This is a genomic window from Streptomyces sp. NPDC020780, assembly GCF_044334475.1.
GTDB lineage: Bacteria > Actinomycetota > Actinomycetes > Streptomycetales > Streptomycetaceae > Streptomyces.
The window spans coordinates 111,311-167,717 of sequence record NZ_JBIRTB010000014.1; the positions used below are offsets into that span (position 1 = coordinate 111,311).

A 56,407-nucleotide genomic window follows, 5' to 3' on the forward strand; every position below is an offset into this window, starting at 1 on the left:
GGGGACCCCGTAGGAGCCCCGTCCGTTGTCGTTGTCCAGCGTGGCGACCGGGGAGCACAGGCCGTCGTGGGAGAGGTTCGTCGCGACGGCGACCAGGGGCATGCCCACGCGCGCCGCGGCGTACTTCGCCACGTCGATGATCTTGCCGCCGCCGAGGCCCACGAGGGCGTCGTACCGGTTGCCCTTGATGCCGTCGGCGAGGCGTACGGCGGAGTCGATCGTGCCGTCGGTGACGGGGTACCAGTCGGCGCCCGGCAGCACCGGGGCGAGCCGCTCGCGCAGGGCGCGCCCGGAACCCCCGCTGATCGCGATGGCGAGCTTGCCCGAGGCGGAGATCCGCTGGTCGGCGAGGAGGCCGGCCAGGTCGTCCATGGCCCCGCGCCGGATGTCGACGACGACGGGCGACGGGATGAGACGGGTCAGTACCGGCACGCGATCTCCCTGCCGCGGGCGAGGTCGTCGTGGTTGTCGATCTCGACCCAGGTCACCTCGCCGATGGGCGCCACGTCGACGGTGAAGCCCCGGTTCACGAGCTCCTGGTAGCCGTCCTCGTAGTAGAGGTCGGGGTCCCGCTCGAAGGTGGTCCTGAGCGCGTCGGCGAGTTCCTCGGCGGCCTCGGGCTCGATGAGCGTGACGCCGATGTACTCGCCGGTCGCGGTGGCCGGGTCCATCAGCTTGGTGATCCGCCGGACGCCCTTGCCTTCCTCGGTGATGACCTTCATCTCCTCGTCGGCGAGGTTCTTCACCGTGTCGAGGGCGAGGATGATCTTCTGACCCCTGCCTCGGGCGTCCAGGAGGGTCTTCTCGACGGAGACCGGGTGCACGGTGTCGCCGTTGGCGAGGATGACGCCCTGCTTCAGGACCTCACGCGCGCACCACAGGGAGTAGGCGTTGTTCCACTCCTCGGCCTTGTCGTTGTCGATGAGCGTCAGCGTCACGCCGTAGGTGGCCTCGAACTCGGCCTTGCGCGCGTAGACGGCCTCCTTGCGGTAGCCCACGACGACGGCGACCTCCTTGAGGCCGACCTCGGCGAAGTTCGCCAGCGTGAGGTCCAGGACCGTCTTCTCGCCGTCCACCGGCACCAGGGCCTTGGGCAGCGTGTCCGTGTAGGGACGCAGACGGCGTCCGGCACCGGCAGCCAGTACGAGGCCGATCATGCGAGTTCTCCTTCGTCGTGAACAGCGGGCGCCGAGGAGGACACCCAGAAGCGGATGGACTCCACGACCACCACGAGAGCCACGGCAGCCGCGAACGCGGTGAGCGCCGTGGTGAGGTCCGGGTTCCGGGCGAGTACGGCGGCGATCACGGCCACGACGAGCGTCCGGCCCTCGTGTCCGCCGATGACGCGCACCAGCCACCGGGGTGGCGCACCGGTGCCGCCCCGGATGCGGTAGACGGTGTCGTAGTGATGGTAGGCGACCGCAGAAACCAGGCCGAAAGCCGCAGGAACGGCGTGCGGGACCTCACTGCGGGCCGCCAGTACGAGGACCGTGCAGTACTCCGCGGCCCGGAAGAAGGGGGGGACGAGCCAGTCGAGTGCGCCCTTGAGCGGCCGGGAGACCGCGAGGCCGGCCAGCACGGCGTAGACGGCCGCCGCCCCCACGACGAGCCATCCGCCGTACGGGGCGAACAGCGCGGCGGCGACCATCACCAGGCCCGCCAGGAGCGCCGTGAGCGGGGCCGTGAAGCCGCCGCCCGGCCGGCGCACCACGGCGGCGACGGCCTCGGCGAGCGGACCCGAGTCGGCGAGGTCCGCGAGCGCCCGGGCCGCCCGGTCCGTGCGCCGCGCCTTGCGGGTGAGCGAGCGCAGCAGCCGGCCGGCCGTGGTGTAGCAGGCCGCCAGCGAGCAGCCGACGAGCAGGGCGTAGAAGACGACGCGCGGTGTGGTCACCGCGGTCAGTACGGCGATCATGGCCCACCGCTCACCGATGGGCAGCACTATCATCCGGCGCAGCCAGACGGTCCAGCCGACGCTGTCGAGCTTGTCCGACAACGCGGCGGTGGGGCTCGTGTTGGAGACGGCGTCGTGGTTGGCCTCGTTGAACGAGAAGTCGACGACGTGGCGGCAGGCCTGGAGCACCATCGCGCCGAGCGCGAGGACCCACACGTCATCCCCGCCGCGGGCCGCTCCCAGGGCGAGGCCCGCGTAGTACGCGTACTCCTTGGCCCGGTCGAAGGTGGCGTCCAGCCAGGCGCCCATCGTGGAGTACTGCAGGGAGTAGCGGGCGAGCTGCCCGTCGGTGCAGTCCAGGACGAAGGAGAGGAGCAGGAGCACGCCGGCCGCGACGTAGCCGCCGCGGGTGCCGGTCGCGGCGCTGCCGGCCGCGACGAGGGCGGTGACCAGGGAGGCGGTGGTGACCTGGTTGGGGGTGAGGCCCCTGCGGGCACACCAGCGGGCGATGTAGCGGGAGTACGGGCTGATGAAGTAGGTGGTGAAGAACCCGTCGTGGGCCTTCACGGCGCTGCGCAGCCGCACGGCCTCGTCGTCCACGGCGTCCATGGCGTCCCGTGCGGCGTTCCGGTCCGCCGGGTCGGTGGGGACCACGGCGGTGAGGGAGCCGAGCTCGGGGCGGTGCACGGCGGTGCCCTCCGCGTCCAGGGCCGCGGCGAGCCGGCCGGGCACCGTACGGTCATCGGCGGTGGACTCCGCGCCCTGCGGTGCGACGGGGCTTCCGGCTCCGACGGCGACGACGGTCCTGCGCAGGGCGCGCAGCAACGCGCCCCGGGCCTCGGGCTGCGCGGTGAGCGCGCCGGAGACGGTGGCGGCGGCGAAGCGGGGGTCGGTCAGTGCGAGCCTGAGGGCGTGGACGTGTCCGACGAACCGCGGGTCGACGAGTGCGACGCGCTGGTCGGCGGGGACCGCGGCGAGCAGTCCGGCGGCCTCGGTGGCATCGGCGGCGGCGGTCACGTCGAAGCCCAGCGACCGCAGATCGTCCTCGAGCGACGATCCGGGTACCGGCGCACCGGTGAGGATGGCGGTCGACAGACGAACTCACTCCTTGGGTGCTGACGGGAACGGCGCACGACAGCGGCGGTCCTGAGCGGACCGGCGGCAGATCGGCTGATTCTTCCGGGTGATCTCCGGCTGGAGGGCGGACGCGGTCCTGCGCGTGCGGTTCCCAAGGTGCCGGAAGGTCCTCATAGCACTGCTACCAGGGCATTTCGGCAACGCGGGAAGCGTGCGTGCCAGGGCGTGGCCGCCCGGTCGAAGGTCACCCGACAGGCCCAGAGGCTATCGGATGAACGGACGACCGAGTTCACCGCCCGTTCGTGCTCCGTTCGGGTCGGCCGTGCCGTCGTACGGCGACGTCCGCGATCATCATCGTCGATCGCCGCCTCGGGCGACAAACCGCGTCCGGTCAGCGCATAGGCTGCCCGGCATGACGTGGTTGATCACAGGCGGAGCGGGTTACATCGGGACACATGTGGCGAGGGCCATGGCGGGCGCCGGGGAGCGGGTCGTCGTGCTCGACGACCTGTCCACGGGCGTCGGGCAACGGCTGCCGGCCGAGATCCCGCTGGTCCGCGGCTCGGCCTCCGACCGCGACCGGGTCGACCGGGTGCTGGCCGAGCACGCCGTGACCGGTGTGGTGCACCTCGCGGCGAAGAAGCAGGTCGGCGAGTCCGTCGAGAAGCCGCTGCTCTACTACCGGGAGAACGTGGGCGGGCTCGGTGTCCTGCTGGAGGCCGTGGTCGCGGCCGGTGTGCGCCGGTTCGTCCTCTCCTCGTCGGCCGCGGTGTACGGCGTTCCGGACGTGGACCTGATCGACGAGGCGGTCCCGTGCGCGCCGATCAACCCCTACGGCGAGACGAAGCTGGCCGGGGAACTGCTGGTCCGGGCGGCGGGGCGGGCGTACGGGCTCTCCACGGCCTGCCTGCGCTACTTCAACGTGGCGGGGGCCGCCGAGCCGCGGCTCTCCGACACGGGCGTCCACAACGTCGTGCCGATGTTCTTCGACCGGCTGACGCGCGGCGAGGCGCCCCGTATCTTCGGTGCCGACTACCCGACACCGGACGGGACCTGCGTCCGCGACTACATCCATGTCGCCGACCTCGCGGACGCGCATCTCGCGGTGGCCCGAGCCCTCACGGAACGGCCGGTGGGCGGGGACCTCACCGTGAACGTCGGCCGGGGCGAGGGGGTCTCCGTACGCGAGCTGGCCGGCCTGGTGGGCGAGGTCACCGGTCTGCCCGCGGAGCCGGTGATCGAACCGCGCCGGCCCGGGGACGCGCCGCGGGCCGTCGCGTCGGCCGCCCGGCTGACCGCGGAGCTGGGCTGGAGCGCCCGGCTGGGGGTACGGGAGATGGTCGAGTCGGCCTGGGAGGGCTGGTGCCTGCAGCACCCGCAGGCGCGCGCCCGCTGAGCGGCGAGCTCCTCGCACGGGCCGTGACCTGCTTACGTTTCCGCAGGTCAGGGCAGATGACAACGGTGTTCAGTGCCGTGTTGCCCGGTACCCCCCTCCCGTAGTTCACTGGCACGGTCGGGCGGTCGGCGCCCGGCGCACTGCGACGGCGTTGCGGAGGCGTTCCCATGGGGGCTGGCCACGATCACGGGCACACGCACGGAGGACCGCCCCCGACGGGGACGGCCGCCGCCGCGTACCGGGGCCGGCTCCGGGTCGCCCTCGGCATCACGCTCGGCGTCATGGTCATGGAGATCACCGGCGGACTGCTCGCCGACTCCCTGGCCCTGATCGCGGACGCGGCCCATATGGCGACGGACGCGCTGGGCCTGGGCATGGCACTGCTCGCCATCCATTTCGCCAACCGGCCCGCGGGCCCCAACCGCACCTTCGGTTTCGCCCGCGCGGAGATCCTCGCGGCCCTGGCCAACTGCCTCCTGCTCCTCGGCGTCGGCGGCTACCTGGTCTTCGAAGCCGTGGACCGTTTCGTCACCCCGGCCGAGACCAGGGGCGGCCTGGCCCTCGTGTTCGCCGCGGTGGGGCTCGTGGCCAACGTCGTCTCCCTGTCCCTGCTGATGCGCGGGCAGCGCGACAGCCTCAACGTGCGGGGCGCCTACCTCGAGGTCGTGGCGGACACGCTCGGCTCGGTGACGGTGCTCGTGGCCGCGGGCGTCATCATGGCCACGGGCTGGCAGGCCGCCGATCCGATCGCCTCGCTCCTCATCGGCCTCATGATCGTCCCCCGTACGGTGAAGCTCCTGCGGGAGACACTCGACGTCCTCCTGGAGGCGGCGCCCAAGGGCGTCGACATGGACGAGGTGCGCGCCCACATCACCGCCCTGCCCGGCGTGCTGGACGTCCACGACCTGCACGCCTGGACGATCACCTCGGGGATGCCGGTGCTGTCCGCGCACGTGGTCGTGCAGCAGGAGATGCTCGACTCGATCGGGCACGAGAAGCTCCTGCATGAGCTGCAGGGCTGCCTGGGCGACCACTTCGACGTCGAGCACTGCACCTTCCAGCTGGAGCCGAGCGGGCACGCGGCGCACGAGGCCAGGCTCTGCCACTGACCCGGCGGCCGGCCTGGTGCTAGGGTCGTCGCCGTACGGAGGGGTCTGCCGGCCGTACGTCCGAGTCCGGAGCCGAACCCGTGGAAACAGAGGAGCTGAGGTTGATGACGGTCGCGACAGCCGCTGCCCGGCGCAGCAATCGGTCCTTCCTCGTTCTCCGGGTTCCCGGCTAGCCACTCGGCCGCTCTCGCGCCGCCGCGTCGGCCGGGGCCCTCTCATCCAAGGGTTCCCACGTTGACCGACCACATGATCGACGCGTTCTTCGCACTGCACCACGCTCTGCCCAGGCAGAGCCCGGGCTCCGACGCCACCACGCGGCGGTTGCTCGCTCTCGCCGGTCCTCAGCCCGCCCGTCCGCGCGTCCTCGACCTGGGCTGCGGCCCGGGCCGGGCCGCCCTGCTGCTCGCGGCCGAGGCGGGCGCCGAGGTGACGGCGGTGGATCTGCACCAGCCGTTCCTCGACGAGCTGCGCGAGGCCGCCGAGGCCCGCGGGCTCGGCGACCGGATCCGTACCGTCAGGGCGGACATGGCCGATCTCACCGGTCCCCTGTTCGCCGACTCCTCCTTCGACCTGGTCTGGGCCGAGGGTTCGGCGTACATCATCGGCTTCGACACCGCGCTGCGTGACTGGCGGCGGCTCCTGGCTCCCGGTGGTTCCATGGTGATCACCGACTGCGTCTGGACCACCGATGCCCCGTCGGACGGGGCCCGCTCCTTCTGGGAGCGGCACGCCGCGCTGCGTCCCGTCGCGGACAACACCGCCGCCGCCGTGGCCGCCGGCTACGACGTGCGGGGGGTTCTGGTCCAGCCCGACAGTGACTGGGACGAGTACTACGTCCCGCTCTCCGAACGGGTCGCGGCGGCCGACCCGGCGGCCCCCGGCATGGCGGCGGCTCTCGCGGCCACGCGTGAGGAGCTCGCGGTGCGCCGCGAGCACGGCGCGGAGTACGGCTACGCGGGCTACGTGCTGCGGCCCTCCGGTTCCGGGCGGGGCATCCGTCCGGAGACGGCCGCGGACACGGTCCGGCAGACGGAGCGGAAGGAGAAGAAGGAAGCGGGGCCGGCGCCCAGCTGATCGGCTGCGGGCCCGGCGCGGCGACGACCGCGCCGGGCCCGGACGGTTCCCTTCCGGTCCTGGCGGGCATGATCACGGCGCCGGCGGCCTTCGGAGTCCCGCGCGGTGTCCGCCCCGCCGCCCCAGGGGTGCGGCGGGGCGGACATGCCAGCACCCGCAGTGCGGACAAGCGGCTTCTGTACGGCAGACTTGACCGCACTCGAGGGGTCCGGCGCACGAGGCCGGGAACCAAAGCGAAGGATGGGTATGCCGACCACACCAGCCACCGCGGCGCACAGCTCGTCGAACGGCACAGCAGACGCGATCATGCTCGAACTGGTCGACGAGAACGGCACCACCGTCGGTACCGCGGAGAAGCTCGCTGCCCACCAGGCCCCCGGTCAGCTGCACCGGGCCTTCTCCGTCTTCCTCTTCGACGAGCAGGGGCGGCTGCTGCTGCAGCGCCGCGCCCTGGGCAAGTACCACTCCCCCGGTGTCTGGTCGAACACCTGCTGCGGCCATCCGTACCCGGGTGAGGCGCCCTTCGCGGCGGCGGCCCGGCGTACGTACGAGGAGCTGGGGATCTCACCCTCGCTGCTCGCCGAGGCCGGGACCGTCCGGTACAACCACCCCGACCCGGTGTCGGGCCTGGTGGAGCAGGAGTTCAACCACCTGTTCGTCGGGGTGGCCCAGGCGCGGCTGCGGCCGGACCCGGAGGAGGTCGAGGAGACGGCCTTCGTGACCGCCGACGAGCTGGCCGCGCGTCATGCGGCCGCGCCGTTCTCGGCGTGGTTCATGACGGTGCTGGACGCGGCCCGGCCGGCGATCAGGGAGCTGACGGGACCGTCCGCTGGCTGGTGAGGCCGTGCGGGGGCGCGGCGCCCGGGTGGTCAGAGCTGTGTCGTGAGGGGCAGCGCCGCCCAGATGATCTTGCCGCCGCCGGTCGTGTACTCCACGTCGCAGGTGCCGCCCGCCTCGGCGGTGATCTCCCGTACGAGCAGCAGTCCCCGGCCGCCCGTCTGCCCGTGGTCCGCGACCAGGGCCGTGGGGCGGTAGGGGTGGTTGTCCTCGACGCAGACCCTGATCCACTCCGCCCCGACGGCCACCTCCACGGCGAGCTCGGGCGAGAGCAGCGCCGCGTGCCTGACCGCGTTGGTGACCAGTTCGGACACGATGAGCAGCAGGCCGTGGAGGATGGCGTCGTCGACGGGGACGGCCTGCCGGTGCAGCAGGTCGCGCACCGCGTGCCGGGCCTGCGGCACCGAGGCGTCGACGGCGGGGGCGGCGAACCGCCACACGCCCTCGTACGGCACGGAACGGGCCGGAACACTCCCGCGGCTCTCCATGGACCGGCACCCGCTCTCGACTCGCACCTCACTGACTACCGGGTAACGAGTGTCGGGAACAGCGTGGTGCGCACCTCGCCGTTGACCGCAAGTGGCCACGGATAGAAGGAAAATGACCGCTTGGGTACGAAGGCGTCGGGTGACCGGACTACTTCTCGTCCTCTTCGGGCGTCACCCGCTCCTCCACCAGGCTGACGATACGACGCCCGCCGACCCCGACGGCGATCAGTCCGAGCCCGTCGAAGAGCAGGGCCAGCGAGAAGAAGCAGCCGAGCACGTAGAGGCTGCTGTGCGGCCAGTCGAACAGCACCAGCAGTCCCAGCAGCAGCCCGAAGGCCCCTTGCAGCAGTGTCCAGCCGAACTGCGGGCCGCGTACGACCACGCTTCCGACCAGCCGGAACACCCCACCGGTGAGGAAGAGCAGCGCGGCGAACATCGTCAGGGCCTCGGCCGTGCCGCCCGGGTGGCGGATGACAACGACCCCGGCGGCGATGTTCAGCGCGGCGACCACCACGCCCAGCCAGAAGTACGGGGTGCCGCGCGCCTCGATCGCGTGGAGGAGACCGACGAGCCCGCCGATCAGGAGCAGCCAGCCGAAGAGGATCATCGAGGTGAGGGTGGCGACGCCGGTGTAGACGAGGCCGACGAGCCCGGCGACGACCAGCAGGACGCCGAGCAGGGTCAGCCCGACGAAACTGCGGTGGAGCTTCCTGCGCTCGGTCGTGGGTCCGGCCATCGACAGCTCCTCACGGTGTGCGCCCGCTTCGCGACCCCTCCTTGATCATAGGTTTGGACCCTGCGGATAGCATCCGGCGCATGGACCCCCAGGGACAGCCGCGGCTGGAGCACATCGTCGTGGACGGCGTCGCCACCGTGGTCATCAGCAACCCCGCCAAGCGCAACGCGATGACCGCCGGCATGTGGCAGGCGCTGCCCCGCCTCCTGGACCGGCTGGCCGCGGACAGCTCGGTGCGGGTGCTCGTCCTCACCGGCGCAGGGGACACGTTCTGCGCCGGCGCGGACATCTCCTCGCTCCGGGACCCCGGCGGCCGGCCGCAGGAACTCGCCGTCCGGGCCGAGGAGGCCCTGGCGGCGTTCGCCCGGCCGACCCTCGCCGCGGTGCGCGGGTACTGCGTCGGCGGCGGCAGCCAGCTGGCAGCGGCCTGCGACCTCCGTTTCGCGGAGGAGGGCGCCTCCTTCGGGGTCACCCCGGCCAAGCTGGGCATCGTCTACCCCTCCTCGTCCACCCGGCGGCTCGTCTCGCTGGTCGGGCCGGCCACGGCGAAGTACCTGCTCTTCTCCGGGGAGCTGATCGGGACGGAGCGCGCCCTGCGCACCGGCCTGGTGGACGAGGTGCTGCCGGTGGGCGGACTCGACGACCGTGTACGGGCGTTCGCGCGGCTCCTCGCCTCGCGCTCGCAGCTGACGCAGGCCGCGGCGAAGGAGTTCGCCGACGGCCGCAAGGACCGGGACGGCCACTGGTCGGCGCAGGCCCGCGGGAGCGGCGACACCGCGGAGGGCGTCGCCGCCTTCCTGGAGCGCCGGGCGCCCCGTTTCACCTGGGGCGCGGAACCCTCGGTCGGCCCCGGGCCAGCCGGCGTACCGACCAGTCGGTAACGTGCGGGCATGAGCACTCTCCCGCCGCGCGCCGGCCGTCGCTGCCACAACGCCCTCAACCCGCTGCACTCTTCCGTCTACTTCTCCCCCGATCTGGCCGAGGAGCTCGCACGGCTCGGCGTCCAGGACCCGCGCGCCGCCTACTTCGCCGCACGCGGCGCCGCGCTGGGCGCCGTCGGCCCCGGAACGGTCTCGGCCGCCTTCTACAACTTCAACCACGAGCTGGTCGCCCGCCATCTGCCCGGCGTGTGGGCGGTCGCCTCGCCCGCGGCGGTACTCGACGCGCGGCTCCGGGCCGCCGACTCGACACTGCGCCGGGTGCTCGGCGAGGAGATCATCGCCTCCGCCGAGCTGGCGGAGGCGGCGGAACTGGCCTTGCGCGCCACGGAGGCGTGCACGAGGCACGCCCGCCCGCTGTACGCCGCCCACGCCGACCTGCCGGTGCCGGAGCAGCCGCACCTGGCGTACTGGCACGCGGCCACGCTGCTGCGCGAACACCGCGGCGACGCCCATCTCGCCGCCCTGCTCACCGCGGACCTCGACCCGCTGGAGGCCCTGGTCAGCCACACCGCGACAGGCAAGGGCATGTCGCCCCGCTGGGTCCTCGCCACCCGCGGGTGGCGGCGCGAGGACTGGGACGCCGCCGTGGAGCGACTGCGCGGGCGCGGTCTGCTGGACGCCGAGAGGGAGCTGACGGAGGCGGGGACCGCGCTGCGGGCGGACCTGGAGGAGGCGACGGACCGGATGGACGCGGCACCGTACGAGCATCTGGGCGCGGACGGGGTGGCCCGGCTCACGGAGCTGGGACGCGGGTTCCTGTTCGCGGCGGCCTCGGCCGGCGCGTACCCGGAGGACCTGGTCGGCAAGGGCTGAGCGCGGGGATGTTTAGGCCGCCCGGTACGGAGTACGCGACACGCAACAGCCCTCGGGCACACCCCGACGAAGGAGGCACACCGTGTTCCGTGCTATCGCCCACGCGCTGAGCAGCGTCGGTTCCGCCGTGGCCACCGTGGTGACCCTGCCCTTCAGGCTCCTGGCAAGCCTGTTCGGCGGCGCGTCGCGCGGCGGCAGGACCCGGCGCGCGTAGCGGAGGACCCGGAAGGGCCGTGTCGGTGGAGGTCACGCGACACGGCCCCCGGCCACCCGGCACAATGCAGGCGAAGGGGACCACCTCGGAGGTGTTCCCCAGTGGCACAGCCAGCAGAGCCAGTACGAGAAGGCGAGTCGGGAAAACCGTGACGACGTCCATCGAAGGCAGGATCGCCGAGGAACTCGGCGTACGCGAGCGTCAGGTGAGGGCGGCCGTCGAGCTGCTCGACGGCGGGTCGACCGTGCCGTTCATCGCGCGCTACCGCAAGGAAGCGACCGAGATGCTCGACGACGCGCAGCTGCGCACGCTCGAGGAACGGCTGCGGTACCTGCGGGAGCTCGAGGACCGCCGTACGGCGGTCCTCGAGTCCGTACGCGAGCAGGGCAAGCTCGACGCGGCACTGGAGGCGCAGATCCGGGCGGCCGACACCAAGGCACGGCTCGAGGACATCTATCTGCCCTTCAAGCCCAAACGCCGGACGAAGGCGCAGATCGCACGCGAGGCGGGGATCGAACCGCTCGCCGACCGGCTGCTGGACGACCCGTCCACCGATCCGCTCGCCGCGGCGGGCGCGTTCGTCGACGAAGCCCGGGGGGTGGCCGACGCGGCGGCGGCGCTGGACGGTGCGCGCGCCATCCTGACCGAGCGCTTCTCGGAGGACGCCGACCTCACCGGTGAGCTGCGTGAACGCATGTGGTCGCGCGGCCGGGTCGTCGCCCGGGTGCGGGAGGGCAAGGAGGAGGCGGGCGCCAAGTTCGCCGACTACTTCGACTTCAGCGAACCGTTCACCGCCCTTCCCTCCCACCGTGTGCTGGCGATGCTCCGGGGCGAGAAGGAGGACGTCCTCGATCTGGTCCTGGAGCCCGAGGACCCGGCGGACGCCGACCGGCCGGGGCCGTCGGCGTACGAGAACATGATCGCCCGGCGCTTCGGCGTCGCGGACCGCGGGCGGCCCGGTGACGCGTGGCTGGGCGACACGGTGCGCTGGGCCTGGCGGACCAGGATCCTCGTGCGCCTGGGGATCGACCTGCGGCTGCGGCTGCGCACCGCGGCGGAGGACGAGGCCGTACGCGTCTTCGCGTCGAACCTGCGTGATCTGCTGCTGGCCGCCCCCGCGGGGACGCGGGCGACGCTGGGGCTCGACCCCGGCTTCCGTACCGGTGTGAAGGTGGCCGTCGTGGACGCGACCGGCAAGGTCGTCGCGACGGACGTCATCCACCCGCACGTCCCGGCGAACAAGTGGGACCAGTCGCTGGCGACGCTGGAGCGGCTCGCTCGGGAGCACCACGTCGACCTGATCGCGATCGGTAACGGCACGGCCTCCCGCGAGACGGACAAGCTCGCCGGTGAACTGTGCGAGAGACACCCGGAGCTGAAGCTCACCAAGGTGATGGTGTCGGAGGCCGGCGCGTCCGTGTACTCGGCGTCGGCCTTCGCCTCGCAGGAACTCCCCGACATGGACGTCTCGTTGCGGGGCGCCGTGTCGATCGCACGGCGGCTGCAGGACCCGCTGGCCGAGCTCGTGAAGATCGACCCGAAGTCGATCGGCGTCGGCCAGTACCAGCACGACCTGTCGGAGGTGAAGCTGTCGCGGTCGCTGGACGCAGTGGTCGAGGACTGCGTCAACGGCGTCGGGGTCGACGTCAACACCGCCTCGGCCCCGCTGCTCTCGCGGGTGTCGGGCATCGGTGCGGGGCTGGCGGAGAACATCGTGGCGCACCGGGACGCGCACGGCCCGTTCCGCTCCCGCCGGGCACTGAAGGAGGTGGCGCGCCTGGGCCCGAAGGCGTACGAGCAGTGTGCCGGCTTCCTCCGGATCCGGGAGGGTGAGGACCCGCTGGACGCGTCGAGCGTGCACCCCGAGGCCTACCCGGTGGTGCGGACGATGGTGAAGCGGACGGGTGGCGACGTCGCGGCACTGATCGGCAACACCGGTGTCCTGCGGTCACTTCGGCCCGACGACTTCGTGGACGAGAAGTTCGGCCTGCCGACGGTCACGGACATCCTGCGGGAGCTGGAGAAGCCGGGCCGCGACCCGCGGCCCGCCTTCCGGACGGCCACGTTCAGGGAGGGTGTCGAGAAGATCGGCGACCTGGCTCCCGAGATGGTGCTCGAAGGGGTCGTCACGAACGTCGCCGCCTTCGGCGCCTTCGTGGACATCGGCGTCCACCAGGACGGCCTGGTGCACGTGTCGGCCATGTCGCGGACGTTCGTCAAGGACCCGCGGGACGTCGTGAAGCCGGGCGACGTCGTGAAGGTCAAGGTCATGGAGGTCGACATCCCGCGCAAGCGCATCTCGCTGACGCTGCGGCTGGACGACGAGGCGGGGGCCTCCCGGGGCGCCGGCCAGGGGCCCCGTCCCGAGAAGGCCGGGCAGAGCGGCGGCGAGCGTCCGCCGCGCCAGCGGCAGGGGCGGAGCGGCGGCCAGGGGGCCCGTCAGGGCGGCGGCCAGGGCGGCGACCGGCGCGGCGGCGGTGGTCAGGGAAGCGCTCCGCGTCCGGCGGCCGCGCCGGCCAACAGCGCGATGGCGGACGCGTTGCGGCGGGCCGGGCTGGGGGGATCCGAGCCGGGCGGCCGCAAGCGCTAGGGCGTGTGTCGAAAGTAGCGCCGTCTGCCCGAAGGGCAGGCTCGGCGGTGTCCGGTGCGTGCGATCGCAAGGCGGAGGGTCGCCCCGATACTGGATGTATCGGGGCGATCCCGACAACGCGGCGAGTGTGCGTGCCGGGCGCCGCCGAGCAGGCGGGACTTTCGATACACGCCCTAGCCGAGGCGGCGGACGGGCGGGCAGGAGGTCTCTCCTGTCCGCCCGTCGCTGTCCCTGACCGTTCGCACCCTCGTATCGACCACCCCGGACGGGCGACGTACGGTCATGGCGGTTCCTGGACACGAACGCCGTGCGCATGGACGAGGGCACGGCGAGCGGCGAGCCGAGCGAGACCGGCCCGGACGCGGACGCCCCGCTTCTCCTCCCCGTCCGGCCTCACCGCCGGCGGCTGAGCGGCCGTCGCTGCCCCGCCCCGCTCCTCCCGTGCGACGGGACGGAGCGAGGCCGCGGCGCTGAGGGGCGCGGCCCTCAGCCCGCCTCGGTGACCTTGCCGTCGGCGACCGCGACGCGTCGGTTCACATGGACGGCGTCAAGCATGCGCCGGTCGTGCGTGACCAGCAGCAGCGTCCCGGTGTACGCGTCGAGCGCCGACTCCAGCTGTTCGATCGCGGGCAGGTCCAGGTGATTGGTCGGCTCGTCCAGCACCAGGAGGTTGACGCCTCTGCCCTGCAGGAGCGCCAGACCCGCGCGGGTGCGTTCGCCCGGGGAGAGGGTCGTGGCGGGGCGCAGCACATGGTCGGCGCGCAGGCCGAACTTGGCGAGGAGCGTGCGTACCTCGGCGGGCTCGGTGTCGGGGACGGCCGCGCAGAAGGCGTCCAGCAGGCTCTCCGTCCCGTGGAACAGCCGGCGGGCCTGGTCGACCTCGCCCACCACGACGCCCGAGCCGAGCGAGGCGTGGCCCGCGTCGAGGGGGAGCCGGCCGAGGAGCGCGGCGAGGAGTGTCGACTTGCCCGACCCGTTGGCGCCGGTGATGGCGACGCGGTCGGCCCAGTCGATCTGCAGGGTGGCGGGACCGAAGGAGAAGTCGCCGCGGACGACGGCGGCGTCGCGGAGGGTGGCGACGACCGATCCGGAGCGCGGTGCGGAGGCGATCTCCATCCGCAGCTCCCACTCCTTACGGGGTTCCTCGACGACGTCCAGGCGCTCGATCATGCGCTGCGTCTGCCGGGCCTTCGCGGCCTGCTTCTCGCTGGACTCGCTGCGGAACTTGCGGCCGATCTTGTCGTTGTCGGTGGCCTTGCGCCGGGCGTTCTTGACGCCCTTTTCCATCCAGCCCCGCTGCGTCTGGGCGCGCCCTTCGAGCGCGGAGCGCTTGTCGGCGTACTCCTCGAACTCCTCGCGGGCGTGGGCCCGGGCCCGCTCGCGTTCCTCGAGGTAGGAGGCGTAGCCGCCGCCGTAGAGGTTGATCTGCTGCTGGACCAGGTCGAGTTCCAGGACCTTGGTGACGGTGCGCATCAGGAACTCGCGGTCGTGGCTGACGACCACGGTGCCCGCCCGGAGTCCGGACACGAAGCGTTCGAGCCGCTCCAGGCCGTCGAGGTCCAGGTCGTTGGTGGGCTCGTCGAGCAGGAAGACGTCGTAGCGCGAGAGCAGGAGCGAGGCCAGTCCGGCGCGGGCCGCCTGACCGCCGGAGAGCGCGGTCATCGGAAGGTCGAGGCCGACGGTGAGGCCGAGGTCGGCGGCCACCTCCTCCGCCCGCTCGTCCAGGTCGGCGCCGCCGAGGGCGAGCCAGCGCTCCAGGGTGTCGGAGTACGCGTCGTCGGCGCCGGGAGCCCCGTCGACCAGGGCCTGGGTCGCGGCGTCCATCGCGGTCTGGGCGTCGGCGACCCCGGTGCGGCGGGCGAGGAATGCCCGTACGGACTCCCCCGCCCGGCGCTCGGGCTCCTGCGGGAGGTGCCCGACGGTGGCGGTGGGCGGGGAGAGCCGGAGCTCGCCCTCCTCCGGCCGGTCGAGTCCGGCGAGCAGGCGGAGCAGGGAGGATTTGCCGGCGCCGTTGGCGCCGACGAGACCGATCACGTCACCGGGCGCGACGACCAGGTCCAGTCCGGCGAAGAGGGTGCGGTCGCCGTGCCCGGCGGCGAGTTCCTTGGCGACGAGGGTGGCAGTCATCAGGGTGCCGATCCTAACGAACCGGTGGGGCCGTGTTCCCCGCGGACGGCGGATGGGACCATGGCCGCTGCTGCCCCCGGCACCGGGGGAGGTCCGGGAGGGGTGAGCACGGTGACGGACGTGATCGTGGTGGGCGGCGGGGTCAGCGGGCTGACCACGGCGCTGCTGCTGGCGGAGCGCGGCCACCGGGTACGGGTCTGGTCGCGGGACGCGGCCGCGGCCACGACGTCGGCGGTGGCGGGGGCGTTGTGGTGGCCGTACCGGATCGAGCCCGCCGCCCTCGTGGGTGACTGGTCGCTGGAGACGCTCCGGGTCTACGAAAAGCTGGCCGACGGACCCGGGCGGACCGGTGTGCGGATGGTCGCCGGGGTGCACGGGGGCGAGCGGCTGTCCGCACTCGGACCGTGGGCACGCCGTCTCGATCATGTGTCCGAGGTGGCGGAGGGGCTGCGGATGACGCTGCCCCTGATCGACATGCCGGTCCACCTGGCCTGGCTGGAGGGCCGGCTGTCCGCGGTAGGCGGTGTGGTCGAGAGGCGTACGCTACGCGGCTTCGAGGAGGCCGGGGCCGAGGCCCCCGTGGTCGTCAACTGCGCGGGGCTCGGCGCGCGGGAGCTGGTACCGGACCCCGGGGTGCGGCCGGTGCGGGGCCAGCTGGTGGTGGTGGAGAACCCGGGCCTCGAGGAGTGGTTCACCCGGGCCGATCCGGCTTCGAGCGCGACGACGTATCTCTTCCCCCAGCCGGGCGGGCTGGTCCTGGGCGGTACCGCCGAGGTGGACGACGTGCGCACGGAGCCGGATCCGCGCACCGCGGCGGAGATCGTGGCGCGGTGCGCGCGGGTGCGGCCGGAGATAGCGGGGGCGCGGATCATCGGCCACCGGGTCGGGCTGCGGCCCGCCCGGGACGCGGGGGTGCGGATCGAGGCGCATCAGCTGCCGGGCGGGGGCCTGCTGGTGCACAACTACGGGCACGGCGGGGCCGGGGTGACGGTGGCCTGGGGCTGTGCGCGGGCCGCTGCCGAGCTGGTGCGCTGAACCGCGTCGCGGCCCCTGGGCCGGGGAAGCCGGCAGGGGTACGGCGGGAAGGTGCGCCCCGTACGGCGAACGCCAGGCAGGGGGGCTCCTGCTCGCCCCACCCGCCTGCCCCGGAAACTGACCCCAGCGGGCGGCACGAGCGGCACAGGCGGGCCGAAGGATTCCGCACGGGCCGGGCCGGTCGGCGCGGGCAGCGGGAAGCAGCACCTCGCCCGCAGGTACCAGGCCACGTCCGTGCTCCCGCCTCCCGCCTGCCCCGAAAACTGACCCCAGCGGGCAGGACGGAAGGGCTCGGGTCGCACAGCGGGCGCCGGGTCGGTCAGGCGGGGGGTTCGTGCTTGTGCCGCTCGTCGGACGTGACCTCCGCGGGCCCCGGGCCGATCCGGATCTCGAAGTCCCCGTCGTACTTGGCGTGCCCCTGGATGACCGCGCTCTCGACGGCCTCCACCCCGAACTCCCTGCGGATGATCATCGGGTCCCGCCGCAGGTCCTTCATCAGGGCGACGCACATGCCGATCATCACGAGGGTGAACGGCGCGGCCACCAGGATGGTCAGGTTCTGCAGCCCCGCCAGCGCGTCGCCCTGCCCGTTGCCGATGAGCAGCATGACGGCGGCGACCGCACCGGTGACGACACCCCAGAAGATGACGACCCAGGTGGCGGGCTCCAGCACGCCCTTCTGGGAGAGGGTGCCCATGACGATCGAGGCGGCGTCGGCGCCGGACACGAAGAAGATGCTGACCAGGACCATGACGAGAACGCTCATGACCGAGGCGATCGGGAACTCGCGGAGCACTCCGAAGAGCTGGGCCTCCGGGGTGCTTCCGACGCCTCCGAGCCGGCCGGCCTCCTGGAGGCGGATCGCCGAGCCGCCGAAGATGGCGAACCAGATCAGGCTGACCGCGCTCGGCACCAGCATGACCCCGCCGACGAACTGACGGATGGTCCGGCCACGGCTGATCCTGGCGATGAACATCCCGACGAAGGGCGTCCACGAGATCCACCAGGCCCAGTAGAAGACGGTCCAGCTGGCGAGCCACTGGGCCACCTCTCCCTCACCGGTCGCCTCGGTGCGCCCGGCGAGCTGCGGCAGCTCGCCGAAGTACGCGGCGATCGAGGTGGGCAGCAGGTCCAGCACGATGATCGTGGGCCCGGCGATGAAGACGAAGACGGCCAGGACCAGCGCGAGCACCATGTTGATGTTGGACAGCCACTGGATGCCCTTCTCCACGCCCGTGACGGCGGAGAAGACGAAGGCGGCCGTCAGGACACCGATGATCACGATCAGGAGGGCGGTGCTCGTCTTCTCCATCCAGTTGAGCTCCTGGAAGCCGCTTCCCACCTGGAGTGCGCCCAGGCCCAGGGAGGTCGCGGAGCCGAAGAGCGTGGCGAAGATGGCGAGGATGTCGATGACCCGGCCACTCCCGCCGTGTGCGTGCCGTGCCCCGATGAGCGGCTCGAACACCGCACTGATCGTCTGGCGCCGGCGCTTGCGGTAGGTGCTGTACGCGATGGCGAGCCCGACCACGGCGTAGATCGCCCAGGGGTGCAGCGTCCAGTGGAAGAGTGTGGTCGCCATCGCCGTCTGCATGGCCTCGGCGGCGTCTGCGGGGTGGGTGCCGGGCGGCGGATGGACGAAGTGGGCCAGCGGCTCGCTCACCCCGTAGAACATCAGGCCGATCCCCATGCCGGCGCTGAACATCATGGCGACCCAGGAGATCGTCCGGAACTCCGGCTCCTCCCCCTCCTGGCCCAGCGAGATGTTCCCGTACCGGCTGATCGCGAGCCAGAGGGCGAAGACCACGAAGCCCGAGGCAGCCAGCATGAAGGCCCAACCACCGTTGTGGATGAGCCCGTTGAGCAGCGTGTTGGAGGCGTCCTCCAACGATTCGGTGGCTGTGGAACCCCATACCACGAAGGCGACGGTGAGCACGGCCGTGATGCCGAAGACCACCCGGTCGGTAGTGGGACGCCGGTCGTGGTGCGGCTCGGCGGGTAGATCGGCCGTGACCGCCGGTGGCTCCCCGCGCCCGCCGGATCCCTGCTCGTCCTGTGACACAAAGGGCACCTTTCACGCAGTACGGAATTTCGCTCTCCGTAGGCAGTACCACGTGGGGATCGGATCACACGGGAGCAACAAGCCGGAGGGCCTGCCCGTTTACGGGGTGGTGTGCGGCCCGCTCGTCCGGCAGCGGCCACGCCGGTTTCCGGGCGGGCTGCCGGAGCGGCACGTACGCTCCGGCGCCGCGGCGGCGGCACGTGACGTCGTGCAGGGCGAGCCCGTCCCGGCACCCCCGTACGGCTCCGCGCCGAGCCGGTGTCCGCGAGGGGCCCTCAGGATCCCGCCGGACGGGGTCCGCTGCTTGCCGGCGCCGTCGGCGAACACCGGAGCGAAGCCGCCGCCCTTCACCCGGCGTGACGTCCGGACCACCTGGAGGCTGTGGCGGCCCGCGCCGGCGTTGACCGGGCGACGGCCTCCCGTGTCGTCAAGGGAGGCGTGGTCACGCCGAACGAACCGGTGCGCCGGGCTTCCGCGTGAGGCTTGCCCGCACACCGTTCCGCTCCGCCCGCCACGCTGCCCGGGCGGAACGGGCGAGGGGCAGGTAGCGCAGCCGCTCCGGAAGCACCGGCACCACCAGCCGGACCACGGCGCAGATGCGGCGGAGTCTGCGCTCCTGGGCGGAGCTCCACGGCAGGCCGATGGCCTCGCGCGCGTCCGGCGGCATCAGCCCGACGGTGACGAAGGAGCGGAACCGGGCCAGCGGCGGGAGCAGCAGCGGCCATACCGCTCGCAGGAGCAGCCGTACGGCCGCCGGGCCGCGGTCGGGCGGCGGCACCGAGGCGTCGGTGGCGACCAGTTCCCGTACGACGGCGGTCGCCTCGATCTCCTCGGCCAGCATCGTGCGGTAGTAGGGCCAGAACTCCTCGATCGTCTGAGGCATGTCCCGGTCGTGGATGCCGAGTATCCGGCCGACCTGGAGCCACTCGCGGTACAGGGCACGCTCCTGCGCCCCGGTGAGCGGACGCACGAGGTAGCGCGCCGCGTGCCGGTACACGGGGAAACCGGTGGCGTGCACCCAGGCGTAGTTCTCGGGCGCGAGGGCGTGGTAGCGGCGGCCGCGGGTGTCGGTGCCGTGGATGGTGCGGTGCAGCTTCCGGAGCCTGCGCCCCTCCTCGGCGGCGGCCTCTCCGCCGTACACCCAGAGCTGGAGCGAGCGCAGGGAGCGTTCGCCGCGACCCCAGGGGTCGGTGCGGAAGACCGAGTGTTCGTCGACTCCGGCGCCGACCGCCGGGTGGGCGACCTGCAGCGTGAGGGCGGCGGGGAGCATCAGCAGCGACCGGATGTCGCCCGTGAGGCTCCACAGGACGCCCCCCGGCGGAGGCGGAACGGGGGCGTTTCCCCTGGCTGCTGCGCTGGTCATACGGTGCTCCCCACGGCAGACGGGCACGACGGCTTCGCTGCCCGCCCCCTGCGGTCCAGTATGCGGGGAGGGCGGGTGCGCGGGCAGGCGGGGCATCCCCGGCGCCGGCCCACGGGAAGCCCGGAAGACCCAGCGCCCCGCGTCAGTCGATGTCGTACACCGTGACCGGGATGCCCCGCTGCGACAGCCGCTGCTCGACCAGCGGCTCGATCCGGGACCACCTGCCTCCCGCCAGACCGCAGCCGATCCGCGGCATGTGCACCGACGCCCCCAGCTCCTCGGCCCGGTCGGCCACGGCGCCCAGGGCCGTGTCGATCGCCTCGTAGCGCACCGGGACGCCCTTGCTGCCCGCGCGTATGCCCCGCTGGCCCACCATGTTGGCGACCCACAGGTACGGCTGGACCTGGACGAACCGCACGGCCCCGAGGCCGAAGTCGTTGCCCGCGCGTTCGCGGTGCCAGCGGCGGTAGGCCGCCTCCGGCTCGGGCCACCGCCGCGAGAGGGCGAGGACGAAGCCCTTGCTCCAGCCCCCCAGGTCGTTGCAGACATGCGCGATGAGCTTGACGCCCTTGCCCTGCGGGGCTGTGGCGTCGCCCCGTACGTACGTGATCCCCCGCATGCGGCCACCGTACGGTCCCGCACTGACAACGAGTTCTTTCACCGAAGTGGTGAGACAGCAATACTGTTGCACCTGTCCGATGCCCGTCCGGCGACAAGGAGCAGCAGACATGGCCACCGGGGCCGAGGAACCGACGCTCACCGTCGACGAACTGGCGGCGCGCGCCGGGGTGACCGTGCGCACGGTGCGCTTCTACAGCACCCGCGGGCTCCTGCCGCCCCCGGTGATCGGGCCGCGCCGCGTGGGGCACTACGGGCCGGACCACCTCTCGCGGCTCGCGCTGATCGAGGAGTTGCAGCACCAGGGCATGACGCTCGCCGCGATCGAACGGTACCTGGAGCAGCTGTCGCCCGATCTGAGCGCGCACGACCTGGCGATCCACCGCGCCCTGGTGGCGTCGTGGGCACCCGACTCGCACGAGTCCATGGGACAGGCGGAGCTGGAGCGGCGCGCGGGGAGGGCGCTCACCGGGCCCGACCTGGACCGGCTGGCCGCCATGGGCGTGCTGGAGCGCCCGGAGGACGCAGAGGACACCTACCGGGTGGATGTGGGGCTGCTGCGGCTCGGGATCGAGCTCCTGGACGTGCCGATCGCGCACGAGACGATCCTGGCCGCGCGCACGGTCCTGCTGGAGCACACCCGGTCGGCAGCGCACGAGATGACCCGGCTGTTCCGGGACGAGGTGTGGAGTCCGTACCGGGAGCGGGAGGCGGACCCCGAGCACGTGAAGGCGATGAAGTCGCTGTCGGCCCACATGCAGCCGATGGTGCTCCAGGCGCTGGTGACGGCGTTCCAGCGCTCGCTGAAGGAGGAGCTGCGGGCCGCGTTCACCGCGGAGTGAACCGCGTGGACACGGCCCGCAGGGGCTCCGCGGTCAGTCGTGGAAGGTCTCGCCCTTCGCCGCCTTCTCCAGCAGGAGCGGGGACGGCCGGAAGCGGTCGCCGTAGCGCTCCGCGAGCTCCTGGGCGCGTGCCACGAAGCCGGGCAGCCCGCCCTCGTACCCGTTGATGTACTGGAGGACGCCGCCGGTCCAGGCGGGGAAGCCGATGCCCATGACGGAGCCGATGTTGGCGTCGGCGACTGTCATGAGGACGTTCTCCTCCAGGCAGCGGACGCTGTCCAGCGCCTCGGAGAAGAGCATCCGCTCCTTCATGTCCTCGAACGGGATCCCCGTCTCCGGCCGGGCGCCGGGCCCGCCCGCGGAGCTGCCCCCGGACCGCCCGAAGTGTTCCCTCAGCCCCGGCCAGAGCGCGCCCCGGCTGCCGTCCTCGCCGTACTCGTAGAAGCCCGCTCCCCCGCTGCGCCCGGGCCGCCCGAACTCGTCGACCATGCGGTCGATGACCTCGTCCGCGGGGTGCGGGGTCCAGGTGCCGCCCGCCTCCTCGACGGCGCGCCGGGTCTCGTCGCGGATCTTGCGCGGCAGGGTGAGCGTCAGCTCGTCCATGAGGGAGAGCACCTTGGCCGGGTATCCGGCCTGTGCCGCCGCCTGTTCGACCGACGCGGGTTCGACGCCCTCGCCGACCATCGCGACACCCTCGTTGATGAAGTGCCCGATGACGCGGGAGGTGAAGAAGCCGCGCGAGTCGTTGACGACGATCGGGGTCTTCCTGATCCGCCGTACGAGGTCGAAGGCGCGGGCCAGGGCCTCGTCGCCCGTGCGTTCGCCCTTGATGATCTCGACGAGCGGCATCTTGTCGACGGGCGAGAAGAAGTGCAGCCCGATGAAGTCGACCGGCCGCTCCACCCCTTCGGCGAGCACGGTGATGGGCAGCGTGGAGGTGTTGGAGCACAGGAGCGCGTCGGGCTCCACGACGCCCTGGATCTCCTGGAACACCTTGTGCTTGAGCGCGGTGTCCTCGAAGACGGCCTCGATCACGGCGTCGCAGCCCGCGAGGTCGGCCGGGTCATCGGTCGGGGTGATGCGGGCCAGCAGTTCGTCGCGCTGCGTCTCGGTCGTACGGCCCCGGGAGAGGGCCTTGGCGAGCAGCTTCTCGCTGTACGCCTTGCCCTGGGCTGCGGCCTCGGTGGAGACGTCCTTGAGGACGACGTCGATGCCGGCGCGGGCGCAGGAGTACGCGATGCCCGCGCCCATCATCCCGGCGCCCAGGACGGCGACCTTGCGCACCGGGCGCTCCGGGATCCCCTGAGGGCGGCTGCCGCCGGAGTTCACGGCCTGGAGGTCGAAGAAGAACGCCTGGATCATGTTCTTGGCGACCTGGCCGGTGACCAGCTCGGTGAAGTAGCGGGCCTCGATGGTCAGCGCGGTCTCGAAGTCGACCTGCGATCCCTCGACGGCGGCGGCCAGGATGTTGCGCGGCGCGGGCATGGGGGCGCCTGCGAGCTGCTTCTTCAGGTTGGCCGGGAAGGCGGGCAGGTTGGCCGCGAACTTCGGGTTGGCCGGGGTCCCGCCGGGGATCCGGTATCCCTTGACGTCCCAGGGCTGCTGCGACTCGGGGTGCGCGTCGATGAACGCGTGGGCCCTGGCGAGCATGTCCTCGGCGGTGTCGGCGACCTCGTGGACCAGGCCGTTCTCCAGCGCCCGCCGCGGGGTGTACTGGGTGCCCTGGAGAAGGACCTTGAGCAGGGCGTCGGTGATGCCCATGAGCCGTACGGTCCGGGTGACGCCGCCGCCCGCGGGCAGCAGGCCGAGGGTGACCTCGGGCAGACCGATCCGGGACCCGGGGGCGTCCAGGGCGACGCGGTGGTGGGATGCCAGGGCGATCTCGTAACCCCCGCCCAGCGCGGCGCCGTTGATAGCGGCGACGACGGGCTTGCCGAGGGTCTCGATGCGGCGCAGCGCGTTCTTGATGGCCATACCCGTATCGAACGCGGTCTGCGCGTTCTGCGGGCCGACCTTGATCATGTCCTTGAGGTCGCCGCCCGCGAAGAAGGTCTTCTTCGCGGAGGTGTAGATGATGCCGCGGATGGAGTCCTTCTCGGCCTCGGCGCGGTCGGCCACGGCCGCGATGGAGTCCCTGAAGGCCTGGTTCATCGTGTTCGCGGACTGGCCGGGATCGTCGAGTACGAGGGTGACGACGCCGGTCCCGTCCTGTTCCCAGCGGATGGTCGTGCTCTCGGTCATTGCTTGTCTTCTCCGTTAGAGAGGGTCCGGCAGGGGGTGGCCAGGACGGTCAGAGACGCTCGATGACGGTGGCGACGCCCATGCCGCCGCCTACGCAGAGGGTGGCGAGGCCGTAGCGCCGGTCGCGCCGCTCCAGTTCGTCGACGAGGGTGCCGAGGATCATGGCGCCGGTCGCCCCGAGGGGGTGGCCGAGCGCGATGGCGCCGCCGTTGACGTTGACCTTGTCGAGGGAGAGGCCCATGTCCCGGACGAAGCGCAGGACGACTCCGGCGAACGCCTCGTTGATCTCGACGAGGTCGATGTCGTCGATGGTGAGTCCCGCCTTGGCCAGCGCCTTGCGGGTGGCGGGCGCGGGGCCGGTCAGCATGATGGTCGGCTCGGAGCCCGAGACGGCGGCGGAGACGATCCGGGCGCGCGGGGTGAGGCCGTAGCGCTCGCCCACCTCCTTGGAGCCGATCGCGACCAGGGCGGCGCCGTCCACGATGCCGGAGGAGTTGCCGGCGTGGTGGACGTGGTCGATCTTCTCGACCCAGTGGTACTTCTGCAGGGCCACGGCGTCGAAGCCGCCCATCTCGCCGATGGTGGCGAACGACGGCTTGAGGGCGGCGAGCGAGTCGGCGGTCGTGCCGGGCCGCATGTGCTCGTCGTGACCGAGGACGAGCAGGCCGTTGCGGTCCCTGACGGGGACGACGGAACGTGCGAAGCGCTCCTCCTTCCACGCCGTGGCGGCACGCTCCTGGGACAGGGCGGCGTACTCGTCGACGTCCCGGCGCGAGAAGCCCTCGATGGTGGCGATGAGGTCGGCGCCGATGCCCTGCGGGGCGAAGCCCGTCTCGAAGCTGGTCATCGGGTCCATGGCCCAGGCACCGCCGTCGGAGCCCATCGGTACGCGGGACATCGACTCGACGCCTCCGGCCAGGACGAGGTCCTCCCAGCCGGAGCGGACCTTCGCCGCGGCCAGGTTGACGGCCTCCAGCCCGGAGGCACAGAAGCGGTTCTCCTGCACTCCGGCGACGGAGTCCGGGAGTCCGGCCGCGATGGCGGCGATCCGGGCGATGTCGGAGCCCTGGTCGCCGAGGGGGCTGACCACGCCGAGGACGATGTCGTCGATGGCAGCGGGGTCGAGGTCCGGGAAGCGGGCCCGGATCTCGTGGATGAGGCCGACGACGAGGTCGATCGGCTTGGTGCCGTGCAGGGCTCCGTCGGCCTTGCCGCGGCCGCGCGGGGTGCGGATCGCGTCGTAGAGGAACGCTTCGGTACTCAAGACAGCTGCCTTTCGGGAGGGGGGCGGCGCGAGGGGGGGGGTTCAGGCGAGCAGCGAGCGGCCGATGATCTCTTTCATGATCTCGGTCGTGCCGCCGTAGATGGTCTGGATACGGCCGTCGGTGAAGGCTCTGGCGACCCGGTACTCCGTCATGTACCCGTATCCGCCGTGCAGTTGGAGACAACGGTCGGCGACGCGTTTCTGCAGTTCGGTGGCCCACCACTTGGCCATCGACGCGTGCACGGCGTCGAGCGTGCCGTCCGAGTGGTCGACGATGCACCGGTCGAGGAAGGCCCGGGTGACGGCGCATTCCGTGGCCATCTCGGCGATCTCGAACCGGACGTGCTGGAGCGTGGAGAGCGGGCGGCCGAAGGCCTCGCGCTCCTTGACGTACCGGGTGGTGATCTCCAGGAGGTACTCGGCGCCGGCGATGCCCGCGACCGCTATGCCCATCCGCTCCTGGGCCAGGTTGGTCATGAGGTGGACGAAGGCGCCGTCGCGCTCTCCCAGGAGGTTCTCCTTGGGGACACGTACGTCGTCGAAGAACAGCTCGGCGGTGTCCTGGGACTTCTGGCCGATCTTGTCGAGGTTGCGGCCCCGCTCGAAGCCCTCGGCGCCGCGCTCGACGACCAGCAGGGAGAGGCCCTTGGCGCCGCCCTCGGGTGAGGTCCTGGCGACGACGACCATCAGGTCGGCGAGGATGCCGTTGGAGATGAACGTCTTGGAACCGTTGAGGAGCCAGTGGTCGCCCCTGTCCTCGGCGGTGGTGCGGATGCCCTGGAGGTCCGAGCCCGCGCCCGGCTCCGTCATGGCGATCGCCGTGATCGTCTCCCCGCTGCAGAAGCCGGGCAGCCAGCGCCGCTTCTGGTCCTCGGTGGCGAGGCCGGTGAGGTAGGGACCGACGATGTCGTTGTGCAGGCCGAGCGCGAGGCCGGAGACACCGGCCCGGGTGAACTCCTCGGCCAGGACGGCGCTGTAGCGGAAGTCGGCGGTGCCTCCGCCGCCGTACTCCTCGGGCACGGCGAGGCCGAGCAGCCCCTGCCGCCCCGCCGCGAGCCACGCCTCGCGCGGGACGATGCCGTCCTGCTCCCACCGGTCGTAGTACGGGAGGACTTCCTTGGCCAGGAAGGTGCGTACCGTCTCGCGGAACGCCTCGTGTTCCCCGGTGAAGATCTGCCGTTGCACTTCAGGCCCCCTGGAGCTGGTTCCGGACGGTGGAGCCGGCGCCGGTGACGGCCCGGCCGCGGAGGACCGCGCGATGCGGTGGCGAGGGAGGTCGCATCAGCCGGTGCTTCCCTTCCTTCGCAGGCCCGGTACGTCCCAGTCCGCGGCGACGGACTCCGCGTCCGCCCCGGGCAGCGCGGGCCCGGTGCGTACGGAGACCGGGGTGGCCGAGAACCTGGGTGCCGGGGCGGGCTGGGTGAGGCCGCCGTGCTCCACGTAGGTGGAGCGGGCGGCGAGGTGCGGGTGGTGCGGCGCCTCGCGGAGGGAGAGCACGGGCGCCACGCAGGCGTCCGTGCCCTCGAAGACCTCGGTCCACTCGGCTCGGGTGCGTTGCGCGAACCGTTCGGCGACGACGGTGCGCAGTTCCTCCCAGCGGCCGGGGTCGGTCCGGTCGGGGGCCCGGTCCTGGATCCCGAGCAGTGCGGCGAACTGCTCGTAGAACGGCTCCTCGAGCGCTCCGACCGCCATGTGACCGCCGTCGGAGGTCGCGTAGGTGCCGTAGAAGGGGCAGCCTCCGTCCAGGAGGTTGGAGCCGCGCCGGTCCTGCCAGCCACCGGCCGCAAGCATGCCGTGGATCATCGTGGTGAGGTGGGCGGCGCCGTCCACGATGGCGGCGTCCACGACCTGGCCGGTACCGCCGGGCGTACGGGCGTGGTGGAGTGCGGCGAGCACCCCGACGACGAGGTAGAGGGAGCCGCCCGCGTAGTCACCGACCAGATTGGCCGGGACGGTGGGCGGCTCCTCCGCCTTGCCGATCATGGAGAGGGTGCCGGCGAGGGCGATGTAGGCGATGTCGTGACCCGCCCGCGGGGCCAGCGGCCCGTCCTGGCCCCAGCCGGTCATCCGCCCGTAGACGAGGCGCGGGTTGCGGGTCAGACAGACCTCCGGGCCTACCCCGAGGCGTTCGGCGACCCCTGGCCGGTACCCCTCGATCAGGATGTCGGCGCGCTCCACGAGGTCCAGCACGTGCCGGACGCCGTCCTCGGTCTTGAGGTCGACGACGACCGACCGCTTGTTGCGGTTGGTGAGGTCGCGGGCGGGGTCGATGCCGAGAACGGCGCCGCCCGGCCGGTCGAGGCGCACCACGTCCGCGCCCAGGTCGGCGAGGAGCATGGCGGCGAACGGCCCGGGACCGATGCCCGCCAGTTCGACGACGCGCACCCCGGCCAGCGGGCCCTGCCCTGTCGTTGCCATCAAGCCCCCAACGGTATGACACAAACGATGTAACACCGACGATGCTAAGAACGGACCGAGCTCCGCACAACCCTTTTGGCCGAGCAAGCGCTTAGCTTCTCCCCGGATCCTCTCGCACAGGAGCCCGCCCGCGCGTACGACGCCACGGGCCCTCCGCTAGCCTCTGCGTGCCACATCGGCGCCACTTCCCGCGGAGACACTCGTGAACAGGCAGAACGGGGCGGAACGCCCCTACGACGTCGTCCTTTTCGGTGCCACCGGCTTCGTGGGGAAGCTCACCGCCGCGTACCTGGCCGAGCACGCCCCGGACGGCTGCCGCTGGGCCCTGGCGGGCCGCAGCCGCGGCAGACTGCGGGAACTGCGCGACCACCTCACCACGATCGACCCGCGCTGCGCGGACCTGCCGCTGCTGACGGCGGACGCGGACGACTCCGAAGCCCTGCGCGGGCTCGCCGCGTCGGCCCACGTGGTGGCGTCGACCGTCGGCCCGTACCTCTGGTACGGCGAGAAGCTGGTCGCCGCCTGCGCGGAGGCGGGCACCGACTACGCCGACCTCACCGGCGAGGCGGAGTTCGTCGACCGGATGTACCTGGCGCACGACGCGCGCGCCCGGGAGACGGGTGCCCGGCTCGTGCACGCCTGCGGTTTCGACTCCGTACCGCACGACCTCGGCGTCTTCTTCACCGTCCAGCAGCTCCCGCAGGACGTGCCGCTCACCGTCGACGGGTTCGTCCGCAGCAACGCGGCCTTCTCGGGCGGTACGTTCGCCTCCGCGCTCACCGCGATGGCCCGCGGCCCGCAGATGGTGCGGGCCGCCGGGGAACGCCGGCTGCACGAGCCCCGCCTCGTCGGCCGCCGGGTCCGCGCCCCGCAGGGCATCCCCCACTTCAGCTCGCCGACCGGCACCTGGGCGCTGCCGCTGCCGACCCTGGACCCCCGGATCGTGGAGCGTTCGGCGCGGGTCCTGGACCGCTACGGCCCCGATTTCCGCTACCGGCACTTCGCCTCGGTGAAGCACCTGCCGGTGGCCCTCGGCGGAACGGCGGCCCTGGGTGCGCTGGCGGGAGCCGCGCAGATCCCCGCCGTGCGCGGCTGGCTGACGAGCCGTTACGCGCCGGGGGCGGGCCCCGACGCCGCGCAGAGGAAGCGCAGCTGGTTCACGGTCCGCTTCGTCGGGCAGGGCGGCGGGCGGCGGGTGTACACGGAGGTGACGGGCGGCGACCCCGGCTACGACGAGACGGCGAAGATGCTCGCCGAATCGGCGCTCGCCCTCGCGCTGGACGAACTGCCGGCGACGTCCGGTCAGGTCACCACCGCCGCCGCGATGGGCGACGCGCTGCTGGGCCGGCTGCGGGCGGCCGGACTGGGCTTCCGGCTCGCGGCGGTGCGCTGAGCCGTGTCCCCGGCCGGGCGGCGTGGTCCCGGCCGTCGCGGCGCGGGGCCTCCGGGCTCCTGCGGAAAGCGGTCAGAGCATCCAGGAGGCGAGGGTGACCACCATGGAGACGGTCCAGGCCGCTCCCGCGACCACGCCGAGGGTCATGCCCACGGCGACGCCGCGCTGGGAGAGTCGTACGGTTCCGGCGCTCATTCGAGGTGCGTGCTGGTCGATCATGTGTACCAGCCTGCCCCATAGGTATGACAATCAACATCCGTCCGTGTACTCAGACGGAAACAGTCGGGCGTACGCGGACGGAAGCGATTCGGCGTGCGTACGGCAGCGCCCCGCGCCCCCGGCGCCGGTCAGGCGACCGCGTCTGCCCCGCGCCCCCGGCGCCGGTCAGGCGACCGCGTCCCGCAGGGTGGCCCGGCACAGCGCGTCGGCCCTGCGGGTGGTCTCCGGCTGACGGAAGTCGCGGGCCAGGGCCAGGGTGTGGGCGCAGGCGTTGTCCAGCCCGGTGCGGTGGCCGACGGAGACGAACACGGGTTTGGTCGCGTGCTGGGTGCGCAACGCCCGCCCCACCTCCTCGTCGCCGTCCAGGAGCGGGCTGAAGTCGCCACGCCCGGGCCCCGGTTGCCCGTAGCGGAACGTGAAGGGATTCTTCGCCACCCCGATGACCGGCAGGCCCGTGAGGACGCCGAGGTGACTGGCGAGCCCGAACCTTCGCGGGTGCGCCCGTCCGTAGCCGTCGCAGACGACGAGCCCGGGGTCGACGGGGAGTGCCTCCAGCGCCGCCAGCACGGTCGGGATCTCCCGGAAGGCCAGGAGCCCGGGGACGTAGGGGAAGGTGACCCGTCCTCTCGCGGTGGACTCCGCGACCACGTCGAGGGTCGCCGCGTCCAGCACGACGGCCGCCGCGACGACGACGTCCCGCTCGTCGTCGTAGGCGACGTCGACCCCCGTCACCCGGCCTGTCCCGGGCGGCGGCCCGGGCTCGTCGAGGACCACGCGGGTGCGCAACGCGTCCTGGACGGCACGGGCTTCGGCCTCGTCGGCGGGCATCCGGAACGTCGTCATGGTGCGGCTCAGTCTAAGGGCTGCCTCACAGGTCCCGTCCTGCCCGGCGGCGTCCGGCACGCACACGTGCCCCGTGGTCGGGCTCACCCCGGTACATCCAAGTACCGAGGCGCCCCTCCGCCGTGCGAGCGCACGCACCGGGGGCCGCCGGGCCTGAGCTGCGGGCAGACGGCGACCGGCGGGAGCTGCCCGGCCAACGGAGCGGACCTCGCGCGGACTGCCGCGTCACCGCATCCGCGCGACGCGTCCCTTCTCGCCGGAGGCCCAGCAGCCGCCCCCGGGAGCGCAGTCCACGGAGTCGTACGACCCCGTGTCCACGGTGCTCCAGGTGCGCCCGCCGTCGCGCGTGAGATCCGTGCCCGTCGGGCCGACCGCCACCGCCACCGACCCGCTGTGCGGGAGCCAGGCCACGCCGGAGCGGTAGGCAGGGGGCGGGGCGGAGGCACGGCGCCAGCTGCGGCCCGCGTCGCCCGTGAGGGCCGCCGCCTCGGGGGACGCCTGGTCCGCCCGGTAGTCGCCGCCGACCGCGATGCCGTGCGTACGGTCGCGGAAGGCGAGCCCGAAGACACCGCGCGCCGGATCGCCCGCGGGGATCGTGGCGACGGTCGCGGTCCAGGTCAGGCCACGGTCGGCGGAGTGCAGCACGCGTGCGGTGGCCGCTCCGCCGGTGGCCAGCCAGACGTCCTTGGAGCCCGCGCTGACGAGGCACTGGCCGCTCGCCGCGAACCCCGCCTCGCCGGTCTGCGCGACGGGCATCCCGGCGTCGGGCAGCACCCGCCAGTTCCGCCCGCCGTCCGAGGTCGACAGGAGGCGGAAGCGTCCGTCCACCGGGTCGCTCATCGCCAGCCCGTGCCGGCTGTCGAAGAAGGTCAGGCAGTCGTAGAACGCCCGTGCGTCGGTGTTGCGGAAGGACTCGGTCCAGGTCGTTCCGCCGTCGTCGGTGCGCAGGACCCGGGACGCCTCGCCCTCGCCGATGGCCAGGGCCACCGCCCGCCGTTCGTCGAAGGCCTCGATGTCGCGGAACTCCAGCTCCGCCGCGCCGGCCGGGGAGACGTCCCGCCAGTGCTGGCCCCCGTCGCCCGTCCGCAGCACCGTGCCCCGGGAGCCCGCGACCCAGGCCGCGCTGCGGCTGACGGCGGCGAGGCCGCGAAAGCGCGCCTCGGTGCCCGTGCCCGTGAGCGTCCAGCCGGGCGTCCGCCGCTGCTCCCCCGGCGCGTCCCGGACCTCCCGCACCGAGGAGGCGGGCCCTGCGGAACGTGCGGCGGCCGTGGACGGTGCGGCCTGCACCGACGGCGCGGCCAGCGCGGCGGTCACCGCGGCGCCGCACAACCCCAGGGACATCAGTCGTCTCGTCTTCCCCATCGCCTTCATGGCGCTGGAAGCTAGCCGACGGGCAGACGGCCGTCCAGGGTGCCTCGGGCGAAACGGGGCAGGTGATCGGATACGCCCGGCCGGTGACGCAGCTCACGCCGCCGGCCGGTGCACGGATCGAGGCGTTCCGACGTCTACTCCAATGCCGGGAACCGTTCCACGAGGCGAGAGGGAGCAGGTCTTGTCCAGCGTTATCGAGCAGTCCGTGCAGGCCCGTATGGTCGCATCCGCTCCACGGATGGAAACCCTGCCCGCCACCCTGCACTACGACCTCCGGGACCCCTTCGCGGTCCGGATGGCCTTCCCGGCACCGGCGACCCTCGAAGGCGCGGAGGTGGCCTGGGAGTTCTCCCGTGAACTCCTGGCGACGGGGATCGAGGGACCCGCGGGTCTCGGCGACGTCCGCGTACGGCCCTTCGGGTACGACCGCACCGTCCTGGAGTTCCACGCCGTCGAGGGCATCGCCATGGTGCACGTCCGCACGACCGAGCTGCGCCGCTTCCTGCAGCGGGTGCAGGAGCTGGTCCCGGTGGGCGACGAGCATCGCTTCCTGGATCTGGACCGCGGTCTGACCGAGCTGCTGGGCGGTGCCGCCTGACCGCCTACCCGGGCCGAAGCGGCCGGCCGCCCCGCCGCGGTCCGGTGGCATGCCGGGAGAGCCCGCCCGTGACGGGACCGCCCCCGGTGTCTCCGGCGTCTCCGGCGTCTCCGTGACGGAGGACGATGATGCTCCACGTCCGAGGGGCCGCACCCGCGCCGCCTGCTGTTCCGTGGTCCCGCGCGCGGCCGGTGCCGCCCGGTGTCCGGCCCGCCGCCGGGCTCCTGCAACGCGGCCGGAAGACCCTCCTCCCCCGCCCCTCTCCCCATGTCCTCCCGGCGCACCGGCGCGCGCGTCCGGGCCCGGGGACGGACCTGTGACCTCTTCCTCCCCGAGCGCCCGTGACGTGCGCTGATGCGGCCGGCCTCAGAGGTTCCGCCGCCACCGGGCTTGGCGATCGGCTTACCGCCGCCTTAACCTACGGTCACGTAACCTACGAAGCCGTAGGTAATTCTCCCGTCCCCAGGAGCCCCCGTGACGATCACCTCTCCCCACCTCGGCAGTCCGAAGGCGTGGACAGACGCCCAACTGCTGTACGCGCTGGAAGAGGTGGTGGAGAAGGAACTCAACCGCCATCTCAAGGTCGCCAAGGACTGGATGCCCCACGAGTACGTCCCCTTCTCCGACGGCCGGAACTTCCCCGGCGTCTTCGAGGACGGCGAAGCGTGGGAGAGGAGCCAGTCCAAGGTCACCGACGTCGGCCGGATCGCGCTCGTCGTGAATCTGCTGACCGAGGACAACCTCCCCAGTTACCATCACGAGATCGCCTCGCTCTTCGGCCGCGACGGCGCCTGGGGCACCTGGGTGCACCGCTGGACCGCGGAGGAGGGCCGGCACGGCATCGTCATGCGTGACTACCTGCTCACCTCCCGCGCCGTGGACCCGGACCAGCTCGAGCAGTTCCGCATGGCGCACATGGCCGAGGGCTTCGAGTCGGACAACCGCCACTCGATGCTGCACTCCGTGGCGTACGTCGCCTTCCAGGAGCTGGCGACCCGGGTCTCGCACCGCAACACCGGCCACCAGTCGGGCGACCCGGTCTGCGACCGGATGCTGGCGCGGATCGCGACCGACGAGAACCTGCACATGGTCTTCTACCGCAATCTGCTCGGTGCGGCCTTCGAGCTCGCCCCTGACCTCACGATGCAGTCCGTGCGGGACGTCGTCGTGAACTTCCGGATGCCCGGCCACGGGATGCCCGGCTTCGAGCGGGCCGCCGCGCAGATGGCGATCGGCGAGATCTACAACATGCGCATCCACCACGACGACGTGATCCAGCCCGTCCTGCGCTACCTGAAGGTCCTCGACATCGACGGCCTCGGCCCCGAGGGCCTCAAGGCACAGGAGGAGCTCGGCCTGTACATGAGCGGACTGGACAGCGAGGCCTCGAAGTTCGACGAGAAGCTGGCGGCCCGCAAGGCCCGCGTGGCGGCGCGCGCCCAGGGCTGAACCGGACGGCCCGGCGACCGGAACGGCAGATCTGCCGTCCGGTCGCCGGGCCGTTCCCGCGCAGGCGGAAGCGCGGGCTTCTCCCCGGGCTCACCCCAGGACATCGCGGAACGTACCCTGTGCCGGGTGAAGCCCGTGACGCGTCTCTTTCTCTTCGGTGCGCCGGTCGCCATCGTCGTGGCGATCCTGTTCAGCAGCGGCGATTCCGAGCCTCCCGCACTCTCTCCGCCGCCCTCCGGGTCACCGAAGACCGCCCAGGCCGTTCCGGAGGGGGCCGCGCGGGCCGACGAGCACGCCGAGGAGCTGGACGCCCTGCCGCCCGGGCTCGCCGCCCCCCGGACGAAGGAGATCGCGTCCCGGCTGGTGGCGAGCGCCGAGGCCTCCACCCTCGACTGGCGCGGCCTGTACGGGGCGATCGAGGACGTCGGCGACGGCAACGGCTACACCGCAGGGATCATCGGGTTCTCGTCCGGCACGAACGACATGCTGCAACTGGTCGAGGCGTACACGGAGGACCATCCGGACAACCCGCTCGCCCCGTTCCTCCCGGCGCTGCGCGCGGTGGACGGCAGCGACTCGCACGAGGGCCTGGATCCCGGCTTCCCAGCGGCCTGGCGGAAGGCGGCCGGGGACCCCGCGTTCCGTACGGCTCAGGACGCCACCCGAGACAGGCTGTACTTCGATCCCGCCGTGCGGCTGGCGAAGCTGGACGGCCTCGGCACCCTGGGGCAGTTCCTCTACTACGACGCGATGGTGCTGCACGGACCGGGCGTCGAGGCGAACGGCTTCTACGGCATCCGCGACGCCGCGATGGCCCAGGCGGACACGGCGGCGGAGGGCGGCGACGAGGAGACGTACCTCGGCGCGTTCCTCGACGCGGGCCGGGCGGCGATCATGGCGCGGAAGGTGCAGCGCGACACGACGCGGATCGACACGGCCCAGCGGGTGTTCCTGTCCGCGGGCAATCTGAAGCTGAAGCCGCCACTGGTGTGGCGGGTGTACGGCGAGGAGTTCCGCATCCCCTGAGCCGTCCCCCGACCCGGTCCGCCGACGCGCGCCCCCCGGCGGGCCCGGTCAAGCCCGGCTGTCCCGGCGCCGCTGCGGGCCCGGTTCAGCCCCGCTGGAGGCGGCCTCTGCGGACCTGCTCCCGTTCCTTCTCGGAGAGTCCGCCCCAGACGCCGAAGCGCTCGTCGTGGGCGAGTGCGTACTCCAGGCAGGCGACCCGGCCTTCGCAGGCGTTGCACAGCTGCTTGGCCTCGCGGGTGGAGCTGCCCGGCGCCGGGAAGAAGAACTCCGGTCCGGCCTGTGCGCACAACGCCGTCTCCTGCCAGGCCAGCGCGTCGTCGGTCATCGTGTTGATCAGCATGGGGCACACAGTGCCGGGTGACGATAAACAAGTGATCAACGATTCATCAATGCGCCGCGGCCCGGCGCACGGCACGCCGGCCGGGCGGGAAGCGACCGCGCCCCTGGACTGCCACCGGCCCGGAGGGGACATGACCGCCGCCGGCCCGGGCGCACCCGTGCCCCAGGCCTCCTGGGACGGCACCGTCCCACGACGCCCCACCGCCCCGGCGCTCAGCCCTCCTGCATGGGCGCCGGCTTGATCACCGCGAACGCCGCCCCCGCCGGGTCGGCGAACAGGGCGATCCTGCCGACGTCGGGTACGTCCATCGCCGCCGACGTCACCGTGCCGCCCAGCCGCTCCGCGGCGGCCACCGTGGCGTCACAGTCCTCGACCGCGAAGTACGGCAGCCAGTGCGGGCCCGCCGGGGCCTGGCTCGGCACGTCGTCGAGGGGGACGAGACCGCCGAACCACGCAGCGTCGTTCTCGGGGCCCGCCGGCCGGACCATCGTGTAGGTGCCGCCGGGGTGCACCGTGCCCTCGGTCTGCCACCCGAAGACGGTGTTGTAGAACGCGGCTGCCGCGGGGACGTCCGGGGTGCAGAGCTCGGACCAGATCAGCGAACCCGGCTCCATGATCATGCCGAGGCCGGTGTTGGTTCCCGGCTGCCATACGCCGAAGTACGCCCCGGCGTTGTCCGTGAAGCCGCCCATGCGTCCGTAGTCCAGGACGTCCATCGGAGCGAACGCCGCGGTGCCGCCCGCCTGCTCGACCGTCCTCGCGGTCGCGTCCGCGTCCGGCGTCTGGAAGTAGACCGACCAGGCGGGCTTGCCCTGGTCCTCCGGCACCGTCATGGCGCCCGCGACCGTCCTGCCGTTCAGCCGGTACGTCCCGTACCCGCCCGTCTCGGGGCCGCCGGGCACCAGCTCCCAGCCGAAGAGGCCGTGGTAGAAGGCCGTTGCCGCGTCGAGGTCGGGTGTGCCGAGGTCGATCCAGTTGGGTGCACCGGTCACGAAAGCCGGATCGAGCATGGTGTGCTCCTTCAGCGATTCTCGCCGTCTCGCTTGTCTGTTCGGACAGAGGGGTCCCTCCCCGGTATCTCCCGCATCGAGTCTGGCACCGGGGACCGAGAACCGCAGTTCGCGCCGTGCCGCGTACCAGGCGCGCAGCATGGGACGCGGCCGGGGCATCCGGTGCACGGCCGCGGTGGGGCAGCGGGGGACAGAAGGACGTACATGACAGAGGCCGGACCCACGGGCGCGGGCCCGCCCACGGGAAGAGCCGCACGCGAGGTGCTCGACGGGCGCCGGCGGCTCACCGCGGCGGCCGGCGCGGTCCTGACCGACCGCGCCCGGTCCGTCGAGGCCGCGCAGGGCGCGCTGGGCGCTGGCCCCTCTCATGGGCTCCCTCGTCGGCCGGGAGACGGCGGGCATCCCCGCTGCCCGGCTGGGCGAGGTCACCGAGGGCCGGCTGCGGCTGGGCGCCCTGGAACAGGCCGGGTACACGACGGTCGGACAGGTCCACGCCGCCGGGGGCCCTCAGTGCGTGTGGGTGCTCGCCGCGCCCTGCGGGTGGTGCGGTTCGTACCCCGGGACCGTGCCGTCGGGCTTGGCCACCAGCAGCAGTCCGGCCATGCCCATGTCGGAGTGGCTCTGGACGTGGCAGTGGTACATCCAGGCGCCCGCCCCGACGTGTTCGCCCGCGATGATCTGGAATCCGAACGAGTCGGCGGGTCCGCAGATCTTGGTGTCGATGACGCGGCTGGGGTCGTCGGGGCCGGTGAGCAGCCCGGTCCTGTTGTCCGCCCAGCGGTGCCCGTGGATGTGGAACGTGTGGTAGTACTCGCCGTGCGTGATCATCACGACTTCCACCCGGTCGCCCACGGTGGCTTCGAAATCGGGGCTCTTGCCGGCGGGCTTGTTGTTGATCGTCATGTCGTTGAAGACGATGGTGATCGTCTTGTCGGGCAGGACGTCGCCCCTGCGCCGTACGACGAGCGGCCCGTACAGCCCCCTGCGGATTCCGCCGGTGCCGTGGTCCGTGCCGACGACATGGTCGTGGTAGTGCCAGTAACCGGCGCTGCCCGCACGCCAGGTGCCGTCCTTGCGGCGGCCCGGGGCGTGGGTGCGCCAGGTGTACGTACGGGTGCCGCCGGGTTCGACGTGACTCCGGTTCATCCGGGTGCCGTCACTCGCGATGTCGTAGTCGACGCCGTGGACGTGGAGGCTGGCGTCCACGTCCGTGGTGTTCTCGAATTCGATGTGCAGGGTGTCGCCCTCGGTGATCTCTATGAGGGGGCCCGGGATCGACGCCTTGCCCTTCTCCAGGCCGTAGCCCATCTGACCGTCCGCCAGCTTCTCCGCGTAGAGCTTGAGATGGCGGACCTCACCCCCGGCCGGTGCGGTCTTCGCGGGGTTCTCCGCCGAGGTGGCCTGGACGGCGCCGAGTGACATCGATGTCACACCGGTCGCGGCCGCCACCCCGCCGCCGACGAGCATCCGCCGGTTGAAGGTCCTTCGGTCCATGTCGAACTCCCCACTGCGAGAAGGAAACTGACGCGCTGATCCCCGGGACGGCCCACACCGTAGCCGTGGAACGGCCGTTTATCCACACTCAGGACAAAGTTCGTTCGAATGCTGCCGTAGCTCTTGGCGTGCCGCGAAAAGGGGTCTAGCTTCGTGCGCTGTCGCAGTGACGACGAAGGCACAGCGCAGTGAGCGAGAGAAGTGCAGTGATCCAGAAGTGAAGTGACCAGAGAGGGGTGGGTGACCACATGCAGCGCACACCACATCACAGGTCCAGATCGCGCCGGGGCCTCGCGGCGGTGGTGGCGGCCGGCGCCCTGACCGCGTCCCTGGTGGGCGGCAACGCCGCCAGCGCCAGGCCGTATCCGGATCCGGGGCTCAAGGAACGGGTGGCGACAACGTTGTCCCTCCCCTCGCCGCCGGGCGGGGCCAATGTCAGGGTGCTGGTCTTCCACGCCTCGGCCGGTCAGGAGTCGCCGACCGTGGACGCGGGCATCGCCGCCATCGAGAAGATCGGGCTCAGCGGTCCGACGGCCGGGCGCTTCAGGACCGTGGCCACCGACGACGCCTCGGTCTTCACCGACGGAAAGCAGCTCGGCAGGTACAACGCCGTCGTCTTCCTGACCGGTGGCGGTGACGTCCTGGACCCGGAGCAGGAGGCCGGCCTGGAGGCGTACATGGAGGCCGGCGGAGGCTTCCTCGGGATCCACGACGCCGCCCGCACGGAGCCGTACTCCGACTGGTTCACCGGCCTGGTCGGTGCCCGCCCCGCGGCCGGCGGTCCCACGAACGTGCAGCGCGCCACCGTGGAGATCGGCGACCGGCAGCACCCGGCGACGAAGAACCTCCCCCTGGAGTGGAAGCGTCCGGACAAGTGGCTGAACTGGAAGGACAATCCATCCGGCGACGTGCACACCGTGGCCCGGGTCAGGGAGATCACCTACTCCCCCGGCGCGAGCGCCAACGGCTGGGACCATCCCGTGTCCTGGTGCCGTGACTACGACGGCGGCCGGTCCTTCTACACCGCCATGGGCGGTACGGTCAGCAGCTTCGCCGAGACGGACTTCCGGGACCACCTGCGCGGCGCGCTGGCGTGGACGAGCCGCCTCTCGCAGGCCGACTGCAAGGCGACGATCGACTCCAACTACGCGGCCGAGCGCGTGACCCAGCCCAATCAGCCCGGGCAGAACGACCAGATCGGCGAACCGCACGGCCTGGTCACCGCGAAGGACGGGCGGGTCTTCTACATCGGCCGCGGCGGCGCGGACAGCAGCGTGCCCGTGGTCACCGACTGGAACAACCCGGACGTCGGCAAGGGCTGGGGCGAGATCCACGTCTACGACCCGGCGACGAAGAAGGTCACCCTCGCGGGCAAGCTGAGCGTCTTCGGCAACAAGGGCGGCGGCGACGAACTGGTCAAGGTGGAGGAGGGCCTGCTCGGCATCGAGCTGGACCCGGACTTCGCCACCAACGGCTGGGTGTACCTGCACTACACGCCGCACGCGAAGATCGACCGGGACAAGCAGACGGCCGTACGCCAGGTCTCCCGCTTCACCTTCGACCACGCCACGAACAAGCTGGACCTGGCCTCCGAGAAGGTGCTCCTGCACTGGCCGGTCCAGATCCACAGCTGCTGCCACGCGGGCGGCGGAATGGCCTGGGACTCGAAGGAGAACCTCTACATCGCCACCGGTGACAACAACTCCTCCGGTTTCAGCGACGGTTACTCCGGCAACAACCCGCAGCCCGCATACAAGGGCCTCTCGTTCGCCGACGCCCGCCGCACCGCGGGCAACACCAACAACCTCAACGGAAAGATCCTGCGGATCCACCCCGAGGACGACGGGACGTACACCCTGCCCGCGGGCAACCTCTTCACGGGCAAGGAGCCGGACGAGGGCGGTGGCAAGACCCGCGGCGAGATCTATGTGATGGGGGTCCGCAACCCGGCGAGGATCTCGGTCGACACGGCGACCGACACGCTGTACGCGGGCTGGGTGGGCCCGGACGCCGGCGCCCCGAGCACCACCTGGGGCCCCGCGAAGTACGACACGTTCGCCGCGATCACCAAGGCGGGCAACCACGGCTGGCCGTACTGCATGGGCAACAAGCAGCCCTACCGCGACCGCAACCTGCCGGACCCGTCCAAGCCGCTGGGCTGGTACGACTGCGACGCGCCGAAGAACGAGTCCCCCAACAACGACGGTCTGGTCAACCTGCCGCCGGTGACCGGCAACACCATCTGGTACTCGCCGCAGGGCGGTGGCGTGGACTACCCGCGGGACGCGAACGGCGTCCCGAGCTACAAGGTCGAGGACCAGAAGCAGCTCCTGCCCTGGCTCAAGGGCGGGGGCCAGGCCACGATGAACGGCCCGGTCTACCGGTACGACGCCGCGAGCGACAGTGCGGCCAAGTGGCCCTCGTACTGGGACGGCAAGTGGTTCGTCGGTGACTTCTACGACGACACACAGCCCCGCCACGCGGTGCTCACCGACCCGCGGACGGCCGGCAAGGGCGGGCTCCCCACCCACGCCGAGTCGCTGAAGAAGATCATTCCGGTCGGCGCGCAGGGCATCCGCAACCTCATGGACTGGAAGTTCGCCCCGGACGGGTCCCTCTACGTCCTGGACTACGGCCGCGGCTTCTTCACCTCCGACTCCAAGTCCGCGCTCTGGCGCGTGACCTACAAGGGCGGCGGCCCGACCCCGGCCGTCGCCGACCTGGCCAGGAAGGCGGCAGATCGGTGAGACACCGTTCACTCCTCGCACGACAGCGGTACCGGCCCGTCAGGGTGTGGCTCGCTCTGCTCGGTTCGTTCCTGATGGTCCTGGGGCTGACGTCGACGGCCGCGTACGGACGTGAGGACGACCGGGCCGGGACGGCGGCCGACCAGGTTCTCACCTGGACCGCCGGCGACCCCATCGACCACTACCTCTCGGCGCCGAAGACAGCGGTGGCGGGCCCCGCGACCATCGTCTTCGAGAACAGTGCCGCCACGGGCAACACGACCGGGATGCCGCACACCCTGACCTTCAGCGTCTCGGACGTGGAGTTCAACAACGACGTCGCGGTGAACATCCTGGCCAACCCGAACGACAGCGAGGGCGGCAGGCACAGCGTCGAGGTCACCCTCACGCCCGGCCGCTACTTCTACCACTGCACCATTCCCGGCCACGGCTCCATGCAGGGCATCCTCACCGTGACCGAGGCCGGCGGCGGCGAGGACACCACCGCTCCCGAGACCTCGGCCACGGTGAACGGCGACAAGAACGCCGACGGCGCCTACATCGGGCAGGCCACCGTCACCGTGGCGGCCACCGACGCGGGTTCGGGCGTCGGCACCGTCGAGTACGCGGTGGGCGCCGACGGCGCCTGGCAGCCGTACACGACGCCCGTCGTGGTCAACGAGGTGGGGACCCACACGGTCCGCTACCGCGCCACCGACAAGGCCGGCAACGTGGCGCCCGAGAAGGCGGTCGACTTCGCCGTCGCCGCCCCGCCCACGGACGACCGGGCGGCGCCGGAGACCTCGGCGACCGTCTCGGGCGAGAAGGACGCCGCGGGCGCCTACCTGGGCATGGCGACGGTCACGGTGACCGCGTCCGACACCGGGTCCGGCGTCAACACCATCGAGTACGCCGTCGGCGCGGACGGCGCCTGGCAGACGTACACCGCCCCCGTGATGGTGCACGAGGTGGGAACCCACACGGTCCGCTACCGCGCCACCGACAGGGCCGGCAACGTGGCGGCCGAGAAGGCGGTCGAGTTCACCGTCGTCGAGCCCCCCTCCGAGGACCGGACACCGCCGGAGACCTCGGTGACGGTGGAGGGCGAGAAGAACTCCGACGGCGCGTTCATCACGAGCGCCACGGCCACGGTCAGGGCCACCGACACCGGATCCGGCGTGGCGAGGACGGAGTACTCGCTGGACGGGGGCCCGTACCTCGCGTACACGACGCCCGTGATCATCGACCGCGTCGGCTACCACACCTTCGCCCACCGGGCGACGGACAAGGCCGGCAACACCTCGGAGGCGAAGCAGACCTCGTTCACCGTGGCCGAGAGCGGCGGGGTACCGGCGCCCAACTGCCCGGAGTACGACGAGCGGCTCACCGTCATCGTCGGCACGGTCGACAGCGGGGTGCCCAACCGGATCACCGGGAACCGGTGCACCATCAACGAGCTGATCGAGGACGAGAAGGACTGGTCCTCGCACGCCCTGTTCCTCAAGCACGTCGACACGGTCCTCGACAAGCTCCTGGCAGCCGGGGTGATCGACGCCCGTGAGCACAAGAAGATCTACCGGGCGGCCAAGCAGTCCGGCATCGGCAAGCCGGGCCAGGACCAGGGCTACCGCAAGCTCTTCGACGGCACGGCCGGCTCCCTCGCCAAGTGGGAGCAGGTCGGCGGCGGGAAGTTCGCGCTGAACGAGGAGGACGGCTCGATCACCAGCTCGACCACGGTCGACGGCATGGGGATGCTGTGGTTCCCGTCCCGGCAGTACGGGGACTTCTCGCTGAAGCTCCAGTGGCGGGACGACGCCCCCGGGACGGGCAACGCCAACGGCGGCGTCTTCGTCCGCTTCCCGTACGTCCACGACCACCCGGAGGAGTCACGTCCGGAGTGGGTCGCCATCAAGTACGGCCATGAGATCCAGGTCAACGACCGGCCCGACGGCGACATGTACAAGACGGGCTCGGTCTACGGCTTCGACCGGGTCGGTCTCGGTGGCGCCGGGGTCACGCCCAAGGGCACCTGGAACGACTACGAGGTCCGGGTGGTGGACCAGCACTACTCGGTCTACCGCAACGGTGTCCTGATCAACGAGTTCGACAACACCGGCGGTCAGCTCTTCGAACCGCCGCGGGGCGACGACCCCGGCACCGACGGCCGGCGCTACGCCTCCGGCTACATCGGGCTCCAGGTCCACAGCACCACGGACGTGATCTCCTACCGGGACATCCGCGTCAAGGAGCTGTAGGACTTCCCGGCGGTCAGGGGGCCGCGGCCGCATGCTCCGGCGTGCGGTCGCGGCCCCCAGGGTGCCGGTGGCGCCACACCCAGAACACCGTGCAGGACACCAGCGCCCAGGCTCCCAGTACGAGGTACGGGAAGACGTACTGGTGGCCCTGGTAGTAGACGGCGGTGTGCTGGGCGTTGACCGAAGCGCCGGGCGGCAGCCAGCGCCCGATGTGCCCGAGGAGCGAGGGCAGCAGCGGCCAGGACACCGCGCCGCCGGAGGACGGGTTGCCGAGCAGCACCATGACGCCCCAGGTCGGGATCATCGCCCAGCGCCCCATGAGCGTGTTGAACATCGTGAAGACCACGCCCGAGGTGAACATCGTGAACGCCAGGATCAGCCACGACTGGACGAACGGCAGGTCGACGGCGCCGAGCCCCCAGTCGACGACGGCGGCGATGGCGAACCCGCCGAGCAGGGCGTAGGCGGCGGTGAACAGGATGCGCTCCAGCGGGAGCAGCGCCCGGGCGTGCACACTGAGTTGGATCGCCCCGAGGAAGCCCATGATGACGGCGGCGAGCGAGATGTAGAAGAGGGCGAGACCCCGCGGGTCGCCCTTCTGGAGCGGTTTGACGTCCTCGACCGTGAGCCGGACGCCGAGGGAGTCGGCGACCTTCGTCCCGGTCTCCTCCAGCAGCTGGGCGACGGTGGCGCCGGAGGCGCTCGCGACCTGCATCACCACGCCGTCGCCGGCGCTCCGCAGGATCACGAAGACCTTCTGCTCGTCCAGCGCAGCCCGCGCCTGCGCGGCGCTCGGGTACCTGTGGAGATCGAGCGAGGCGTCGAGGGCCTTGTCCATACCGCCGACGAACCGGGCGGCATAGGGCGTCCGCGGCCCCTCGACGACCGCTGCGGGAATCCGGTGCGGGGTCGGATTGGCCATCGCATAGGTGTACGAACCGGCGAAGAGCCCGGCGGCGGCCGAGACGATCAGGACGAGGACCACCGCGGGGAAGTACGGCGACTTCTTGTACGCCTCCCACTTCTCCCGCCGGGTCGGCGGCCTGCCGTGCGCGCCGTGCTCGCCGGTACCCGCCGGCGTCACGCCGGGCCGCCGTCGTCCTGACGGGCACGGCTGGGCTGCACCCGCTTGGGCTCGCCCGGCATCTTCGGGTACTCCGGCGGATAGGGCAGGTCGCCGAGCTCGTGCTCCCCCTCGTCGCGTGTCGCCAGCTCCAGCAGCAGGTCGAGGCGGAAGGCGTGGTCGTCCATGTCGGCGTGCAGGTCGCCCACCTCGGCGTACCGCACGGGCATGGTCCGGATGTCGAAGTCGCGGGGTTCGGCGTCGTCGATCTCCTCCCAGCGCAGCGGGGCGGAGACCGGGGCGTGCGGGAACGGGCGGACGGAGTAGGCGGAGGCGATCGTGCGGTCACGGGCCGTCTGGTTGTAGTCCACGAAGATCCGCTCGCCGCGCTCCTCCTTCCACCACGCGGTGGTGACGTGCTCCGGCATCCGGCGCTCCAGCTCCCGTCCCGCCGCGATGGCCGCGCGGCGCACCTGCGTGAAGGTCCACTCCGGCACCAGGGGGACGAACACGTGGAGGCCGCGGCCGCCGGAGGTCTTGGGCCAGCCGCGCAGCCCGTGGTCGTCGAGGACGGAGCGCAGCTCGTGGGCGGCCCGCACGGCGTCGCCGTAGTCGGTACCCGGCTGCGGGTCGAGGTCGATGCGCAGCTCGTCGGGGTGCTCGGTGTCGGACCTGCGGACGGGCCAGGGGTGGAAGGTGAGCGTGCCCAGGTTGGCCGCCCAGAGGACGGCGCCCAGCTCGGTGGGGCACATCTCGTCGGCGTGGCGGCCGCTGGGGAACTCGATCCGGGCGGTGGGCGTCCAGTCGGGGAGGTTCTTCGGCGCCCGCTTCTGGTAGAAGAACTCGCCCTCGACGCCGTCGACGAAGCGCTGCAGGGTGGTGGGGCGCTCGCGCAGGGCGCGCAGGATCCCGGGCCCCACGGCCAGGAAGTACTCGGCCACGTCTCTCTTGGTGTAGCCCTTGCCGGGGAAGTACACCTTGTCCGGGTTGGACAGCCGTACGGGCCGCCCGTCCGCGTCCAGTTCCATCGCCGCTCCCGCTGCTCCCATGTCGGACACCGTAGGCCTGGCCCACATATGCCGCATATCGGGAGACGTGCTCCGTCGGATGGGCAAGAATCGGGGCCATGGACCTGCCGGTGATGCCTCCTGTGAAACCGATGCTCGCCACGTCCGTGTCCGCGATTCCGCCCGGCATGCAGTACGAGGCGAAGTGGGACGGTTTCCGTGCGATCGTGCACCGGGACGGCGACGAGGTGGTGATCGGCAGCCGCACGGGGAAGCCGCTCACCCGGTACTTCCCCGAACTGGTCACCGCCGTGCGGGAGAACCTGCCGCCGCGCTGTGTGATCGACGGCGAGATCGTGCTGGCGCACGACGGGCGCCTCGACTTCGACCGGCTGAGCGAGCGCATCCATCCGGCGGATTCCCGGGTACGGACGCTGGCCGAGCGGACGCCGGCCGGCTTCGTGGCCTTCGACATCCTCGCGCTGGACGACACGTCCCTGCTCGCCACCCCCCAGAGCGAACGGCGGGAGGTGCTGGAGAGGGCCCTGGCCGGCGTCTCGGCTCCCGTGCACCTGGCCCCGGCCACCACGGACCCGGCCGTCGCCCAGGAGTGGTTCGAACGGTACGAGGGCGCCGGGCTGGACGGCGTGGTCGCCAAACCGCTCGGGCTGCCGTACCGGCCGGACGTGCGCGCGATGTACAAGGTCAAGCACGAGCGGACCGCCGACTGCGTGGTGGCGGGCTACCGCTTCCACAAGAGCGGCCCCGTGGTCGGCTCGCTGCTCCTCGGCCTGTACGACGCCGCCGGCTCCCTGCAGCACGTCGGCGTCTGCGCCGCCTTCACCATGAAGCGGCGCACCGAACTCCTGGAGGAGCTGGACCCGTTGCGCATCGATCCGGCTGAACATCCGTGGGCCTCCTGGGCCGAGGCGGCGGCGCACGCGGGTGCGCGGCTGCCCGGTGCCCCGAGCCGCTGGTCGGGCAAGAAGGACCTGTCGTGGGTGGCACTGCGGCCCGAGCGGGTCTGTGAGGTGGCGTACGACCACATGGAGGGCGACCGGTTTCGCCACACCACGCAGTTCCGGCGGTGGCGGCCGGACCGCACTCCCACGAGCTGCACCTACGCGCAGCTGGAGGAAGTGGTGCGGTACGACCTGTCGCAGGTGCTCGGCACCGGCTGACCGCGGGCCGGCCGGGTCCTCAGGTGGAGGGGGTGGCGCAGGGGGTGTCCGCGGGGGCGGCCGGACCGGTCTCGGCTGGAGGCGTGGGGCATCCGGGAGCGGAGGTCCCGGAGTCCGGGTCGGGGGTGGCGGTGGGGTCGGGGGTCGGTGTGGGGTCCGGGGTGGTGGTCGGGTCGGGGGCCGGCGTGGGATCCGGGGTGGGCGTCGGGGCCGGGGTCGTGGTCGGGTCGGGGGCCGGGGTCGTGGTCGGGTCCGGGGCGGGTGTCGGAGTCGCCGGGCCGCCCGGGTCCGGGCTGCCGGACTCCGACGGTGTGGGAGAGGCGGAGGGCCGCGGGGTGGCGCCGGGCCGGGGGCCGATGACGATGCCTCCACCGCCCGTGCGGGAGCCGCCGCCCGGGCTGCCGGGACCGCCGACCGGGTTCTTCGGCCGGGTGCGGCCCCCCGCGCCCGGGCTCCGCGGGACGACACCCTTGCCGTCGGCCACGGGGTGGGCGCCCCCGCGGTAGAACTCCAGCCAGGACAGGACCGTGCGCAGATAGGTGTCCGAGTGGTTGTAGCTGAGGACCGCCCGGTCCAGGTCGGCGCGGACCGACAGGTCGCGCGGTCCGGCGCAGAGGTAGTGGCCGGCGGCGAGGGCGGCGTCGGCGATGTTGCCCGGGTCCTCGCGCCCGTCGCCGTTTCCGTCCCTGCCCCAGTGCGCCCACGTGGAGGGGATGAACTGCATCGGGCCGACCGCCCGGTCGTACCGGGCGTCCCCGTCGTACGCCCCGCCGTCGGTGTCCGTGATGCGGGCGAACCCCTCGCCGTTCAGGACGGGGCCGAGGATGGCTGTGAGCGTGGTGCCGCGGGCGTCAACGCGGCCCCCGCCGGCGTGGCCCGACTCGACCTTCCCGATCGCCGCGAGCAACTGCCAGGGCAGGTGGCAGCCGGGGTCGGTGCGGCCGAGGGACGCCTGCGCCGACCGGTAGGCGGCCAGTACGGTCGCCGGGATGCCGGCCTCCGCCCAGGGCCGGGCGACGGCCGCCGCGGGCTTCCGTCCGGGCCTCGACGGTGGTTCCGGCGACTTCAGGGGCGGCAGTTCGGTGTGGTAGCTGTCGTCGTTGGGGACCTCGGTCCACACGACGTCCCCGGCCGCCGCGGTCTTCTCCGGGCGCGCCGCCCCGCCCACGAGTCCGGGCGCCTGGGACGCGGTGAGCGCCGCCATGGCGGCGACGGCCGTCGCCGTGCCGGTGAGTCCGCGGCGCATCGTTCCGTCGAACCTCACGTGTGCTCCTCTCCATGGATCCGCCCGGATCACCGGGTGAAGGTGTCGATGGCCGAGATCCGCCACCCGCCGTCCCGGCGGACGGCGTCCACGGCGAACATGGCCGCGGCGTACGTCGTCTCCTCCTGTTTGCCGGTCCGGGTGTTGCTCTGGTCCGCGAAGACCAGCAGCCGGGCGCGGTCGCCGTCGAGCAGTTCGACCCCGGTCCCGGTGACGGTCGTGGTCAGTACGAGCTTCTGCTTCGGCGCCTGCGCGCGTACCTCGGCGAGCATCTCCTCGTGCTGCCGGACCGCCTTGCCGGTCAGGTACGTCCGTGCGGCGCGGTCCGCCTTCCTGGGGGAGGCGTAGTCGTACGAGAACACGGCGGCGACCGCCTCGGTGATTCCGCCCTTGACCTCGCTGGTCCGGCCGATGTCGGTGAGCGCGGTGTTCTGCCGGGCGGGATCCTCGCGCAGCGTCGCGGCCGAGGTGAACGCCCAGGCGGCGAAGGTCCCGAGGAGCACCGTGGCGGCGCAGAGGACCGCGGGCAGCCCGACGCGCAGACGGGGCAGCCGTCCGCGCGGCGCCCGGGGAGGTGCGCCGGCGGCTGCCGCGGGCCCGTCCGCCACCTCGCCCTGCGGCGTGCCCGTGGCCGTTTCCATCGCCGGGGCCGTGCCCTCGGCCGCGTCCTCGGCGGGTGCGGGCCCGGGGGCGGTGGTCCCGCGCGGCGGGGCGGCCGTGGCGGCGACGACGGCCAGCCGGCGGCGGCGGTTCACGAGGTGTCGGGTCGTCGACATGTCAGTGGTCCTCTCTCGGGCGGGCAGGGCGGGGTGGGGGCGTGTCAGCCGGCGGTGCGGCCGACGGGCGCCTGGCCGAGGGCGCTGAGCTTCCACCCCTCGGCAGTGCGGGTCAGCTGCCCGAGCATCCGGCTCTCCTTCACCGCGGGCTCGCCCTCCGGCGCCCGCACGGTGACACGCAGCGCCACCATCACACCGGCCCGGCCGGCCCGGTCGTCCAGCTCCGTCACCGCGCCCGACAGCACCTCGGCGGTGCTGACGGTCTTCGCCGCCCGGATCTGCTTGACGAACGCGTCCCGTCCGTCCACGAGTTGGCTGTGCAGATCCCCGGTGGTCGAGTCCTCCCAGCGGTCGAGTCCCTTCTCGATCCGGGTGTGGTCGAGCGTGTTCATGTTCTGTACGGCCTGCTCCCCGGCGGCCAGCGCCTCGTCACGGGCCCGCGCGTAGGCCGCCGAGTCGTCATGAGTGGCGTCGTAGCGGGACCAGCCGCCCCAGCCCGCGGCGCCGGCCGCCGCGACGGCCAGCGCGATCGCGGCCACCACCAGCGGATTCCCCGTCGTCCGTACCCGTGCCATCGGTGCCTCTCCCTACTTGGAGGTGATCTCGACGATTCTCCAGTGGCCGCCCCGCAGTCGGGCGGTCACGGACAACTGGGCCGCCGCGGTGGTGGCGGCCTTTCCCTCGCGCTCGTACACCTGGTCGAGGAAGACGAGGAGGTGAGCGCTGTCCTCGCTGAGCCGGGTGACCCCGGCGCGCACGGCCTGGCTGGTGAGTGTGAGCTTCTGGTCGGCGGCCTGCCTCTCGACCTGGCCGAACAGAGCCGCGTACTGCCGGAGGGCCTCCCCCGCCAGGAGCCGCTTCGCCGCCTCCTTGGTGGCGGCGGTGTCCTGCGGGCTGTACGAGAAGACGTCGGCCAGCGCGCTGCTCACGTCCCCGGTGACCCGGGAGGTCGCCTCCGTGTCGGTCAGCGCGCGGTTGGCTGTGGCGGGGGTGTCGCGCAGCCGCTGCCCCTCGGAGAGGAGGAAGCCTCCCGTGGCCAGAAGGACGAGTGCCGACACCGTCGCGAGGACGCGGAGCAGGTGCCTGCGGCCGGGGGGCGCCGGCTCCCCGGCCGTCGCCCTGCCCTCGGTGGCTTGGGCCGCCTCGGTGCCGGTGCCGGTCCCGGTGGCCGTCATCATCGTCCCTCCGGTCTGCTGCGTGGTCATGCGCCGCCTCCGACCGGGAGAGCATCGAGTGCCTTGACCTTCCAGCCGTCGCCGGTCCGGGCGAGGGTCGCCTCGAAGCGTTTGCGCTCCGTGCCGGCACGGCCGCCGCGGCCGGTGACCGCGACGTCGACGGTCGCGATGAGTGCCGCCGTTCCGGCCCGCTCGTCGAGCGCCGTGAGCGCGGCGTCGGTGACCTTGCCGCGTGCCGTGATGCCGGACTCGGTGAGAGCGGCGGTGTCCTGCTTCCGGGTGCTCTCCAGGCGGTCGTGCAGCGCCCCGGTCGAGGAGCCGAGCCACGCGGTCAGCCCCGCCTTCACGCTCCCGGCGTCCTTGCCGTCCATGGTGGTCAGCCTGGCCAGGTGGCGTCTGCCGTCCGCGAGCGCGGCGTCACGGGCCTCGGCGTACGACAGCGTGCCGTCGCCACGGGCCTGTGCGTACGACCAGCCGCCGAGCGCGCAGACCAGTGCGGCGGTGAGGAGGGCGGCCCAGCCGGTCAGTTGCTTCGTACGGGCGTTCACGCGCTGCCTCCCAGGCCCAGCAGGCCGGCCATGCCGCCGGCCGCCGGGACGCGGCCGGTGGCGCTGCCCGCGGTGCCGGGCAGCGTGGATCCCGGGGTCGCGGGCTCCGGTACGGGGCCGCCCTTCGGGGCGTTCGCGCTGCCGCGGACGTTGATCCCCGTGCCGGGCGGCGAGGCGCACCGGGCCGTGGTGCCGGTGGCGGGGGCGGGCGAGAGGTCGGTGCCGGGCCGGTAGGTGGTGGAGCCGTACCCGGCGGTGCAGGGCAGCGGTGCGAAGAAGGTCACCGACATCCCGAAGCGGGCCTTCCCCTCCCCGTCGATGATGCTCGCGCCCGCCGCCGCGACCGCCGGCACCTTCACCAGCAGTTCCTCCAGGCCCCGTTGCCGGGTGACGGCGACCTCGGAGGTGGTGAGGAGGTTGGCGACCACCATTCCGAAGGCCGGGTCGAGGTCGCGCAGCAGCCCGCTGATCTGTTCCGTCGCGCCGGGCGCGGCGGCGATGAGCCTGCGCAGGTCGGTGTCCGATCCCTTGAGCTCGGCGGCCAGTTCCTCGGCTCCGGAGGCGAAACCCTTGAGCGCTGCGCCCTGTTCGGCCTGGGTGCGCAGGACGGTCTCACCGTCGGCCAGGAGTCGCGTGGTGGTCGGCAGCGCCTTGTCGGCGGCGTCGACGAAGTCGCTGCCGGTGTCGAGCAGGACCTGCAGGTCGTCGCCGCGCCCGGTGAACGCCGCACCGAGTTCGTCGACGACGGTGCGCAGGGCCTCGGCGTCGACGGAGGCCGTCAGGTCGTTGACGCTCGTGAGCACGTCGGTGACGGGTGCGGGGATGGTGGTGTCCGCCTGGTCGATGACCGAGCCGTTCTCCAGGAAGGGGCCGTCAGCGCGGGTGGGCCGCAGGTCGATGTACTGCTCGCCGACCGCGGAGAGGCTGGCGACGACGGCCCGCAGGCTGTCGGGGATGGGAGGTGCGTCGTTCTCGATGCGCAGCTCGGCCTCCACTCCGTCGTCGGTGAGTCCGATCGGCCCGACCCTGCCGACCGAGACGCCCCGATAGGTGACGTCGGAGTGGGTGAAAAGGCCTCCGGTGTGGGGTAGTTGCACCGTGACGGTGTAGTAGCTCCGCAGGCCCACATAATGGCCGAGATCGGCATAGCGCACACCGAGGTAGCCGAGGACGAGTACCGCGATGACGAGGAAGGCGACGTTCTTGAGACGGACGGCCGGGGTGATCATCGGCGGGTGCCCTCCTTGTCGGACGGTGTGCCGGAGGACGGCTTCCTCGAGGGGTCCGGGGCGGTGACCGGCGGGAGCGGCAGCGGCAGAGCGGTGGTGGACTGCTGCTGGACGCCGGGGTACGTGGGTGTGGGGGGCCCGGGGGTGAGGGCGGGGATGATCCGGGTGCCCGGCACGGACGTCACGTCGAGGTACACGTTGAGGTAGTCGCCCTTCACACCGCGGAGCACCTCGTCCGTGAACGGGTAGGTGAGCAGCACCTGCAGGGAGTCCGGGAGGTCGTCGCCGGAGTCGGCGAGCGCGGTGAGGGTGGGGGCGATGGCCTTGAGGTCGGCGATCATGTCGGCCTTGCTCCGCTCGACGGTGTCGACGGCGACGGTGGAGAGGGTGTCGAGCGAGCGCAGCATGGTGAGCAGGGAGCCGCGCTGTTTCTCCAGGACCTCGAGGCCGGGACTGAGGCCGGTGAGGACGGTGCCGACCTCCTGTTTGCGGGTGGCGAGGGTGGTGGCCAGCCGGTTGACGCCGTCGAGAGCCCGGGTGATGTCCTCCTTGTGGCCGTCCAGGTCGGTGACGAGGGTGTCGACGCGGCTCAGCATCGAGCGGACCTGGGGTTCCTTTCCGGCGAGCGCTGTGTTGAGCTCGGTGGTGATGGTCTTCAGCTGGGCGACGCCGCCGCCGTTGAGGAGCATGGACAGGGCCCCGAAGACCTCCTCCACCTCGGGGTTGCGGTTGGTGCGCGCCAGCGGGATCCGGTCGCCGTCGGCCAGCGAGCCCTCGGCCGTGCCGTCGGCGGGCGGCGAGAGCTGGACGAACTTCTCGCCGAGGAGGCTCGACTGTTCGAGGTGGGCGTAGGCGTTGGCGGGCATCCTGATCTCCCCGTTGACGCGCATGGTGACCTTCGCGGTCCAGCCGCCCGGGGTGAGGGAGATCCTGGTGACCCGTCCCACGGCCACGTCGTTGACCTTGACGGAGGACTGGGGAGCAAGGCTCAGGACGTCCCCGAACTCGGCCGTGATCTCGTACGGATGGTCACCGAGGTCGGCGCCGCCGGGCAGCGGCACCTGTTCGATGCCCTGGAAGGACGGCAGTTCGACGCCGGTGACGACGAGTGCCAGGCCGACGCCCACGGCGGCCAGGGCGGCGAGGCCCGTGGTGGTGCGGGCTCCGGGCCTGCGCAGGGCGCGGCTCATCCGTTCCCCTCCTTCTCGCCCGTCCCGGACTTCTTCCCGGCCCCGGTGTCCGCCGGGGTGCCGAAGACCGTGCCCACGGCCGGCAGCGGCAGCACGGGCAGTGACTTCTGCCGACCGGCGTCCACCGGGGCGAGTCCTTCCAGGCCGGCGGCGCCGGATGCGGGCTCCGGCTCCAGGAGTGGTCCGCCCATGGACAGTTCGTTGAGGTCGGTACGTCCGTCGAGCGTGCGGTGCGCCGGGCTGTAGGCGTTGAGTACGTTGCCTGCGGTGAGGGGCAGCGTGTCGAGGGATTCGGCGAGCGAGGCACGCTGGTCGACCAGGGTCCGGGTGAGCGGCACCAGGAGGTCGACGTTCTTCTTGAGGGCGCCCCGGTTCTCCTGGATGAAGCCCTTCACCTGGCCGAGTGCCGTGCCCAGCTCTTTCAGCGCGGCGCTGAGGTTCTCCTTGTCGTCGGCGAGGAAGCCGGTGACGGAGTTGAGCTGCTGCTCGGCCGCCCGCACGTCGCTGTCGTTGTCCTTGAGCATCGTGGTGAAGCTCTGCAGGTAGGACAGCGTGTCGAAGAGGTTGCCGCTGCTCCTGTCGAGTGTCTTCGTCGCCTTGCCGAACTGCTCGATGGAGTCTCCGATGGCTTCTCCGTTGCCCTTGAGATTCTTGGCCCCGGTGCCGAGGAGTTCCGCGAGTGCTCCGTCGGCGTTGGCTCCGTCCGGGCCGAGCGCCGTGGAGAGCTCCGTGATCGACTCGTACAGCTGGTCGACCTCGATGGGGGTGGCGTTGCCGGCGGCGGGCAGGACGGCGCCCTCCTCGAGCCGCGCTCCCCCGGTGTAGGCCGGGGCGAGCTGGACGTAGCGGTCGGCGACGAGACTGGGGGCGACGACGACGGCGTGCGCGTCCGCGGGGACGTCGACGCCCTCCTCGAGCCGCAGGGTGACCCTGACCTCCTCGCCGCGCGGTTCGACGGACTCGACGGTGCCGACCCGTACACCGAGGATCCGCAGGTCCGACCCGGCGTACACCCCGGTGGCCCGGTCGAAGTAGGCGGTGACGGCCGTCGTGCCGTCCTGGTCCATGGCCGTCACCCCGGAGGCCGCGGCGACGGCCACGACGGCCAGCCCGGCCCCGATGCCGATGATGCGTGTGCGTCTCATGTCAGTGGCCCCCCTGCTTCGGCGGCATGCAGTCGTTCGCCGGAGGCGTGCCGGCGGGCAGGTAGTTCTTGGGGACGACTCCGCAGACGTAGGTGTCGAACCAGCGGCCGTTGCCGAGGGTGTTGCCGACGAGCCGGTTGTAGGAGCCGGCCAGCGCGAGCACCTTGTCCAGGCTCTTGCGGTTCTTGACGAGCACGGTGGTGACCCGGCCGAGCGAGGCGAGGGTGGGCCGCAGCTGCTTGTTGTTGTCCGCGACGAGTCCGGTGAGCTGGGTGCCGAGGTTCCGTGTCCCGGTGAGGAGCAGGTGGATGGAGTCGCGGCGGGCCTGGATCTCGCCGAGGAGCAGGTTGCCGTCCTGGAGCAGGGTCTCGAAGCTGCTCTTCCGGGTGGCGAGTGTCCGGGTGAGCTGCTTGCTGCCCTTGAGGAGGGTGGCGAGCTGCGCGTCCCGCTCGGAGACCGTCCTCGACAGGGCGGACAGCCCGTTCGCGGCGCTGCGTACGTCCGGGGGCGAGTCCTTGAACGTGTCGGAGATGGTCCGGAAGCTCCGGGCGAGCTGGGCGGTGTCGATCTCCTCGATGGTCTCGCCGAGCCCGTTGAACGCCTGGGTGACGTCGTACGGGGAGGTGGTGCGGCCGGCGCCGATGCGGGACCCGGGGTCCTGGGGCGCGTCGCCGAGCGGGTCGACGGCGAGGTACTTGTCGCCCAGGAGGGTCTTGATGGCGATGCCGACGGTGGAGGAGTCGCCGATCCAGGCGTCCTTCACTCTGAAGTCGACCTTCACCGCGGCGCCGTCGAGGGCGACTCCGGTGACCTCGCCGACCTTCACCCCGGCGATGCGCACCTCGTCGCCGGTGCCGAGTCCCGCGGACTCGGTGAAGTCGGCGCTGTAGGTGGTGCCGCCGCCGACGAAGGGCAGGGCGTCGGCCCGGTAGGCGGCGAGTCCGACGAGGGCCAGGACGACGAGGCCGACGAGGCCGACGGCTACGGGGTTGCGTTCCCGTACGGGCTTGATCCTCATGCCTGGCACCTCGGTCGGCTGATCGTGATACCGGTGGGCGGGGCGCTGCCGTCGTCGGCCGTCACACCCCTGACCTTCGCTTCGCAGAGGTAGAGGTTGAGCCACGAACCGTAGGAGGTGAGGCGGGTGATCGCCTCCATCTTGGCCGGGGTCTTCTCCAGGAAGTTCTCGATGTCCGGCGCGTTCCTGTCGAGCCCCTCGGTGAGGCGGCCGAGCTGCGCGATGTCCTCCTTGAGCGGCGCCCGGCCGTCCTGGAGGAGGTCGGCGGTGACGGTGGTCAGCGCGCCCATGGCGGTGACCGCGTCGCCGAGCGGTTCACGGTCGCCCGAGAAGCCGGTGACGAGCTTCTGGAGGGTGTCCACGAGGTCGTCGAAGCCCGCCTCGCGGTCGTTGACGGTCTTCAGTACCGTGTTGAGGTTCTTGATCACCTCACCGATCACCTTGTCCTTGGCGGCGACCGTTCCGGTCAGCGATCCGACGTGGGAGAGGATGCTGTCGACGGTGCCGCCCTCGCCCTGGAGGACCCGCACGATGGAGCCGGCGAGCTGGTTGACGTCCGGCGGGGAGAGCCCTTCGAAGAGCGGCTGGAAGCCGTTGAAGAGCTGGGTGAGATCGAGCGCGGGTGTCGTCCGGGAGAGCGGGATGGTCTCTCCCGGCCGGAAGCTCTCACCGACGGGCCCGGCGCCCCGGTCGAGGTCGACGTAGCGCTGGCCGACCATGTTGAGGTATTTGATCGACGCGGTCACCGAGGCGGGCAGTCTCCGGCCCTTGCGTACGGCGAAGCCGACCTCGGCCTCCCGTCTGTCGGCGACCTCGACGGACTCGACCTGACCGACCTCGACGCCGGCGATCCGGACGCTGTCCCCGACGACGAGTCCGGTGGCGTCGGCGAACCTGGCCTTGTACGAGTCGGTGTCACCGACCCCCGTGCCGGCGATGGACAGGGCCAGGACGGTGGTGGCGAGGGCCGTCACCACGACGAAGACGAGGGACTTCGCGAGCGGACCCGCGAGGGAGCGGCGCTTCACCTGAGCTTCACCTCCGTACCGCGGAAGGCCGGACCGATGAGCACGCTGCTCCAGTCGGGCAGCGTCTGCGGCCGTACGTTCAGTGAGGGGGCGACGAGTTCGTTGACGAGCCGGCTCTCCTGCGGGGAGTTGGGCATGCCCAGTCCGTCGCCGGAGGCCGCAGCTTCCCGCGCCGTCCCGTCCTGCGGGGCGGGGGCGGCGCCGGCGGCACGGGCGTCGGCGGTGGGCGCCGCCCTGCCGACGTACGGCACCGAGTAGCAGTGCGGGCCACCGGTCGCGTCGTACACCGGAGTGTCCTTCCCGGCGACGTACCTGCCCTTGGATTCCACGGCTTTGACGGTGACGTGGAATCCGGGTTCGTCGGTGCCCTTGCCGAGCGCCTTGTCCATGGCGGGGACGAAACCGGCCATGGTGCGCAGGGTGCAGGGGAAGGCGTCGGAGTACTCCGCGAGGAGTTCCAGCGTCGGCCGGCCCGTGGCGGAGAGCCGGATGAGGTTGTCCTTGTTCTTCCGCAGGAAGGAGGTGACGTCCTGGGCCGACGCGGTGGTCGAGCCGTACAGGTCCGCGAGCTCCGCCTGCTGCTCGGCGATCGTGCCGCTGGTGGTGGTGAAGTCGGTCAGCGCGTCCAGGACGTCGGGGGCCGCGTCGGCGTAGAGGTGGGTCACCTTGACGAGTTCCTTGATGTCCGCGTTGAGCGTGGGGAGTTGGGGGTTGAACTTCTTGAGGTGGGCGTCGAGGGCGACCAGGGTGTCGCCGAGCTTGTCGCCGCGGCCCCGGAGGGCCTGGGAGACGGCTCCCAGGGTGGCGGCGAGCTTCTCCGGCTTCACGGCGGTCAGCATCGGCAGGACGTTGTCGAGGACCTCCTCCAGCTCGATGGCGTTGCTGGAGCGGTCCTGCGGGATCACCGCCCCCGCCCGCAGCATCCGTACGGACGGCACGGCCGGGGGCACGAGTGCGACGAAGCGTTCCCCGAACAGGGTGGTGGGCAGCATCTGCGCGGTGACGTCGGCCGGGATCTGCCCGAGCCGGTCCGGGTCGATGGCGAGGGTGAGGCGGGCGCCCGCACCGTCGGACCTGATGTCGCGGACCTGCCCGATCACGACACCGCGCAGTTTCACGTCCGCGTTGTCGTGCATCTCGTTGCCGACGCTCCCGGTGCGTACGGTCACGGTGGCCTCGTCGGCGAAATCCTTCTCGTACACCGAGATCGAGATCCGGACGAGCAGGGCGGGCACGAGCACGAAGGCCAGTCCGGCGAGTCTGCGGCGCACGGTCTGCGCCCTGGAGGTGTGCATCAGCCCGCCACCTTCACCGTGGTCGTCGCACCCCAGATGGCGAGCGAGAGGAAGAAGTCGGTGACGCTGATGAGCACGATGGCGTTGCGCACCGACCGGCCCACGGCCACGCCCACTCCAGCGGGACCGCCGGTGGCGTGGAAGCCGTGGTAGCAGTGGGCGAGGATCACCAGCACGCTGAAGATCAGCACCTTGAGGACCGACAGGAGGACGTCGTCCGGGGAGAGGAAGAGAGTGAAGTAGTGGTCGTAGGTGCCCGCGGACTGCCCGTTGAACAGGACGGTGATGTACCGGGAGGCGAGGTAGGAGGAGAGCAGGCCGATCGCGTACAGCGGGATGATCGCGACGACCCCGGCGATGATGCGGGTGGTGACCAGGTAGGGCATGGACCGCACCCCCATCGCCTCGAGGGCGTCGACCTCCTCGTTGATCCGCATGGCGCCGAGCTGGGCGGTGAAGCCGGCGCCGACGGTCGCGGAGAGGGCGAGTCCGGCGACGAGCGGGGCGATCTCGCGGGTGTTGAAGTAGGCGGAGATGAACCCGGTGAAGGCGGAGGTGCCGATCTGGTCGAGGGCGGCGTAGCCCTGCAGGCCGACGACCGAGCCGGTGGCGAGCGTCATCGCGATCATCA

Annotated in this window: 49 protein-coding genes and 1 pseudogene (2 of these 50 cut by a window edge); 17 read left to right on the forward strand and 33 right to left on the reverse strand. The window is 72.1% G+C overall.

The window, feature by feature from the left end; translation table 11 throughout:
• The 3 genes in view from ACH4VO_RS25335 to ACH4VO_RS25345 are tightly spaced (each overlapping or abutting the next) and all read right to left on the reverse strand, a layout consistent with a single transcriptional unit that may run on beyond the window.
• Window positions 1-432, reverse strand: the 5' end (the start) of a protein-coding gene (locus ACH4VO_RS25335; RefSeq protein ID WP_360998189.1) for an iron-containing alcohol dehydrogenase family protein. The gene continues 630 nt to the left of window position 1, outside the view; 432 of the gene's 1,062 nt are visible here — the first part of the coding sequence; the start codon lies at window positions 430-432; its stop codon lies beyond the left edge, outside the window.
• The gene (locus ACH4VO_RS25340; RefSeq protein ID WP_360998191.1) at window positions 420-1,157 is read right to left on the reverse strand and encodes a phosphocholine cytidylyltransferase family protein; all 738 of its coding nucleotides are present in this window, start codon (window positions 1,155-1,157) and stop codon (window positions 420-422) included. Before ACH4VO_RS25340 ends, ACH4VO_RS25335 begins: the two co-directional genes overlap by 13 nt.
• Window positions 1,154-2,908, reverse strand: coding sequence for a DUF5941 domain-containing protein (locus ACH4VO_RS25345; RefSeq protein WP_360998193.1), 1,755 nt, complete (start codon window positions 2,906-2,908; stop codon window positions 1,154-1,156). The genes ACH4VO_RS25340 and ACH4VO_RS25345 overlap by 4 nt, the downstream gene beginning before the upstream one ends.
• Window positions 2,909-3,380: 472 nt before the next feature.
• Between ACH4VO_RS25345 and galE the strand changes: the two genes are divergently transcribed.
• From galE to idi, 4 genes and pseudogenes are all read left to right on the forward strand, one after another.
• The gene (gene galE / locus ACH4VO_RS25350) at window positions 3,381-4,364 is read left to right on the forward strand and encodes a UDP-glucose 4-epimerase GalE (RefSeq protein WP_360998195.1); all 984 of its coding nucleotides are present in this window, start codon (window positions 3,381-3,383) and stop codon (window positions 4,362-4,364) included.
• 167 nt (window positions 4,365-4,531) lie between these two features.
• Window positions 4,532-5,473: a cation diffusion facilitator family transporter gene (locus tag ACH4VO_RS25355; protein ID WP_360998197.1), complete on the forward strand. Its 942-nt coding sequence runs from the start codon at window positions 4,532-4,534 to the stop codon at window positions 5,471-5,473.
• Window positions 5,474-5,719: 246 nt separating this feature from the next.
• Window positions 5,720-6,490, forward strand: a pseudogene (locus ACH4VO_RS25360) (SAM-dependent methyltransferase); the annotation flags it as partial.
• Window positions 6,491-6,793: 303 nt separating this feature from the next.
• Entirely contained in the window at window positions 6,794-7,387 is a 594-nt protein-coding gene (gene idi / locus ACH4VO_RS25365; RefSeq protein ID WP_360998199.1) for an isopentenyl-diphosphate Delta-isomerase, read from the forward strand.
• A 29-nt stretch (window positions 7,388-7,416) separates the two neighbouring features.
• Here the strand turns inward: idi and ACH4VO_RS25370 are convergent, their stop codons facing one another.
• Both ACH4VO_RS25370 and ACH4VO_RS25375 read right to left on the reverse strand, forming a co-directional pair.
• Window positions 7,417-7,872, reverse strand: coding sequence for an ATP-binding protein (locus tag ACH4VO_RS25370; RefSeq protein ID WP_360998201.1), 456 nt, complete (start codon window positions 7,870-7,872; stop codon window positions 7,417-7,419).
• Between the two features lie 148 nt (window positions 7,873-8,020).
• On the reverse strand, window positions 8,021-8,608 hold the full coding sequence (locus tag ACH4VO_RS25375; RefSeq protein ID WP_360998203.1) for a DUF308 domain-containing protein: 588 nt from the start codon (window positions 8,606-8,608) through the stop codon (window positions 8,021-8,023).
• An 80-nt stretch (window positions 8,609-8,688) separates the two neighbouring features.
• Between ACH4VO_RS25375 and ACH4VO_RS25380 the strand changes: the two genes are divergently transcribed.
• From ACH4VO_RS25380 to ACH4VO_RS25395, 4 genes are all read left to right on the forward strand, one after another.
• A complete protein-coding gene (locus tag ACH4VO_RS25380; RefSeq protein WP_360998205.1) occupies window positions 8,689-9,489 on the forward strand; it encodes an enoyl-CoA hydratase/isomerase family protein in 801 nt (266 codons plus the stop codon).
• Window positions 9,490-9,498: 9 nt separating this feature from the next.
• Window positions 9,499-10,362 (forward strand): hypothetical protein, encoded by an 864-nt coding sequence (locus ACH4VO_RS25385; protein WP_360998207.1) that lies wholly within the window; start codon window positions 9,499-9,501, stop codon window positions 10,360-10,362.
• 82 nt (window positions 10,363-10,444) lie between these two features.
• Window positions 10,445-10,576, forward strand: a complete 132-nt coding sequence (locus tag ACH4VO_RS25390; protein WP_360998209.1) for an LPFR motif small protein — start codon at window positions 10,445-10,447, stop codon at window positions 10,574-10,576.
• A gap of 148 nt (window positions 10,577-10,724) precedes the next feature.
• Window positions 10,725-13,166 (forward strand): Tex family protein, encoded by a 2,442-nt coding sequence (locus ACH4VO_RS25395; RefSeq protein ID WP_360998210.1) that lies wholly within the window; start codon window positions 10,725-10,727, stop codon window positions 13,164-13,166.
• A gap of 486 nt (window positions 13,167-13,652) precedes the next feature.
• Here the strand turns inward: ACH4VO_RS25395 and ACH4VO_RS25400 are convergent, their stop codons facing one another.
• Complete coding sequence (locus ACH4VO_RS25400) at window positions 13,653-15,293, reverse strand: ABC-F family ATP-binding cassette domain-containing protein (RefSeq protein ID WP_360996976.1); 1,641 nt, start codon at window positions 15,291-15,293, stop codon at window positions 13,653-13,655.
• Between the two features lie 60 nt (window positions 15,294-15,353).
• On the opposite strand from ACH4VO_RS25400, the gene ACH4VO_RS25405 reads away from it, so the two are divergent.
• Window positions 15,354-16,328, forward strand: a complete 975-nt coding sequence (locus ACH4VO_RS25405; RefSeq protein ID WP_398441435.1) for an FAD-dependent oxidoreductase — start codon at window positions 15,354-15,356, stop codon at window positions 16,326-16,328.
• Window positions 16,329-16,647: 319 nt separating this feature from the next.
• On the opposite strand, the gene ACH4VO_RS25410 is transcribed toward ACH4VO_RS25405, so the two are convergent.
• From ACH4VO_RS25410 to ACH4VO_RS25420, 3 genes are all read right to left on the reverse strand, one after another.
• Entirely contained in the window at window positions 16,648-18,387 is a 1,740-nt protein-coding gene (locus ACH4VO_RS25410; RefSeq protein ID WP_360996980.1) for a BCCT family transporter, read from the reverse strand.
• A gap of 442 nt (window positions 18,388-18,829) precedes the next feature.
• On the reverse strand, window positions 18,830-19,750 hold the full coding sequence (locus ACH4VO_RS25415; RefSeq protein WP_360996982.1) for an oxygenase MpaB family protein: 921 nt from the start codon (window positions 19,748-19,750) through the stop codon (window positions 18,830-18,832).
• A gap of 142 nt (window positions 19,751-19,892) precedes the next feature.
• On the reverse strand, window positions 19,893-20,369 hold the full coding sequence (locus ACH4VO_RS25420; protein WP_360996984.1) for a macro domain-containing protein: 477 nt from the start codon (window positions 20,367-20,369) through the stop codon (window positions 19,893-19,895).
• 109 nt (window positions 20,370-20,478) lie between these two features.
• Between ACH4VO_RS25420 and ACH4VO_RS25425 the strand changes: the two genes are divergently transcribed.
• Window positions 20,479-21,210, forward strand: coding sequence for a MerR family transcriptional regulator (locus tag ACH4VO_RS25425; RefSeq protein ID WP_360996986.1), 732 nt, complete (start codon window positions 20,479-20,481; stop codon window positions 21,208-21,210).
• A 33-nt stretch (window positions 21,211-21,243) separates the two neighbouring features.
• Here the strand turns inward: ACH4VO_RS25425 and ACH4VO_RS25430 are convergent, their stop codons facing one another.
• The 4 genes from ACH4VO_RS25430 to ACH4VO_RS25445 all read right to left on the reverse strand — a co-directional run bounded on the left by ACH4VO_RS25430 (window position 21,244) and on the right by ACH4VO_RS25445 (window position 27,133).
• Window positions 21,244-23,451, reverse strand: a complete 2,208-nt coding sequence (locus ACH4VO_RS25430) for a 3-hydroxyacyl-CoA dehydrogenase NAD-binding domain-containing protein (RefSeq protein ID WP_360996988.1) — start codon at window positions 23,449-23,451, stop codon at window positions 21,244-21,246.
• 49 nt (window positions 23,452-23,500) lie between these two features.
• Window positions 23,501-24,715 carry an acetyl-CoA C-acetyltransferase gene (locus tag ACH4VO_RS25435; RefSeq protein WP_360996990.1) on the reverse strand — a complete coding sequence of 405 codons (1,215 nt, stop codon included), beginning with the start codon at window positions 24,713-24,715 and terminating at the stop codon, window positions 23,501-23,503.
• A 42-nt stretch (window positions 24,716-24,757) separates the two neighbouring features.
• Window positions 24,758-25,900 (reverse strand): acyl-CoA dehydrogenase family protein, encoded by a 1,143-nt coding sequence (locus tag ACH4VO_RS25440; protein WP_360996991.1) that lies wholly within the window; start codon window positions 25,898-25,900, stop codon window positions 24,758-24,760.
• 96 nt (window positions 25,901-25,996) lie between these two features.
• A complete protein-coding gene (locus ACH4VO_RS25445; RefSeq protein WP_360996993.1) occupies window positions 25,997-27,133 on the reverse strand; it encodes a CaiB/BaiF CoA-transferase family protein in 1,137 nt (378 codons plus the stop codon).
• 202 nt (window positions 27,134-27,335) lie between these two features.
• Between ACH4VO_RS25445 and ACH4VO_RS25450 the strand changes: the two genes are divergently transcribed.
• The gene (locus tag ACH4VO_RS25450) at window positions 27,336-28,526 is read left to right on the forward strand and encodes a saccharopine dehydrogenase NADP-binding domain-containing protein (protein ID WP_360996995.1); all 1,191 of its coding nucleotides are present in this window, start codon (window positions 27,336-27,338) and stop codon (window positions 28,524-28,526) included.
• A 72-nt stretch (window positions 28,527-28,598) separates the two neighbouring features.
• Here the strand turns inward: ACH4VO_RS25450 and mmpA are convergent, their stop codons facing one another.
• From mmpA to ACH4VO_RS25465, 3 genes are all read right to left on the reverse strand, one after another.
• Window positions 28,599-28,745: a morphogenic membrane protein MmpA gene (gene mmpA / locus ACH4VO_RS25455; protein WP_360996997.1), complete on the reverse strand. Its 147-nt coding sequence runs from the start codon at window positions 28,743-28,745 to the stop codon at window positions 28,599-28,601.
• Between the two features lie 165 nt (window positions 28,746-28,910).
• The gene (locus ACH4VO_RS25460; protein WP_360996999.1) at window positions 28,911-29,588 is read right to left on the reverse strand and encodes an endonuclease V; all 678 of its coding nucleotides are present in this window, start codon (window positions 29,586-29,588) and stop codon (window positions 28,911-28,913) included.
• A 225-nt stretch (window positions 29,589-29,813) separates the two neighbouring features.
• A complete protein-coding gene (locus ACH4VO_RS25465; RefSeq protein WP_360997001.1) occupies window positions 29,814-30,959 on the reverse strand; it encodes an oxidoreductase in 1,146 nt (381 codons plus the stop codon).
• 181 nt (window positions 30,960-31,140) lie between these two features.
• Between ACH4VO_RS25465 and ACH4VO_RS25470 the strand changes: the two genes are divergently transcribed.
• The 3 genes from ACH4VO_RS25470 to ACH4VO_RS25480 all read left to right on the forward strand — a co-directional run bounded on the left by ACH4VO_RS25470 (window position 31,141) and on the right by ACH4VO_RS25480 (window position 34,032).
• Window positions 31,141-31,557 carry an SsgA family sporulation/cell division regulator gene (locus tag ACH4VO_RS25470; protein WP_360997003.1) on the forward strand — a complete coding sequence of 139 codons (417 nt, stop codon included), beginning with the start codon at window positions 31,141-31,143 and terminating at the stop codon, window positions 31,555-31,557.
• A 474-nt stretch (window positions 31,558-32,031) separates the two neighbouring features.
• Window positions 32,032-33,006, forward strand: a complete 975-nt coding sequence (locus ACH4VO_RS25475; RefSeq protein ID WP_360997005.1) for an acyl-ACP desaturase — start codon at window positions 32,032-32,034, stop codon at window positions 33,004-33,006.
• Between the two features lie 135 nt (window positions 33,007-33,141).
• The gene (locus ACH4VO_RS25480) at window positions 33,142-34,032 is read left to right on the forward strand and encodes a chitosanase (protein WP_360997097.1); all 891 of its coding nucleotides are present in this window, start codon (window positions 33,142-33,144) and stop codon (window positions 34,030-34,032) included.
• An 85-nt stretch (window positions 34,033-34,117) separates the two neighbouring features.
• Here ACH4VO_RS25480 and ACH4VO_RS25485 read toward each other — a convergent pair whose 3' ends face one another.
• The 3 genes from ACH4VO_RS25485 to ACH4VO_RS25495 all read right to left on the reverse strand — a co-directional run bounded on the left by ACH4VO_RS25485 (window position 34,118) and on the right by ACH4VO_RS25495 (window position 36,876).
• Window positions 34,118-34,372: a WhiB family transcriptional regulator gene (locus ACH4VO_RS25485; RefSeq protein ID WP_360997007.1), complete on the reverse strand. Its 255-nt coding sequence runs from the start codon at window positions 34,370-34,372 to the stop codon at window positions 34,118-34,120.
• Between the two features lie 212 nt (window positions 34,373-34,584).
• Window positions 34,585-35,382: a VOC family protein gene (locus tag ACH4VO_RS25490; protein WP_360997009.1), complete on the reverse strand. Its 798-nt coding sequence runs from the start codon at window positions 35,380-35,382 to the stop codon at window positions 34,585-34,587.
• Window positions 35,383-35,889: 507 nt separating this feature from the next.
• Entirely contained in the window at window positions 35,890-36,876 is a 987-nt protein-coding gene (locus ACH4VO_RS25495; protein ID WP_360997011.1) for a multicopper oxidase domain-containing protein, read from the reverse strand.
• A gap of 248 nt (window positions 36,877-37,124) precedes the next feature.
• Here ACH4VO_RS25495 and ACH4VO_RS25500 point away from each other — a divergent pair, with 248 nt between their 5' ends.
• Both ACH4VO_RS25500 and ACH4VO_RS25505 read left to right on the forward strand, forming a co-directional pair.
• Complete coding sequence (locus tag ACH4VO_RS25500; protein ID WP_360997013.1) at window positions 37,125-39,623, forward strand: ThuA domain-containing protein; 2,499 nt, start codon at window positions 37,125-37,127, stop codon at window positions 39,621-39,623.
• Window positions 39,620-41,857, forward strand: a complete 2,238-nt coding sequence (locus ACH4VO_RS25505; protein ID WP_360997015.1) for an OmpL47-type beta-barrel domain-containing protein — start codon at window positions 39,620-39,622, stop codon at window positions 41,855-41,857. Before ACH4VO_RS25500 ends, ACH4VO_RS25505 begins: the two co-directional genes overlap by 4 nt.
• 13 nt (window positions 41,858-41,870) lie before the next feature.
• Here ACH4VO_RS25505 and ACH4VO_RS25510 read toward each other — a convergent pair whose 3' ends face one another.
• Entirely contained in the window at window positions 41,871-42,941 is a 1,071-nt protein-coding gene (locus ACH4VO_RS25510; protein WP_360997017.1) for an ABC transporter permease, read from the reverse strand.
• The gene (gene ligD, locus ACH4VO_RS25515; protein WP_360997099.1) at window positions 42,938-43,948 is read right to left on the reverse strand and encodes a non-homologous end-joining DNA ligase; all 1,011 of its coding nucleotides are present in this window, start codon (window positions 43,946-43,948) and stop codon (window positions 42,938-42,940) included. Before ligD ends, ACH4VO_RS25510 begins: the two co-directional genes overlap by 4 nt.
• 98 nt (window positions 43,949-44,046) lie before the next feature.
• On the opposite strand from ligD, the gene ACH4VO_RS25520 reads away from it, so the two are divergent.
• A complete protein-coding gene (locus ACH4VO_RS25520) occupies window positions 44,047-45,108 on the forward strand; it encodes an ATP-dependent DNA ligase (protein WP_360997019.1) in 1,062 nt (353 codons plus the stop codon).
• Window positions 45,109-45,127: 19 nt separating this feature from the next.
• Here ACH4VO_RS25520 and ACH4VO_RS25525 read toward each other — a convergent pair whose 3' ends face one another.
• The 12 genes in view from ACH4VO_RS25525 to ACH4VO_RS25580 are tightly spaced (at most 44 nt apart) and all read right to left on the reverse strand, a layout consistent with a single transcriptional unit that may run on beyond the window.
• Window positions 45,128-46,372 (reverse strand): lytic transglycosylase domain-containing protein, encoded by a 1,245-nt coding sequence (locus ACH4VO_RS25525; RefSeq protein WP_360997021.1) that lies wholly within the window; start codon window positions 46,370-46,372, stop codon window positions 45,128-45,130.
• Window positions 46,373-46,401: 29 nt separating this feature from the next.
• A complete protein-coding gene (locus ACH4VO_RS25530; protein WP_360997022.1) occupies window positions 46,402-47,148 on the reverse strand; it encodes a hypothetical protein in 747 nt (248 codons plus the stop codon).
• A gap of 44 nt (window positions 47,149-47,192) precedes the next feature.
• Window positions 47,193-47,723, reverse strand: a complete 531-nt coding sequence (locus ACH4VO_RS25535) for a hypothetical protein (protein WP_360997024.1) — start codon at window positions 47,721-47,723, stop codon at window positions 47,193-47,195.
• Window positions 47,724-47,735: 12 nt separating this feature from the next.
• The gene (locus tag ACH4VO_RS25540; protein WP_360997026.1) at window positions 47,736-48,353 is read right to left on the reverse strand and encodes a hypothetical protein; all 618 of its coding nucleotides are present in this window, start codon (window positions 48,351-48,353) and stop codon (window positions 47,736-47,738) included.
• A complete protein-coding gene (locus tag ACH4VO_RS25545; RefSeq protein ID WP_360997028.1) occupies window positions 48,350-48,871 on the reverse strand; it encodes a hypothetical protein in 522 nt (173 codons plus the stop codon). Before ACH4VO_RS25545 ends, ACH4VO_RS25540 begins: the two co-directional genes overlap by 4 nt.
• Window positions 48,868-50,100: an MlaD family protein gene (locus tag ACH4VO_RS25550; RefSeq protein ID WP_360997029.1), complete on the reverse strand. Its 1,233-nt coding sequence runs from the start codon at window positions 50,098-50,100 to the stop codon at window positions 48,868-48,870. The genes ACH4VO_RS25545 and ACH4VO_RS25550 overlap by 4 nt, the downstream gene beginning before the upstream one ends.
• Window positions 50,097-51,290 (reverse strand): MCE family protein, encoded by a 1,194-nt coding sequence (locus ACH4VO_RS25555; protein ID WP_360997031.1) that lies wholly within the window; start codon window positions 51,288-51,290, stop codon window positions 50,097-50,099. The genes ACH4VO_RS25550 and ACH4VO_RS25555 overlap by 4 nt, the downstream gene beginning before the upstream one ends.
• Window positions 51,287-52,435, reverse strand: coding sequence for an MCE family protein (locus ACH4VO_RS25560; RefSeq protein WP_360997033.1), 1,149 nt, complete (start codon window positions 52,433-52,435; stop codon window positions 51,287-51,289). Before ACH4VO_RS25560 ends, ACH4VO_RS25555 begins: the two co-directional genes overlap by 4 nt.
• Window position 52,436: 1 nt before the next feature.
• The gene (locus tag ACH4VO_RS25565; protein WP_360997034.1) at window positions 52,437-53,453 is read right to left on the reverse strand and encodes an MCE family protein; all 1,017 of its coding nucleotides are present in this window, start codon (window positions 53,451-53,453) and stop codon (window positions 52,437-52,439) included.
• Window positions 53,450-54,481, reverse strand: coding sequence for an MCE family protein (locus ACH4VO_RS25570; protein ID WP_360997036.1), 1,032 nt, complete (start codon window positions 54,479-54,481; stop codon window positions 53,450-53,452). The genes ACH4VO_RS25565 and ACH4VO_RS25570 overlap by 4 nt, the downstream gene beginning before the upstream one ends.
• Window positions 54,478-55,776 carry an MCE family protein gene (locus tag ACH4VO_RS25575; RefSeq protein WP_360997038.1) on the reverse strand — a complete coding sequence of 433 codons (1,299 nt, stop codon included), beginning with the start codon at window positions 55,774-55,776 and terminating at the stop codon, window positions 54,478-54,480. Before ACH4VO_RS25575 ends, ACH4VO_RS25570 begins: the two co-directional genes overlap by 4 nt.
• Window positions 55,776-56,407, reverse strand: the 3' portion of a protein-coding gene (locus ACH4VO_RS25580; RefSeq protein ID WP_360997040.1) for an ABC transporter permease. The gene runs 172 nt beyond the window's last position; the window shows 632 of its 804 coding nt (coding positions 173-804); its start codon lies off the right edge, out of view — the gene reads right to left on this strand; its stop codon occupies window positions 55,776-55,778. The genes ACH4VO_RS25575 and ACH4VO_RS25580 overlap by 1 nt, the downstream gene beginning before the upstream one ends.

Excerpts from the sequence above, each read along its gene's own strand:
- ACH4VO_RS25560 (WP_360997033.1), bottom strand. The coding sequence starts at position 52,435 with ATGAGACGCACACGCATCATCGGCATCGGGGCCGGGCTGGCCGTCGTG.
- ACH4VO_RS25430 (WP_360996988.1), bottom strand. The coding sequence starts at position 23,451 with ATGACCGAGAGCACGACCATCCGCTGGGAACAGGACGGGACCGGCGTC.
- ACH4VO_RS25500 (WP_360997013.1), top strand. The coding sequence starts at position 37,125 with ATGCAGCGCACACCACATCACAGGTCCAGATCGCGCCGGGGCCTCGCG.
- ACH4VO_RS25460 (WP_360996999.1), bottom strand. The coding sequence starts at position 29,588 with ATGACGACGTTCCGGATGCCCGCCGACGAGGCCGAAGCCCGTGCCGTC.
- ACH4VO_RS25465 (WP_360997001.1), bottom strand. The coding sequence starts at position 30,959 with ATGAAGGCGATGGGGAAGACGAGACGACTGATGTCCCTGGGGTTGTGC.
- ACH4VO_RS25530 (WP_360997022.1), bottom strand. The coding sequence starts at position 47,148 with ATGTCGACGACCCGACACCTCGTGAACCGCCGCCGCCGGCTGGCCGTC.
- galE (WP_360998195.1), top strand. The coding sequence starts at position 3,381 with ATGACGTGGTTGATCACAGGCGGAGCGGGTTACATCGGGACACATGTG.
- ACH4VO_RS25490 (WP_360997009.1), bottom strand. The coding sequence starts at position 35,382 with ATGCTCGATCCGGCTTTCGTGACCGGTGCACCCAACTGGATCGACCTC.
- ACH4VO_RS25375 (WP_360998203.1), bottom strand. The coding sequence starts at position 8,608 with ATGGCCGGACCCACGACCGAGCGCAGGAAGCTCCACCGCAGTTTCGTC.
- ACH4VO_RS25420 (WP_360996984.1), bottom strand. The coding sequence starts at position 20,369 with ATGCGGGGGATCACGTACGTACGGGGCGACGCCACAGCCCCGCAGGGC.
- ACH4VO_RS25445 (WP_360996993.1), bottom strand. The coding sequence starts at position 27,133 with ATGGCAACGACAGGGCAGGGCCCGCTGGCCGGGGTGCGCGTCGTCGAA.
- ACH4VO_RS25405 (WP_398441435.1), top strand. The coding sequence starts at position 15,354 with ATGGCCGCTGCTGCCCCCGGCACCGGGGGAGGTCCGGGAGGGGTGAGC.
- ACH4VO_RS25540 (WP_360997026.1), bottom strand. The coding sequence starts at position 48,353 with ATGACCACGCAGCAGACCGGAGGGACGATGATGACGGCCACCGGGACC.
- ACH4VO_RS25415 (WP_360996982.1), bottom strand. The coding sequence starts at position 19,750 with ATGACCAGCGCAGCAGCCAGGGGAAACGCCCCCGTTCCGCCTCCGCCG.
- idi (WP_360998199.1), top strand. The coding sequence starts at position 6,794 with ATGCCGACCACACCAGCCACCGCGGCGCACAGCTCGTCGAACGGCACA.
- ACH4VO_RS25425 (WP_360996986.1), top strand. The coding sequence starts at position 20,479 with ATGGCCACCGGGGCCGAGGAACCGACGCTCACCGTCGACGAACTGGCG.
- ACH4VO_RS25535 (WP_360997024.1), bottom strand. The coding sequence starts at position 47,723 with ATGGCACGGGTACGGACGACGGGGAATCCGCTGGTGGTGGCCGCGATC.
- ligD (WP_360997099.1), bottom strand. The coding sequence starts at position 43,948 with ATGGAACTGGACGCGGACGGGCGGCCCGTACGGCTGTCCAACCCGGAC.
- ACH4VO_RS25355 (WP_360998197.1), top strand. The coding sequence starts at position 4,532 with ATGGGGGCTGGCCACGATCACGGGCACACGCACGGAGGACCGCCCCCG.
- ACH4VO_RS25385 (WP_360998207.1), top strand. The coding sequence starts at position 9,499 with ATGAGCACTCTCCCGCCGCGCGCCGGCCGTCGCTGCCACAACGCCCTC.
- ACH4VO_RS25340 (WP_360998191.1), bottom strand. The coding sequence starts at position 1,157 with ATGATCGGCCTCGTACTGGCTGCCGGTGCCGGACGCCGTCTGCGTCCC.
- ACH4VO_RS25555 (WP_360997031.1), bottom strand. The coding sequence starts at position 51,290 with ATGAGCCGCGCCCTGCGCAGGCCCGGAGCCCGCACCACCACGGGCCTC.
- ACH4VO_RS25520 (WP_360997019.1), top strand. The coding sequence starts at position 44,047 with ATGGACCTGCCGGTGATGCCTCCTGTGAAACCGATGCTCGCCACGTCC.
- ACH4VO_RS25495 (WP_360997011.1), bottom strand. The coding sequence starts at position 36,876 with ATGGACCGAAGGACCTTCAACCGGCGGATGCTCGTCGGCGGCGGGGTG.
- ACH4VO_RS25370 (WP_360998201.1), bottom strand. The coding sequence starts at position 7,872 with ATGGAGAGCCGCGGGAGTGTTCCGGCCCGTTCCGTGCCGTACGAGGGC.
- ACH4VO_RS25575 (WP_360997038.1), bottom strand. The coding sequence starts at position 55,776 with ATGCACACCTCCAGGGCGCAGACCGTGCGCCGCAGACTCGCCGGACTG.
- ACH4VO_RS25550 (WP_360997029.1), bottom strand. The coding sequence starts at position 50,100 with ATGATCACCCCGGCCGTCCGTCTCAAGAACGTCGCCTTCCTCGTCATC.
- ACH4VO_RS25400 (WP_360996976.1), bottom strand. The coding sequence starts at position 15,293 with ATGACTGCCACCCTCGTCGCCAAGGAACTCGCCGCCGGGCACGGCGAC.
- ACH4VO_RS25485 (WP_360997007.1), bottom strand. The coding sequence starts at position 34,372 with ATGCTGATCAACACGATGACCGACGACGCGCTGGCCTGGCAGGAGACG.
- mmpA (WP_360996997.1), bottom strand. The coding sequence starts at position 28,745 with ATGATCGACCAGCACGCACCTCGAATGAGCGCCGGAACCGTACGACTC.
- ACH4VO_RS25565 (WP_360997034.1), bottom strand. The coding sequence starts at position 53,453 with ATGAGGATCAAGCCCGTACGGGAACGCAACCCCGTAGCCGTCGGCCTC.
- ACH4VO_RS25380 (WP_360998205.1), top strand. The coding sequence starts at position 8,689 with ATGGACCCCCAGGGACAGCCGCGGCTGGAGCACATCGTCGTGGACGGC.